The organism is Embleya sp. NPDC001921 (assembly GCF_053594475.1).
Genome location: NZ_JBSFEO010000024.1, coordinates 1 through 57671 on the forward strand (window position 1 = coordinate 1; position 57671 = coordinate 57671).

At 71.9% G+C, this 57671-nt stretch carries 44 protein-coding genes; 24 read left to right on the forward strand and 20 right to left on the reverse strand.

Annotated features, from left to right (window positions below; translation table 11 throughout):
- Positions 1 to 4109 (reverse strand): ATP-binding protein (locus tag ACWCPW_RS26410; protein WP_449764066.1); only part of this gene is annotated, 4109 nt, incomplete at its 3' end.
- A 924-nt stretch (positions 4110 to 5033) separates the two neighbouring features.
- On the opposite strand from ACWCPW_RS26410, the gene ACWCPW_RS26415 reads away from it, so the two are divergent.
- The 8 genes from ACWCPW_RS26415 (at position 5034) to ACWCPW_RS26450 (ending at position 18982) form a co-directional block, all read left to right on the forward strand.
- Complete coding sequence (locus ACWCPW_RS26415; RefSeq protein WP_449764067.1) at positions 5034 to 6083, forward strand: cytochrome P450; 1050 nt, start codon at positions 5034 to 5036, stop codon at positions 6081 to 6083.
- 766 nt (positions 6084 to 6849) lie between these two features.
- Entirely contained in the window at positions 6850 to 7608 is a 759-nt protein-coding gene (locus tag ACWCPW_RS26420) for an ABC transporter ATP-binding protein (RefSeq protein WP_449764194.1), read from the forward strand.
- On the forward strand, positions 7608 to 10151 hold the full coding sequence (locus tag ACWCPW_RS26425; protein ID WP_449764068.1) for an FtsX-like permease family protein: 2544 nt from the start codon (positions 7608 to 7610) through the stop codon (positions 10149 to 10151). Before ACWCPW_RS26420 ends, ACWCPW_RS26425 begins: the two co-directional genes overlap by 1 nt.
- A 219-nt stretch (positions 10152 to 10370) precedes the next feature.
- Entirely contained in the window at positions 10371 to 11693 is a 1323-nt protein-coding gene (locus ACWCPW_RS26430) for a sensor histidine kinase (protein WP_449764069.1), read from the forward strand.
- Between the two features lie 220 nt (positions 11694 to 11913).
- Entirely contained in the window at positions 11914 to 12528 is a 615-nt protein-coding gene (locus tag ACWCPW_RS26435) for a dihydrofolate reductase family protein (RefSeq protein WP_449764070.1), read from the forward strand.
- A gap of 289 nt (positions 12529 to 12817) precedes the next feature.
- A complete protein-coding gene (locus ACWCPW_RS26440; protein WP_449764195.1) occupies positions 12818 to 14056 on the forward strand; it encodes a serine hydrolase domain-containing protein in 1239 nt (412 codons plus the stop codon).
- A 195-nt stretch (positions 14057 to 14251) separates the two neighbouring features.
- Entirely contained in the window at positions 14252 to 18238 is a 3987-nt protein-coding gene (locus tag ACWCPW_RS26445) for an nSTAND1 domain-containing NTPase (protein ID WP_449764071.1), read from the forward strand.
- 9 nt (positions 18239 to 18247) lie between these two features.
- Positions 18248 to 18982 carry a VOC family protein gene (locus tag ACWCPW_RS26450; RefSeq protein WP_449764072.1) on the forward strand — a complete coding sequence of 245 codons (735 nt, stop codon included), beginning with the start codon at positions 18248 to 18250 and terminating at the stop codon, positions 18980 to 18982.
- 65 nt (positions 18983 to 19047) lie between these two features.
- On the opposite strand, the gene ACWCPW_RS26455 is transcribed toward ACWCPW_RS26450, so the two are convergent.
- Complete coding sequence (locus ACWCPW_RS26455) at positions 19048 to 19881, reverse strand: hypothetical protein (protein WP_449764073.1); 834 nt, start codon at positions 19879 to 19881, stop codon at positions 19048 to 19050.
- 506 nt (positions 19882 to 20387) lie between these two features.
- The gene (locus ACWCPW_RS26460; protein WP_449764074.1) at positions 20388 to 21032 is read right to left on the reverse strand and encodes a TetR/AcrR family transcriptional regulator; all 645 of its coding nucleotides are present in this window, start codon (positions 21030 to 21032) and stop codon (positions 20388 to 20390) included.
- 223 nt (positions 21033 to 21255) lie between these two features.
- Here ACWCPW_RS26460 and ACWCPW_RS26465 point away from each other — a divergent pair, with 223 nt between their 5' ends.
- Positions 21256 to 21774, forward strand: coding sequence for an anthrone oxygenase family protein (locus ACWCPW_RS26465; protein ID WP_449764075.1), 519 nt, complete (start codon positions 21256 to 21258; stop codon positions 21772 to 21774).
- A 34-nt stretch (positions 21775 to 21808) separates the two neighbouring features.
- Here the strand turns inward: ACWCPW_RS26465 and ACWCPW_RS26470 are convergent, their stop codons facing one another.
- Positions 21809 to 23368, reverse strand: a complete 1560-nt coding sequence (locus tag ACWCPW_RS26470) for a phytoene desaturase family protein (RefSeq protein WP_449764196.1) — start codon at positions 23366 to 23368, stop codon at positions 21809 to 21811.
- Between the two features lie 368 nt (positions 23369 to 23736).
- Here ACWCPW_RS26470 and ACWCPW_RS26475 point away from each other — a divergent pair, with 368 nt between their 5' ends.
- Positions 23737 to 25341 (forward strand): N-acyl-D-amino-acid deacylase family protein, encoded by a 1605-nt coding sequence (locus ACWCPW_RS26475; protein WP_449764076.1) that lies wholly within the window; start codon positions 23737 to 23739, stop codon positions 25339 to 25341.
- A gap of 185 nt (positions 25342 to 25526) precedes the next feature.
- Here ACWCPW_RS26475 and ACWCPW_RS26480 read toward each other — a convergent pair whose 3' ends face one another.
- Positions 25527 to 25631, reverse strand: coding sequence for a hypothetical protein (locus ACWCPW_RS26480; protein ID WP_449764077.1), 105 nt, complete (start codon positions 25629 to 25631; stop codon positions 25527 to 25529).
- A 284-nt stretch (positions 25632 to 25915) separates the two neighbouring features.
- Between ACWCPW_RS26480 and ACWCPW_RS26485 the strand changes: the two genes are divergently transcribed.
- Positions 25916 to 26320, forward strand: a complete 405-nt coding sequence (locus ACWCPW_RS26485) for a helix-turn-helix domain-containing protein (RefSeq protein WP_449764078.1) — start codon at positions 25916 to 25918, stop codon at positions 26318 to 26320.
- Positions 26321 to 26362: 42 nt separating this feature from the next.
- On the opposite strand, the gene ACWCPW_RS26490 is transcribed toward ACWCPW_RS26485, so the two are convergent.
- Positions 26363 to 26950 carry a ClpP family protease gene (locus ACWCPW_RS26490; protein WP_331770318.1) on the reverse strand — a complete coding sequence of 196 codons (588 nt, stop codon included), beginning with the start codon at positions 26948 to 26950 and terminating at the stop codon, positions 26363 to 26365.
- Entirely contained in the window at positions 26947 to 27570 is a 624-nt protein-coding gene (locus ACWCPW_RS26495) for a ClpP family protease (protein ID WP_449764079.1), read from the reverse strand. Before ACWCPW_RS26495 ends, ACWCPW_RS26490 begins: the two co-directional genes overlap by 4 nt.
- A 202-nt stretch (positions 27571 to 27772) precedes the next feature.
- On the opposite strand from ACWCPW_RS26495, the gene ACWCPW_RS26500 reads away from it, so the two are divergent.
- Complete coding sequence (locus ACWCPW_RS26500; RefSeq protein WP_449764080.1) at positions 27773 to 28231, forward strand: YcxB family protein; 459 nt, start codon at positions 27773 to 27775, stop codon at positions 28229 to 28231.
- 244 nt (positions 28232 to 28475) lie between these two features.
- On the opposite strand, the gene ACWCPW_RS26505 is transcribed toward ACWCPW_RS26500, so the two are convergent.
- The gene (locus ACWCPW_RS26505; protein ID WP_449764081.1) at positions 28476 to 29921 is read right to left on the reverse strand and encodes a S28 family serine protease; all 1446 of its coding nucleotides are present in this window, start codon (positions 29919 to 29921) and stop codon (positions 28476 to 28478) included.
- A gap of 265 nt (positions 29922 to 30186) precedes the next feature.
- The gene (locus tag ACWCPW_RS26510) at positions 30187 to 31251 is read right to left on the reverse strand and encodes a DNA alkylation repair protein (protein WP_449764082.1); all 1065 of its coding nucleotides are present in this window, start codon (positions 31249 to 31251) and stop codon (positions 30187 to 30189) included.
- Between the two features lie 298 nt (positions 31252 to 31549).
- Between ACWCPW_RS26510 and ACWCPW_RS26515 the strand changes: the two genes are divergently transcribed.
- A complete protein-coding gene (locus ACWCPW_RS26515; protein ID WP_449764083.1) occupies positions 31550 to 33904 on the forward strand; it encodes an FdhF/YdeP family oxidoreductase in 2355 nt (784 codons plus the stop codon).
- A 106-nt stretch (positions 33905 to 34010) separates the two neighbouring features.
- Here the strand turns inward: ACWCPW_RS26515 and ACWCPW_RS26520 are convergent, their stop codons facing one another.
- Together ACWCPW_RS26520 and ACWCPW_RS26525 are read right to left on the reverse strand one after the other, a co-directional pair.
- Positions 34011 to 35240, reverse strand: coding sequence for a Cmx/CmrA family chloramphenicol efflux MFS transporter (locus ACWCPW_RS26520; RefSeq protein WP_449764084.1), 1230 nt, complete (start codon positions 35238 to 35240; stop codon positions 34011 to 34013).
- Positions 35237 to 35569 carry an FAD-binding protein gene (locus tag ACWCPW_RS26525; protein ID WP_449764085.1) on the reverse strand — a complete coding sequence of 111 codons (333 nt, stop codon included), beginning with the start codon at positions 35567 to 35569 and terminating at the stop codon, positions 35237 to 35239. The genes ACWCPW_RS26520 and ACWCPW_RS26525 overlap by 4 nt, the downstream gene beginning before the upstream one ends.
- A gap of 90 nt (positions 35570 to 35659) precedes the next feature.
- Here ACWCPW_RS26525 and ACWCPW_RS26530 point away from each other — a divergent pair, with 90 nt between their 5' ends.
- Together ACWCPW_RS26530 and ACWCPW_RS26535 are read left to right on the forward strand one after the other, a co-directional pair.
- A complete protein-coding gene (locus tag ACWCPW_RS26530; RefSeq protein WP_449764086.1) occupies positions 35660 to 36253 on the forward strand; it encodes a helix-turn-helix domain-containing protein in 594 nt (197 codons plus the stop codon).
- A 518-nt stretch (positions 36254 to 36771) separates the two neighbouring features.
- Positions 36772 to 38331 (forward strand): ABC transporter substrate-binding protein, encoded by a 1560-nt coding sequence (locus ACWCPW_RS26535; protein WP_449764087.1) that lies wholly within the window; start codon positions 36772 to 36774, stop codon positions 38329 to 38331.
- Between the two features lie 247 nt (positions 38332 to 38578).
- Here the strand turns inward: ACWCPW_RS26535 and ACWCPW_RS26540 are convergent, their stop codons facing one another.
- Complete coding sequence (locus ACWCPW_RS26540; protein ID WP_449764088.1) at positions 38579 to 39574, reverse strand: NADP-dependent oxidoreductase; 996 nt, start codon at positions 39572 to 39574, stop codon at positions 38579 to 38581.
- 140 nt (positions 39575 to 39714) lie between these two features.
- On the opposite strand from ACWCPW_RS26540, the gene ACWCPW_RS26545 reads away from it, so the two are divergent.
- Positions 39715 to 40077: a winged helix-turn-helix transcriptional regulator gene (locus tag ACWCPW_RS26545; protein WP_449764089.1), complete on the forward strand. Its 363-nt coding sequence runs from the start codon at positions 39715 to 39717 to the stop codon at positions 40075 to 40077.
- A gap of 228 nt (positions 40078 to 40305) precedes the next feature.
- A complete protein-coding gene (locus ACWCPW_RS26550) occupies positions 40306 to 41379 on the forward strand; it encodes an aminotransferase-like domain-containing protein (protein ID WP_449764090.1) in 1074 nt (357 codons plus the stop codon).
- Between the two features lie 44 nt (positions 41380 to 41423).
- Here ACWCPW_RS26550 and ACWCPW_RS26555 read toward each other — a convergent pair whose 3' ends face one another.
- From ACWCPW_RS26555 to ACWCPW_RS26570, 4 genes are all read right to left on the reverse strand, one after another.
- Positions 41424 to 42278: an NAD-dependent epimerase/dehydratase family protein gene (locus tag ACWCPW_RS26555; protein WP_449764091.1), complete on the reverse strand. Its 855-nt coding sequence runs from the start codon at positions 42276 to 42278 to the stop codon at positions 41424 to 41426.
- 98 nt (positions 42279 to 42376) lie between these two features.
- The gene (locus ACWCPW_RS26560) at positions 42377 to 42781 is read right to left on the reverse strand and encodes a cupin domain-containing protein (RefSeq protein ID WP_449764092.1); all 405 of its coding nucleotides are present in this window, start codon (positions 42779 to 42781) and stop codon (positions 42377 to 42379) included.
- Positions 42782 to 42990: 209 nt separating this feature from the next.
- Complete coding sequence (locus ACWCPW_RS26565; RefSeq protein ID WP_449764093.1) at positions 42991 to 43386, reverse strand: GNAT family N-acetyltransferase; 396 nt, start codon at positions 43384 to 43386, stop codon at positions 42991 to 42993.
- Positions 43387 to 43577: 191 nt separating this feature from the next.
- Positions 43578 to 44243, reverse strand: a complete 666-nt coding sequence (locus ACWCPW_RS26570) for a TetR/AcrR family transcriptional regulator (protein ID WP_449764094.1) — start codon at positions 44241 to 44243, stop codon at positions 43578 to 43580.
- A gap of 68 nt (positions 44244 to 44311) precedes the next feature.
- Here ACWCPW_RS26570 and ACWCPW_RS26575 point away from each other — a divergent pair, with 68 nt between their 5' ends.
- The 5 genes from ACWCPW_RS26575 to ACWCPW_RS26595 all read left to right on the forward strand — a co-directional run bounded on the left by ACWCPW_RS26575 (position 44312) and on the right by ACWCPW_RS26595 (position 48873).
- On the forward strand, positions 44312 to 44974 hold the full coding sequence (locus ACWCPW_RS26575) for an O-methyltransferase (RefSeq protein ID WP_449764095.1): 663 nt from the start codon (positions 44312 to 44314) through the stop codon (positions 44972 to 44974).
- A 235-nt stretch (positions 44975 to 45209) separates the two neighbouring features.
- On the forward strand, positions 45210 to 45608 hold the full coding sequence (gcvH, locus tag ACWCPW_RS26580; RefSeq protein ID WP_449764096.1) for a glycine cleavage system protein GcvH: 399 nt from the start codon (positions 45210 to 45212) through the stop codon (positions 45606 to 45608).
- Positions 45609 to 45932: 324 nt separating this feature from the next.
- On the forward strand, positions 45933 to 47738 hold the full coding sequence (locus tag ACWCPW_RS26585) for a gamma-glutamyltransferase family protein (protein ID WP_449764097.1): 1806 nt from the start codon (positions 45933 to 45935) through the stop codon (positions 47736 to 47738).
- Positions 47739 to 47962: 224 nt separating this feature from the next.
- Positions 47963 to 48379 (forward strand): hypothetical protein, encoded by a 417-nt coding sequence (locus ACWCPW_RS26590; RefSeq protein WP_449764098.1) that lies wholly within the window; start codon positions 47963 to 47965, stop codon positions 48377 to 48379.
- A complete protein-coding gene (locus ACWCPW_RS26595; RefSeq protein WP_449764099.1) occupies positions 48334 to 48873 on the forward strand; it encodes a PP2C family protein-serine/threonine phosphatase in 540 nt (179 codons plus the stop codon). Before ACWCPW_RS26590 ends, ACWCPW_RS26595 begins: the two co-directional genes overlap by 46 nt.
- A 105-nt stretch (positions 48874 to 48978) precedes the next feature.
- On the opposite strand, the gene ACWCPW_RS26600 is transcribed toward ACWCPW_RS26595, so the two are convergent.
- The 3 genes from ACWCPW_RS26600 to ACWCPW_RS26610 all read right to left on the reverse strand — a co-directional run bounded on the left by ACWCPW_RS26600 (position 48979) and on the right by ACWCPW_RS26610 (position 53325).
- Positions 48979 to 50085, reverse strand: coding sequence for a C45 family autoproteolytic acyltransferase/hydolase (locus ACWCPW_RS26600; RefSeq protein WP_449764100.1), 1107 nt, complete (start codon positions 50083 to 50085; stop codon positions 48979 to 48981).
- Positions 50082 to 51719: an amidohydrolase gene (locus tag ACWCPW_RS26605; protein ID WP_449764101.1), complete on the reverse strand. Its 1638-nt coding sequence runs from the start codon at positions 51717 to 51719 to the stop codon at positions 50082 to 50084. The genes ACWCPW_RS26600 and ACWCPW_RS26605 overlap by 4 nt, the downstream gene beginning before the upstream one ends.
- A gap of 181 nt (positions 51720 to 51900) precedes the next feature.
- A complete protein-coding gene (locus ACWCPW_RS26610; RefSeq protein ID WP_449764102.1) occupies positions 51901 to 53325 on the reverse strand; it encodes a purine-cytosine permease family protein in 1425 nt (474 codons plus the stop codon).
- Positions 53326 to 53421: 96 nt separating this feature from the next.
- Between ACWCPW_RS26610 and ACWCPW_RS26615 the strand changes: the two genes are divergently transcribed.
- On the forward strand, positions 53422 to 54057 hold the full coding sequence (locus tag ACWCPW_RS26615; RefSeq protein ID WP_449764103.1) for a TetR/AcrR family transcriptional regulator: 636 nt from the start codon (positions 53422 to 53424) through the stop codon (positions 54055 to 54057).
- Positions 54058 to 54166: 109 nt separating this feature from the next.
- Positions 54167 to 55513 (forward strand): hypothetical protein, encoded by a 1347-nt coding sequence (locus ACWCPW_RS26620; protein WP_449764104.1) that lies wholly within the window; start codon positions 54167 to 54169, stop codon positions 55511 to 55513.
- Between the two features lie 98 nt (positions 55514 to 55611).
- Here the strand turns inward: ACWCPW_RS26620 and ACWCPW_RS26625 are convergent, their stop codons facing one another.
- Positions 55612 to 57378 (reverse strand): hypothetical protein, encoded by a 1767-nt coding sequence (locus ACWCPW_RS26625; protein ID WP_449764105.1) that lies wholly within the window; start codon positions 57376 to 57378, stop codon positions 55612 to 55614.
- Between the last annotated feature and the right edge of the window lie 293 nt (positions 57379 to 57671).

The following is a 57671-nucleotide window of genomic DNA, read 5'->3' on the forward strand; positions in this document are numbered from 1 at the left end:
CGCATGCGCTCGGCCAGGTCCAGCGCGGCGATCACCCGACGGCACTCCGGCTCCGACAACGCACCCAACGCCTTCGTCGGATCCCCGAGCAGCACGACGCGGGTGACGCCTTCGGGGTGGCGCTCGGTGGGGGTGGTGACCACGCCCGCGACGATCGCCGCGGTGTTGCCGCCCCTGAGCCGGTCCACCGGCACCAGCGCGCCGTGTTCGTCGAGGTCGTGCTCGACGAAGCCGCCCTCGGTCCCGGCGAGCAGGCCGGTCAGTTCGTACGGGTAGACGTTGCCGCGTCGGGCCGCGCGCAGCACCTTCTGGCGGTACTCGTCCAGCGGCAGCACCGGCTCCGTCGACGGCTCGCCGACGTGCACGCCCGCGCCGTGGCCGGGGTCGAGGGTGATCCGCACGGCGACCTCGGTCATCTCGCCCGCGCTCGTGCGCCGACGGGCCAGGAACTGGACCTCCTCCAGTCCGGCGCCCGCCGTGGTCGGCAGGATGCGCTGGACCAGGGTGTCGAGTTCCTCGGTGGTCACATCGGTCGACGGCCAGACGTACATCATGATCCGGTTGGTGTCGAACCGCTTGTTCTGCGGGCGTTGCGCCTGGATGTTGCGGATCGCGTCCATGCACGCGGTGACCGCGTCCTCCACCGCGGGCAGCGCGACCAGCCGGCCGTCCGCCTCGCGCAGCGGCGTGAGGTCGCGGATCTGGCACATCGCGAACAGCCGTTCGTCGGCCGGGTTGCTCTTCGCGACGGCCTTGAACAGGTGGATCTCCTCGTCCGCGGTGGGCAGCCGGGTGAGGTCGAACTCGCGCAGCCGCTCCAGTTGCAGGCGTCGCGCGATCTGCGGGTGCAGGCCGCGGATCAGTCGGTCCTCGGCGAAGCCCGCGCCGTCCGGACGGAAGGTGAAGTGGTGGTGCATCACCGCGCCGCCGGCGCCCACCACGGTGGTGGTGATCCGGGCGACGCCCGCCGGCAGCGGCTGCCCGGCCAGGATCTCGCCGAGCCGCGCCGCCATCGTGTCGGCGTCCGGCTGGTCCTCCCACGTGACGTACAGGTCGGCGACCAGGCCGCGTTCGGCGACGTCTGCGGCGAACGCGCCGACCGCGCCGATGGCGTCGGGCAGTGCGGCGATGTCGACGGCGGTGGTGACCAGGCGGGTCACCCGGCTGGTACCGGTGTGCTCGGCGGTGACGAACCTGCAGCCGGCCCGCTCGGACGCGGTCACCTCGGACAGTCCGCGGTTGCCGTAGTAGCGCCGGGTCAACACCTCCAGCAGCGGCCCGTGATCCCACCCGGGCCGCCCGCTCCGCCGGCCGATCAGCCGCACCAGCGGCTCGGCTACGGCCACCATGGCCTGGATGCGCTCGGCGCGGTCCGGCGCGTCCGGGTGCTCGTCCAGATGCCGCAGGTCGTTGCGCACCGCGGCGTACGCCTTCGCCCGGTTGCGGCGCAGCAGCGGCTGGGCGAACCAGCGCCACACCACGCCGCGGGCCAGGTCCGAGACCGCCGGGAAGCGCACCTGGGTGGCCTCGACCAGGCGCTCCAGGGTCAATCCGGCCCGCTCGCGCAGCGGTTCGGCCGGCGGCGCGCCGGCCAGCCACCGGCGCAGTACCTCGGAGACGATGGCGACGTCGGTCGACATCCGCTGTTGAGCCAGGAAGATCCGGAAGACCGCGGCCTCCAGCTCCGGTGTGCGGTCCAGGTCGGTGATGCCGTAGTGCCCGAGCATGCGCCGGAGCTTGGCCTGGAAGCCCTCGGTGACGCCCGCGCGTTCGACGTCGAGGCTCTGCAGGTAGCTGTGGAAGTACTCGCGCGGGCTGTGTACCGGGCTGCCGGGCTCGACGTCGAGTTCACCGCCCGAGGTGTTGCGGCTGAGTTCCGACAGGTCGGCGAACACGGTCAGCAGGTCCACTTCGCCCGGCAGCGGCCGGCCGCCGAGTTCGGCCCGGGCGGCGGGATACGCGGACAGGACGCGGGCCCGGTCCTGCGGGTCGACGTCGAAGCCCAGCAGCAGGCCGCGCAGGTCCGCGAGGCCGCGCTCGACCCGCTCGACGGCCGACGCGTCGATCGGCTCGGCCGGCAGGTCGATCTCGACGCTGCGCACGGCGCCCGCGGTCTCCTCGTCGGGGGCCTCGTCGGCGAGCGGCTCCAGGCGCATCAGCGGCGTGCCGGTCTCGACCTGGCTGCCCACCGACACCGGGCATTCGCGTACCCGGGCCCGGAACGGCGCGCGCAGCACCGTCTCCATCTTCATGCTCTCCAGCACCAGGATGGGCGCGCCGGACTCGACCTTGTCGCCGACCGACAGCGGTGTCGCGACCACCAGCGCGGGCGCGGGGGAGCGGACGACGCCGCCCTCGTCGCGGCTGATCCGGTGGGTGACGCCGTCGACCTCGACCAGGTGGATCGGGCCGTGCGTGGCGGAGACCAGGCGGAAGCGGTGCCCGTTGACCACGATCCGGCCGCTGTGCGCGTCGAAGCGCTCGAGCTCGACGTCCGCCGGGTGCACGTCGCCGCCGCCGGAGACGCCGACGCGGAAACGCTTGTGGCCCACGCGGGCGACGCTCACGCGGTAATCGACGCCGCGCAGTCGCAGCTCCAGCGGACGGCCGCTTTCGTGGCGCACCTGCGGACGCCCGCCGCGCGCGGTGGTCAGCAGTCGGCGGCGGCTGACCTCCTCCTCGTCCCGGTAGGCCTCGATCGCGGCCGCGGCCAGGGCGACCGCGGAGTGCCGGTGGGTGACCAGACGGCCTTGGGCGCGCACGCGGTCGATCCAGCCGGTGTCGGCGCTCGCGTCGATCACCTCGGGCTGGTCGAGCAAGTCGATCACGAAGCTCTTGTTGGTCGCGCCGCCCTCGATGATGACGGTGGTCTCGGCCATCGCCCGACGCAGCCGGCCGAGCGCCTGCTCGCGGTCGCGGCCGTAGGCGATGATCTTGGCGATCATCGAGTCGAAGTCGGCCGGGATGGTGTCGCCCTCGCCGACGCCGGTGTCCACCCGGATGCCGGGGCCGGCGGGCAGCACGAGCCGGGTGATGCGGCCGGGCGAGGGGGCGAAGTCGCGGTCCGGGTCCTCGGCGTTGAGTCGCGCCTCGACGGCGTGGCCCGCCTCGACCGGGCGGGGGCCGTCCAGCTTCCCGCCGTTCGCCACGTGCAGTTGCAGGCGGACCAGGTCGGTGCCGGTGGTGATCTCGGTGATCGGGTGCTCGACCTGGAGGCGGGTGTTGACCTCGAGGAACGCGAACAGCTTCTCGCCGGGGTGGTAGAGGAATTCGACGGTCGCCGCGCCGCGGTAGTCGACGGCCAGCGCGAGTCGCTCCGCCGACGCCTTCAGCTCGGCGATCTGTTCGGGGCTCAGGACCGGGGAGGCGGACTCCTCGATGATCTTCTGGTTGCGTCGCTGTACCGAGCAGTCGCGGACGCCGAGCGCCCACGCGGTGCCCTGTCCGTCGGCGATGACCTGGACCTCGACGTGCCGGGCCCCGGTGACCAGGCGCTCCAGGAACATCACGCCGGAGCCGAACGCGCGCAGCGCCTCCTGGCCGGTGCGCACGTAGGCGTCGGCCAGGTCGGCACCCGAGGCGACCATGCGGATGCCGCGCCCGCCGCCGCCGGCGGTGGCCTTGAGCATCAGGGGGTAGCCGATCTCGTCGCCGGCGCGCAGCGCGTCGTCGAGGGTCGCCACCTCGCCCCGGCTCCACGGTGCGACCGGGACGCCGACCTCCTCGGCGATCAGCTTCGCGCCGATCTTGTCACCGAGCCGGCGCATCGCCTCGGCGCTCGGGCCGACGAAGGCGACGCCGATCCGCTCGCACAACTCGGCGAACGCCGGGTCCTCGGCCACGAAGCCCCAGCCGACCCAGGCGGCGTCCGCCCCGGTCTCCACCAGGGCCCGCTCCAGGACGGCGTGGTCGAGATACGGCCGGGCCGAGGCGGGGCCCAGCGGGTAGGCGACGTCCGCCTCGCGCACGAAGGTCGCGTCGCGATCGGAGTCGGTGTACAGGGCGATCGTCTCGACCCGCGTCCCGGTTTCCGCCGAAAGATCCCGGACGGCGTGGATGAGCCGCATGGCGGCCTCTCCACGGTTGACGATGGCGACACGACTGAACACCGGTTGATCCTCCCGAATACCCACGCACAGAAGGCGACGTCCCGGTCCCGGAGCGCCGCCTCCACCTACTCCCACCCTGTCCGATGAAGGCCGGGTACATCAATGTGCCGCTCCACGCATCCCGGCGCCGCTATGTTGTGGGAATCCTACAAAAAGCGATCCCGGTCGGCGTATCCGGCGGCCGTCCCACGCAAGGCCTACCACAAACACGACCGCACGTCGGCACGTGTGCGGTCGGCGGCCCGGTCCCGAGCCCCGGGCCCGGTCGACGCGGCGGGACGTCGCCGACGCGGGTCGGTGAATTCTTTGCCCGGAGTAGGTGTTTGCCCGGAGTATATATATTCGCACCCGCCTTTCGAGTCGGTGGAAGATCCGCTTTCCGTGGGCGGCAAGATCGGCAAACGCTCGTTTTCCTGGTTCGTGTGAGGAATATGTGCGTGTTTTTGATCTGTGATCCACGTCACATTGACGTGCCTTTCGTGTCGGGGATTCACTTCCAAGGCGACGAGAATCAGAAAGTCGGATTCTCCAGCGATGGATTATCGCCCCGGCCCGCCCGAGTCACGTATGCGACTCGGCCGGTTCACAAGTCACCTGGAGGTTGTCGTGACGAAGATCGTCAACTCTTTCTCCAAGAGGTTCAGGACCGAGAAGAGCCTGAAGTCCGCCACTTGGTTCATCTGGTACAGCTGATCGGAACACGTTCGCGAATCGGATGATCATCGAACCGCCGCGGGTGGTGCCCGCTTCCGCCGCACGATCGACACCTTTGCGGTAGCGCCGCCTCGACCCGAAGCAGCGTCGGTTCGCAGTCCGGTCCCGCGCCCGGTGCGGCCGTACATCCGGCCGCACCGGGCGCGGGACGCCCGCCGTGCGGGGAGCGTCGAGCCTTGTGGACAGCGTCGAGCCTTGTGGAGAGCGTCGATGAGTCGTTCCGATACGGTCGGGCGTGCGCGGGTCACGGTTTTCTCGCCGAAGATCGAGGAACTCCTTCGCGATCGGCGCGGAGCGAAGGTTTTTCGCCTCGAGGCCGACACCGTCGGAGTCGCCGACCCGACCGTCATGGACAAACTGCTGGGGAGCAGGTCCGCCCACGAATTCGAGCGGCCCACTTTCAAGCCACTCCAGGGAAGATCAATTGCCCGGGCGGAAGCGAACGACATGCTGCACGCGATCTCGCGGGACGTTCGCGACGCATTGCGGAAGCCGAGTCCCGATTCGATCGATCTTTCCGGAATCTGGCCGCGCGCGGGCCACGCCTATCTTCGTGATCTGCTTTTCGGTCCGGAACCCTCGAGGTTCCGCCTGCTTACCGATCCTCGACTCGAAACGGCACCCGTGGTGGCCCGCGCGGCGGTCCGAGCCAGTGCGGCATGGCCCGGCAGGCCCGGCCCCGAAGCGTCCATGTCACACCTGGCGCTCCGAACCGCCGCGGCCGCCGCCGACGATCGGCACTACGCCATGGGCCTGTACCGACGAGTCGCCGCACCGGTGTGCCTGGGCGTGTCCGCGCTGGTCGCCAACGCGCTGTGGCTCGGCTCGCCCTTCGACCCGGACGCGTCGAACCGGCACATCGTGCTGGAGGCGCTCCGGTTGTTGCCCCCGTCGTGGAACATCCTGCGCGTGGCGTCCGGCGAGTTTCCCGCCCTGGACCCCCGGATCGGTCCGAACGACGACGTGCTGCTGCTCCCGCTGCTCAGCCACCGCGATCCCGATCTGTGGGACGACCCGGACGAGTTCCGACCGCGGCGCTGGCAGGACCTGGACGCGGAGAACCAGCCGGGTTACCTCCCCTTCGGCCACGTCAACGAGCGCTGCCGGGGCCGACACCTGATCGTGCCCCTGGCCGAACACCTGCTGGAACGGATCCGCTCCCAGGGTCTCGTGGTGAGCCCGGAGCAGACCACCGCCAAGGTGCCGCTGGCCGGCCTGCTCGGGGTCACCCGGGTGAGGGTCGTCCGCCCGCGCGCCTGACCCGGCGGCGCGATCGGCGCACGCGGCGCGACGCTCCGACCCCGGTCGGTGTGGCGGTGTCGGCGTCGAGCGGATGTGGCGCGTCAACTCCCCGAGCCTCTCGGGCACTTCGATCCACGTGCCCGAGAGGCTCGACGTGTTCTCCCCGGCGACGCGACGCCGAGGACGTGTTCCCCCGAGCGACGCGACGCCGAAGGGCCGCATACGCCCCGCACGCGCGCGCCGCGGCCCGAGCCGAGTACCAGTACCCCGGTACCGCCTGCGCTCGGAATTCTCGTCCCGCCGTACGACGGCGGGCCGGAAAAGCCCTGGCAGTGTGGAGAACACGGAACGCGGGGGCGGTTCGCTTCGTCGATCGGGCCCCCGGCCCACACGCGTTCGACCTCGCCGTGGCGGCGCTGTCGGACCCACGAACCGCAGGGGTCGACGCACGACCGGAGTGGGATCGACCCACACCCGGTTCGGCATGCGCACATCCCGTCGCCGCACGCCCCATGGCGTCCGCGGCGTTGATTTTCTCGCAGGTCGGAACCCATCGGGAGGCACCATGTTCGGGCGAGGCAAACGAGGCGACCGTCGGGCGAACACGGGGCCCGTCGCGTCCCCGCGCCCGGACCGGATACCACCCATCGGCCACCCGGGACAGCAGGGCCATCCGGGATACCCGGAGCACCCGGAGCACCCGGAGCACCCGGAGCACCCCGGATACTCCCCCTACCCGGGACAGCAGAGTCGGCTCGCACCGCCGAGCCCGCCCGCACACGGCATGGGCGGCCCACCGGCCGTCCGGCTCGAAGGGATCACCAAGACCTACGGGAGCGGCTCGCAGACCACGCACGCGCTGCGCGGCATCGACCTGAGCATCCCCAAGGGCAGCTTCACCGCGGTCATGGGCCCGTCCGGCTCGGGCAAGAGCACCTTCCTGCACTGCGCCGCCGGACTCGACAAGCCGGGCTCGGGCCGGGTGCTGCTGGGCGACGACGACCTGACCGCGATGAACGAGAACCAGCTCACCCGGCTGCGCCGTACCCGTCTGGGCTTCGTCTTCCAGGCGTTCAACCTGCTGCCCTCGTTGACCGTCGAGAAGAACGTACTGCTGCCGCTGCGACTCGCGGGCGAACGCGCCGACCGGCGGCGCGCGGCCGAGGTGTTGTCCCTGGTCGGACTGCACGAGCACGCCGGTCGCCGCCCCTCCCAGCTCTCCGGCGGCCAGCAGCAGCGGGTCGCCATCGCCCGCGCCCTGGTCACCCGCCCCGACGTGCTGTTCGCCGACGAGCCCACCGGCGCGCTCGACAGCAGCACGGCCGCCGACGTGTTGTCGCTGCTGCGCCGGGCCGTGGACGACACCGGTGCCACCATCGTGATGGTCACCCACGACCCGGTCGCCGCCTCCTACGCCGACCGCGTCGTCTTCCTCGCCGCCGGGCACCTCGCCGGCCACCTGCACGCGCCCACCCCCGAGGCGGTCGCCGCGCGCATGGTCGCCCTGGCACAGCCGGTGCGCACGCGGGAGCGGGCCGCCTGATGCCGCGCACCAACGGACTCGCCCGCACCTCCGTGCGGTTTCGCCCCGCGTCCTTCATCGGCTCGTTCGTCGCCCTGCTGTTCGCCGCCACGCTCGTGACGATGTGCGGGATCTTCCTGGAGAGCGGCCTGCGCGCCCACGTGCCGCCCGGCCGCTACGCCGACACCCCGATCGTGGTCGCCGGCCAGAACAGCGTGCACAAGACCTTCGGCAGCGGCGAGGACAAGGAGGAGGTCTCGGTCGCCCTGCCCGAGCGGGCCCGGATCGACGCGGGACTGGCCGCGCGCATCGCCGCGGTGCCCGGCGTCGCCGCCGTCCTGCCCGACCTCACCTTCCCCGCGCAGACCTCCTCCGCCGTGCTCGACGCGCACCCGTGGTCCACCGCGCGCCTGGCCGGCACCCCGCAGGGCGGCGCGGCGCCGCGTCCCGGCGAGGTGGTGCTGACCACCGAGGCCGCGGCCCGCGCCGGCAACGGCGCCGCCCCCGGCGGCACGCTGCGGGTGAGCACGCCCTCGGGCGAGGCCGACCTGCGGATCACCGCCGTCGCTCCCGGCCGGGGCGCCCGGCTCTACGTCGCCGACTCCGAGGCACCCCGGCTCGCCGGGAACCCGGGCAAGGTGACCGCGTTCGGCGTACTCCTCACCGACGGCGCCTCCACCGGCAAGGTCGCCGGCGACCTGCGCAAGGCGCTCGGGGACACCGGCGTCCAGGTCCGCACCGGCGACGGGCGCGGCGAGGTCGAACACCCCCGCCTGGGCGACACCAAGGAGATGCTCGTCGCGGTCGGCGGATCCTTCGGCGGCGTCGTCGCCATGGTCTCCGTGTTCGTCGTCGCCGGCGCCACCACGCTGTCCGTGGCCCAGCGGCGCCGCGACTTCGCGCTGCTGCGCGCCGTGGGGGCCACGCCCTGGCAGATCCGCCGGACGATCTCCACCGAGGCCGGATTCGTGGCCCTGGTCGCCGGCCTGGCCGGACTGCTGCCCGGGACACTGCTCGCCCGATGGTGGTTCGACCGGATGGTCGACCGCGGCATGGTCGAGGACGGGGTGACCCTGTCGATCGGCCCGATCCCGATGCTCGCCGCGGTCGGCGCGGGCATCCTGTCCGCGGTCCTGGCCGGGCTCATCGCAGCCCGGGCCAGTGCCCGCACCAAGCCCACCGAGGCACTCGGCGAGGCCGGCATCGAGCGCGCCCGGGTCGGCTGGTTCCGACTCGTGCTCGGCATCGTCTCGATCGCCGGCGCCGCGGCCCTGTCCGGACTCGCGATGAAGGTGAGCGGTGATCAGGCGGTCGCTGCGGCGAGCGGCGTGATCATGCTGTTCATGCTCGGCATCGGCCTGCTCGGCCCACTCGTCGCGCACCTGTTCGTCCGGCTGACGGGACTCCTGCTGCGCCTGTTCGGCGTCCCCGGACAACTCGCCTTCGACAACGCCCGCGCCAATTCGCGCCGGCTCGCCTCCGCGATCACCCCGATCACGCTGACCGTCGCCTTCGCGAGCACGCTGATGTTCATGTTCGCCGCGCAGGACCACTACAGCGAGAAGCAGGCCCAGGCCGCCCTGACCGCCGACCGCGTGGTCACCGGACCCGGGTTCCCGGCCCGTACCGCCGGCGACGTCGCCCGGGTGCCCGGAGTCGACGCGGTGACCTCGATCCTGACCACCAGCGTGGTCATGTCCACGTCGGACCGGCTGGAGAAGTTCCCGACACAGGCCGTCGGCGGCACCGACAGCGACCTCGCCCGGGTTCTGGACCTGGGCGTACGCAAGGGCGACATGCAAGCCCTGCGCCCCGGCGCCGCACAGCCGCCCGGCGGCGCGGTCGCCATGGACCGGCTCACCGCCGACACCGTCAAGGCACGCGTCGGCAAGCCCGTCGAGATGCGCCTCGGCGACGGCACCAGGATCAAGCCCGTGCTCGTGGCCACCTACGACCGGGGCCTGGGCACCGCCGTGGTCACCCTTTCGCGCGCCGCCGTGGAACACCACGTCGACGCCGCCCTGGACGGCCGCCTGCTCGTCCGCTTCGCCGACGGGGCCGACCCCGCCGCCGTGGACGCCGCGCTCACCAAGGTGACCGGGCGACACCCCGACACCTCGGTGTCGGACCGGGCCGGATACGCCGCGGAACGCGACCAGGCCCGCGAGACCAACAAGTGGACGAACCAGGTGATGCTGGTGATCCTGGCCGGCTTCGCCACGATCGCCGCGGTCAACACGATGGTCGTGTCCACCCTCGCCCGACGTCGGGAACTCGGCCTGATGCGGATGATCGGCAGCACCCACGCCCAGGTGCGCGGCGTGATGCGCGGCGAGGCGGTACTGGTCGGCGTGATCGGTCTCGCCCTCGGCCTGGCCATCGCGCTGGTCACCCTCGTCCCGTTCGGCAAGGCCGCCTTCGGCGAGAGCACCCCCTATGTACCGATCCCACTGCTGCTCGGGATCAGCGCCGCCGCCCTGCTGCTGGCCCCACTCGCGGTCGCGCCGGTCACCCGACGACTCCTGCGCGTGGAACCGATCGACGCGGTCGGCGCCAAGGAATAGCCGGAAGGAATGGCCGGGGGACCGGCCGGACCGGGCTCGCCCGCGGACCTCTCGTGTCCGCGGGCGAGGCCCGGTCTTGTGGGGGAGGGGCGTGGAGTGAACGGCGGCGGGCGGAGGGGCGGACGGTCCATGACGGCTCCTCCGATGTCTTCGAAACCGCTTCCGGGCGAGCCGGCGGGTATATTTCGCGGCACCGATCGGCAGCGAGGGAGACCGACGATGGGGTTCCACCACCCACAGGCGGTCTCGGCGGAAGCGCCCGGCACCGGCGCTGCGGCGAGCCCGCACCCGGAGCCGCTGCCCCGGCATTGGCGCGACCTGGTGACCGTTCGGGCCGTGCGCAACGATGTGCTGATCGCGCTGTTCGCCTGCGCCGGGGACGTACTCAACTACGTCGCGCCCGAAAGTGCCGGCAGTACCGGGGTGACGCCGCTCGGGATCCTGTTGGCGGTGCTGGGCTCCGTGTGCCTGCTGTTGCGCCGGCGGTACCCCGTGTGGGTCCTCGCGGCCACGGTCTTTTTCCAGGTGGCCTTCCTCTTGGCGGTCACGCCGAGTTCGCACTCCTACGGCGGCGCGATGGTGTTCGCGCTGTACACGGTGGCCCGCCATCGCGGGACCCGGGACACCGCGATCGCCGCCTGTGCCTGTGTGGCGGTGCAGGTGTTGCGGGCCGTGCGCATCGGGGACGGTGTACTGTCGCCCGTCCTCGCCGACACGGCGGCCACGGTGCTGGTGGTCGCGGTCGGCATCGGCGTGGCCAAGTGGCAGAACCAGCTCGCCCTCAATCGACAGCTGCTCGCGGAGCGGGCGGTGACCGAGGAACGGCGCCGGATCGCCCGGGAACTGCACGACACCGTCTCGCACCACATCACCACGATGAATCTGATGTCGGGTGGCGCGCGGTCCACGCTCACGCCCGAGCAGGAGATCGCGCGCGGCGCGCTGCTCACGCTGGAGGAGTCCGGCCGGGCGGCGCTCGACGAGATGCGACAACTGCTCGGCGTGCTGCGTGGCACCGACGCCGGCGCGAACGGGCCGTCCGGATCTCGGCTGGGGATGGACGACATCGACCACCTGATCGCCGAGTCGGACGCGGCCGGCCTGCCCGTCGACTTCGAGCAGACGGGCGAGCCGAGGCCGCTGCCGCCGGCGGCGGGGCTGACCCTGTACCGGATCGTGCAGGAGGCGTTGACCAACGCGCGCAAGCACGCGGGCGACGCGCGGGCGTGCGTGCGCGTGCGCTACCTCCCCGACCGGGTCGCGGTCGAGGTGCTCGACGACGGTGCGGGCGCCGCGGTGCCGGCCGGCCTGGCGGGCGGCGGGTACGGCCTGGTCGGCATGCGTGAGCGGGTGGTCCTGCACGGCGGCACGTTGGAGACCGGGCATCGCCCGGAAGGCGGGTTCCGCGTCGCGGCGGACATTCCGCTGCCGCCGGTTCTCGGCCGTGTCGAGGACCCGGCGCGGGGCTTCCTCGTGGCGTCCCCCGCCGGGAACCCGAGCGAGGCCGAACCCGGCGACGACACGCGGTCGAAGCCGCGCTGAGGGTGCGGACCGCGGTCGGCGGCGAGCGCTCGTCGAAGGCCGGTCCGGGTCCGCCGACCGAGGCCGCGCCCACGGGAGCGGCACGCCGCGCGTCGAGGCGCGGGTGCCGTCGGTTTCGCGATGTCTCGTGAAACGATCGCGGAACCGCGATGAGTTCTGCCGCCGGCGGTCGTCAACCCCATGACAGAGTTCACCGACCTTCGACACCCTGGGGACCACCATGAGGAAGATCACCGCCGGCCTGTTCGTGTCGCTCGACGGCGTCGTGGAGGCACCCGACCAGTGGCACTTCCCCTACTTCGACGACGAGATGGGCGCCGCGGTCGGCTCGATGCTGGGCACCGCCGACACCATTCTGCTCGGCCGCAAGACCTACGACAGCTTCGCCGGGGCGTGGCCGGAGCGGGAGGCGGCCGGCGGTGAGGACGCGGCCTTCGCCAAGGTGCTGGGCGACGCGCGCAAGATCGTCGTGTCGGGGCGGAAACTCGACTTCACGTGGCGCAATTCCGAGCAGCTCGAAGGCGAGTTCGTGGCAGCCGTCACCGCCCTGAAGAACGAGCCGGGCGGGGACATCTCGCTCAGCGGCTCGATCTCGATCGTGCGCCGGCTGTTGGAAGTCGGCCTGCTGGACGAGCTGCACCTGCTGGTGCACCCGATCGTGGTTCGCAAGGGCATGCGGTTGTTCGACGAAGGCGAGGACAGCATTCCGCTGCGGTTGATCTCGTCGAAGACGTTCGGGTCCGGCGTGCTGCACCTCGTCTACACCCGAGCCGACTCCGCCGGCGCCGGCACGTACCAGGACGCCAAGACCCACCTGTCGCGGACGACTCGGTAACCCGCCGGCGGCGATCGGGGCCGCCGTCGCGCACGGCGGCCCCGACGCCCGAGACCGATGCGGCGACCGAACCGCTCCCCCCCACGCGTCACCCCCACGTGCCGGTCACGCTTCGGGCGAGCCGCGTGCGTTGATCGACTACCGTCGGGCCGACGGGAATTCGAGGGCCGACGGGATCGGGTGTGCGCACTCCGCGTCGCCCCCGGCCCGGTGGGCCGGCATGTTCGGCGAGCCTTCGACGTCCCGGCCGAGAATGTTCGAAGAACATGGGAGCAACCTCTTGCGACGCATTTCACGAACACGCACCGCGGCGGCAACCGCACTGCTGGCCGCGGCCGTTACCGTCGGCCCCGCGGCGGCGGTCGAGGTATCGGGCCCGGAGGCGGCCGGCTCATCAACCTCGCAGGGCACGGCGACCCTCCCGGCACCGGACCTCGCGGGATTGCGCGATGTGCTGACCCGGACACTGGCGGCCGGTGCTCCCGGGGCGATGACCCGGATCGACGACGGTCGCACCGTGTACCGCGAGACGGCCGGCGTGAGCGACACCGCGACGGGCGCCGGCATGGACACGAACGCGCGGTTTCGCATCGGCAGCGTGACGAAGACCTTCTCCACCGTCGTGCTCATGCAGTTGGTCGGCGAGGGCGTCGTCGACCTGGACGCGCCCGTCGACCGCTACCTGCCCGGCGTCCTGCCGGACACCCGGATCACCGTGCGCCATCTGCTCACGCACAAGAGCGGGCTGTGGGACTACTCGAACGACATGTTCGCCCGAACCGTCCCGGGCTTCGAGGCGGTGCGCGACAAGGTCTTCACATACGACGAACTCATCGCGCTGTCCACCGCGCATCCCGCGACGGCCGTGCCGGGCACCACCTACCAGTACTCGAACAGCAACTTCGTGGTCGTCGGGGCCCTGATCGAAAAGTTGTCCGGCCGCACGGTGCAACAGGAGTACGAGCGACGGATCATCGGCCCGCTGCACCTGCGGGACACCCGGTACGTGCACCCCGCGACGGGCATCGCCGGCAAGAGCGTCCGCGGCTACCTCACCCCGGACGAGGCGGGCGCACCGCTCGTGGACTCGACCGAACAGACCGTCTCCTGGGCCCAGTCGGCCGGAGCGATGATCTCCAGCCCGGGCGACCTCGACCGATTCGTCTCGGCGCTGCTGGGCGGCCGACTGCTGCGCGCCGACCTGCTGGACCAGATGGTGCGGATGACGCCCAGCGACACCTCGGGGACCCGCTTCTACGGGCTGGGCCTGCGCCGACGGGATCTCTCCTGCGGCATCTCGGTCTACGGGCACACCGGGACCGTGCAGGGCTACTACACCTACGCGTTCACCACTCGTGACGGCCGGCGCAGCGTCACCTCGGTGGCCAACGTCACCAACAACGGCACCGTGAACACGATCCTGGGCGACACCCTGGAGTCGGCGTTCTGCGGCAAGGCGCCGGCGCCGCGCGCGCTCGTCGGCCGAGCGCCGCTGCCCGAGGACGAGGCGGCTGCTCCGGTGGAGTGACGGCGGAGTCGATCCCGCGCCGCGGTGGGGCCGGTCCGAGGCGGGACCGGCCCCACCGTCGTGTCGCGATCGGTGGTTGTGCACCCGAGGGTGCGCCCGGATCGGGGCGCCGGGCGGCCCCGCGCGGATCGCTTGCGGGTGCATGACCCGATCCGTAGCGTGAGGGCTCGGATTTCACACGTGATCGGGGGATACGTGGGACGTCGTGAGCGACCGCTCGATCCGACGGCCGGGCCGGTCGCGCATCTCGCCTACGAGCTACGGGAGTTGCGCCGAAAGAGCGGCGGCCTCACCTATCGGGAGATGGCCTCGCGGGCGGGCTACTCGACGGCCACGCTGGCACAGGCCGCCGCGGGCGAGCGGCTTCCCTCACTGGCCGTCACCCTCGCCTACGTTCGCGCGTGCGGCGGCGACACCGCCGCCTGGGAGCTGCGTTGGCACGAGACGGTACGGGTGGCCTCGGAGGAATCGGCCGCCGACCGCGACCCGGCCGCCTCCCCGTACCCGGGTCTGGCGCGGTTCGAAGTCGACGACCACGCACGCTTCTTCGGCCGCGACGAACTCGTCGAGCGACTGGCCGGGTTCGTTCGCAAGCGGCCGTTCGTCACGGTGCTCGGTCCGTCCGGCAGCGGCAAGACGTCGCTGCTGCGGGCCGGGCTCGTCTGGCACCTGCGGCACGGCCCCACCGACGGCGAACGTCCGCCCGCGATCCGCCTGCTGACGCCCGGCCCGCAGCCGGCTCGCACCCACGAAGGCGCGTTGTCGCCGGCGAACACCCGCCCGGGCACCGTGATCGTCGTGGACCAGTTCGAGGAGATCTTCACCCTGTGCACCGATCCGGGGGAACGCGCGTGCTTCGTCGACCTGCTGCTCACCGTGGGGCGGCCCGAACACGGCGCGCGGGTCGTCGTCGCGGTACGGGCGGACTTCTTCGGGCGCTGCGCCGAGTTTCCCGAACTCTTCGAGGCGATCCGCGAAGGCACGCTCGCGGTGCCGCCGATGGGTTCCGACGAGCTGCGCCAGGCCATCATCGGACCGGCCGCCGCGTGCGGGCTGATCGTGGAACGCGGCCTGACCGCCCGGATCGTCGCCGAGATCGCGAACGAGCCCGCGGCCCTGCCGCTGATGTCACACGCCCTGCGGGAAACCTGGCGCCGGCGTCGCGGCCGGGCGCTGACCGAGGAGACCTTCGAGGCGGCGGGCGGCCTGCGCGGCGCCATCGCCCGCACCACCGAAGACCTCTACGCCGCATCGACACCCGCGCAGATCGCGACCGCCCGCCGCATCCTGCTGCGCCTGGTCACCCCAGGACAGGGAACCCCGGACACCCGATGCCCCACCCACCGGGACCGGTTCACCGCCGACGACCCGAGCACGGTCGCGCACGTGCTCGAACGGCTCGTTCGGGCCCGCATCGTGGTGCTGGACGGGGAGATGGTGGACATCGCGCACGAGGCGGTGTTCACCGCCTGCCCCCGGCTGCGCGCCTGGATCGAGGAGGACCGTGAACGGCTGCGTGTGCGGGGGCACCTCACCGAGGCGGCCACGACCTGGGACGAACTCGGTCGCGACGCGGCCGCCGTGTACCGCGGACTGCGCCTGGCCATGGTCGAGGAACACTTCGGTCCGCACCCGGATCGCTCGCCGGATCTCACCCCGCTCGAACGCGCTTTCGTCACCGCGTCGATCGGCGCGCGGTCGGGCGAACGGCGCCGCCGGACCCTGCGCCTCGCCGTGTCGTCGATCCTGGTGGTGCTGACCCTCCTGGTGGCCTCGGTCGCGTGGCAACAGAACCGGTTGGGCGAGCGCCGGCGGATCGAGGCCGAGGCCCGCCGCGTCGCCGGTGTCGCCGCCACCCTGCGGCTGTCCGACCCCCTCCTGGCGATGCGTCTGAGTGTCGCGGCCTGGCGGCTGGCCGATCTCCCGGAAACCCGCTCCGGGCTGCTCGCGGCCATGTCCCAGAAGGAGCAGGACGCCTTCACCGATCCGAACACGGACGCCGACACCATGCGAGGTCTGAGCGCCGACGGGCGCACGCTGCTCAGCGTGGGCGCGGCCGGCGTCACCGAGTGGAGCGTCGACACCCACCGCGCGATCCGGTCGATGCCCGGGCTGGGGCAGGACACGCGGAGGGCGGGGGCGATCCGCTCCGACGCGCGGATGCTTCCCCTGTTCGTCGGCGAGTACGAGGAGACGCTGGTGCTGCACGAGGTGGCCACGGGGCGGCGCGACGGGACGCCGCTGACGTCGGTCTTCGGCGGAGCCGAGACGACGACGAGCGGCCGCGCGCTGATCACCTACGACACCGCCCCGCACGAGTACGTGGTCCGGCTGTGGGATACGCGGCGCCGCGACGTGCTTCTGGAACTGCGGGAGGGCCGCCAGGAGCCCACGGGCGAACCGGTGGGGGCCGATTGGTCGCAGGTGCAGTTCGGACTGACCCGACTCCTGCGTGAGCGGCGGGTCATGGCGACCGTCGACGGCGCCTTCCCCGACGCGGTCGTCGGTCCCGACGATCGGCTGCTGGCGCTGTGCGTGCCGGGGCAGTCGCTCCAGTTGTGGGACACAGCCGAACGCCGGCGTCTGGACACGCCCTGGGCCCCTCGGGTCACGACCGCGGAATGCCTCCAGGAACGCGTTCGGTTCACCCCCGACGGCGGGCAACTCGTCGTCGTCTCCGACAGTGAGGTGCGCAGCTGGGACATCGCCTCGGGCCGGGAACGGACCAAAATCACCCACGCCGACCTCAAGCAGGTCGAGTTCAGCGCCGACGGTCGGTTCCTGGTCGCCTCCGACGGCGCCGAGATCCTGCTGTGGAGGGTCGATCGCGAGGGGCCGCCGGTGTACCGGTACGTCCTGGCCGGCGAAACCGCGGCGGACCTGAGAATCGATCCGGCGGCCGGCTGGATCCGCTACCTCGGCGGGCCCACGGGGTCCTGGGGATCGACCGTGCGAACCCTGTCACTGGGTCTGGCCGCCGACGCCCGATGGGAGGAAAGACCGGTCGTGGCAAGCGTGTTCAGCCCCGACGGGTCGCTGCTCGCGGTCGCCTCGCCGACCGCGGCCGGCGAGCGACTCGGCTTTCGCATCCTCGATGTGCGTGCGCGGGAGACCGTGGGCGGGCCGAGGGAGGCATCGTGCCGCCCGGGGTGTGGCGTGTACCTCGCGTTCGGCGCCGACGGCAGACGACTGGTCCACGGCACCGGCGACTCCGCGCGCCTGTCCTTGTGGGACACCGTGGAGCGCCGGGAAACCTCGACCGTCGACCTGGCCGTGCTCGGCGGTGAACCCGTCTCGGCGGTCGCCTTCGGACCGGACGACCGCACCCTCTTGTTGTCCCACAACCCCGGGAACGATGAACCGACCGTCCTGGAATGGGACATCGCCACCCGGACCGCCACTCGGACGATCGCGGGAGCCGGCGGGAACCACCTCGCGCTGCGCCCCGACGGGCGCATGTTGATCACCGGCCGAGGCCAAGTGGTCGGCCTGCCCTCCGGCGAGCCGATCCGGACCGCGCGCAGCCCCGGCAAGACGTCCGCGTTGGCGTTCAGCGCGGACGGGCGCCTCCTCGCCGCCGGGGAGTTCTCCGGCAGTGCCATCGTGTGGGACGGCGGGCTCCAGCGCCGGCTCGGCGTGCTCACCGACCCGAACACCGTTACGTACCAGTACGTTTCGGCGCTGGCCTTCTCTCCCGATGGTCGAGTCCTGGCGGTCGCCGGCGACGAGGGCTCGCTCAGGCTGTGGGACACGGCGTCCGCCCAACCGATCGGAGCGCCGCTGGCGACCCCGGGGGACGTCATCCACGCGCTGTCGTTCAGCGCGGACGGCGACACGCTGTACGCCGCCGGACAACATGTGCCGATCCAGAGCTACGGGATCGGTGTCGACGCCGCCGCGGCGACCGTGTGTCGCCGGGCCGGTGCCGGACTGCCTCGGGACGACTGGAACGACTACATCCGCGGCACGTCCTACCGTCGCACGTGTGACCCCGCCGCACCCACCGCATCGGCGCGGCGGGATCCGGCATCGGGCGCGTTCATGCCCGCCGGTGGGTCGAGGCCGCCGGCGCCCGCCACGAGGGGCAGTCTTCGGCCGAACGCCCTTCGGCCGAACGCCCTTCGGGTGCCCGGCCGTAGCGTGGGCGGCCGTCGGGCGAGCGGCGGATATCGGGCCGGCTAGGCTGTGCGGATGGGCGAGAAGACTGTTCCGATTCTGCCGTGCCGGACGATCCAACCCGTCGTCGACTTCTATGTGGCGCTCGGTTTCGAGACGACCTACCTCCAGAAGAGCCCCAATCCCTACGCCGTCGTCGAACGCGGTGACATCGAACTCCAGTTCTTCGGCTTGAAGCGGTACGAGCCTGCCGAGTCGTACAGCACGTGCTACATCCACACCGCGGACGTGGACGGACTGTACGAGGCGTTCCGGGCCGGCCTGAAGGCGACGTATGGACGGATCCCGACCCGCGGACTGCCGCGCATCGGGCCGCTGAAGGAAATGTCCTACGGGGTGCGGCAGTTCCTCGTCACCGATCCGGGCGGCAACTGCCTGCGCATCGGGCAGCCGACCAGCGGTGAACAACACCATCGGCCCGCCCCCGAGGAGACGTTCGCCCGGGCGCTGCACCATGCCTCGTTGTTCGCGGACTCCAAGGACGACCCGGCGGGTGCCGCCAGGATCATCGACCGGGTGCTGGACCTCGCGGACGAGCGGCCAACGCCCGCGCAACTGCTGCGCCTGCTCGTGCTGCGCGCGGATGTCGCCGGGCGCCTGGGGGACGAGGAGACCGCCACGGCCACGATCACGCGCGCCGTCGCGGTGCAACTCAGCCCCGAGGAACGCGAGTCCGCGCGGGACGAGCTCCGACGGTTGGCGGATCTCGGCGACCGGACGGTGCCGGAACCGCCGGACCCGTCCGGCTGAGCGCGGGCGGCCGGACCGCTCCGGGCGAGGGCGAGCCCGTCCGGCGCCGTCCGGCCGCGACCGCCTCAGGTGAGGCTCGACGCCGTTTGCCACATGGTGTAGGAGTATTCGCCGGTGCTGCTGATGCCGAAGGTGCCGAACCGGCCCTCGCTGGTCTGTACGCAGTACGGCTTGCGCATGTTCAGCTTGCCGAAGTCGGTGGTCCACGCGTCGGGTCGAACGGTGACGCAGTCGGACAGGGCCGGCTTGCCCTCGCCGGAGTAGTTCGCGTACACCGCGCCGTGTGCGCCGGAGGGGCCACTGAGCGTCACGTGCAGGTCCGTCCCCTTGCGTGAGCCGGACCGTTTGTCCGTGTCGAAGTCGAAGTCGGTGTACTTGCCGGCCGCCAGGACCCGGAACTTGCCCGAACTGCGCGCGGGTTGCTCCAGGCTGTCGACGACGGCGACGGTGGTGGGCGTGTCGGAGGCCGCGTCGATGGTGATCAGCTTCTTGCTGGGCTCGAAGGTCTGGATGGTCCGGCCGTTGGTGATCACGTGCACCTTGCCCGCGTAGGCGACCTTGTACCCGGTGTTCTGCACGGTGGCGCCGACCTTCCGCCGCACCACGATCGTCCAGTCGTTCTCGACGGCCTTGGTCCCCACCTGGGTCACGCCGCCTCCCGACCCGGTGGTGCCGGTCAGTTGGTCGAGGACGATCGGCCCGAGAACCGACACCGTGAGTTTCAGCGCCTGCTTGATCGTGATCGCGCCGCCCTGCGCCATCATGATGCGGGCGACCTCGACGGTCAGCGCGGGCGCCGCCTGTTGCACGACCACCCCGCAGGCGACCAGTGATCCCGCGACGGACCCCGCGCACAGGGTCTTGCCGAGGACGTTCGCGCGTGCCGTATTGACTGACATCCCGGTACCCCCACTGCTTCACCGCGACCGAAAACCGGCACGGCCCCCCAACGGTCACCGCGTCGCGCGCGGAACCGATCCCATTTCAGGCTAGGGCGCGCCGCCCTCGTGTGTGAGGGTTTCGGGCGGACGCCACGTCGGGTTCGCCGGGCGGGCGCGAGCCGACGAGCCGCCCGCCCGCCGAACCCCGGGGCGGGGCCAAGGGCTTGGGGTCCGGACTCGGGGTCAGAGCGTTCGGTCCGGACTTGGGTCAGGCCCGCCGGGGACCGAGCAACCGGACCGCGCGGTCGAACGCGGAGTCGCGATCGGCGGCGAACTCGGCGTCCGTGACGCTTACACGGCGTGATCGGCGGTGAGTAGCAATGAAAGTTGCTGATCGGCGGTCGGATTCGGGACCGAAGTACGTTGTGGCGAACGGTTGTTCGGTCGGGGCGGCGGGTCGTGGCGGATCGGGGCGGACGCGGTCGGCCCGCGCGTCGGGAGTATGCGCGGCCGACGCGGAGCGGTCACCGGGCGGCGTCGAGGCGTGCGCCCGCGGTCAGGGTCAGGAAGCGGTCGACGGCCGTCCGGGCGCGCCGGTCGAGGTCGGTGGGCGGGAGTTCGCCGAGCAGGACCCGGATCTGGCTGTCGGCGACGACCAGGCCGTAGAGGAGCCGGAAGGCGTCCTCGGGGTCGTCGATGGCCAGGATGCCGTCGGCGGACAGGTCGGCGAGGTAGCGGGCGACCATGGGTCCGGTGGTGTGCCGGCCCTGTTCGAGGAGCGTCTCGGCCAGTTCGGGCGCGGTGATCGCGGCGCGGTTGATGGCGACCGAGCGCGGCCCGAGCAGGAGCCGCAGCAGACCCGCGGCGAAGCCGGTCAGGGCCTCGCGCGGCGGGAGGTCCCGGGCGAGCGCGGTGGCGGCGCGGGCGTTGGTCTGCTCGGCCTGGTGCCGGATCAGCTCCGCGAAGAGGCCGCGCTTGTCGCCGAATCGGCTGTACAAGGTCTCCTTGGAGGCGCCGGCGCGGCGCGCGATGCCGAGCATGGTGGCGGCCGTGTAGCCCCGTTCGGACAGTTCGTCGAAGGCGGCCTCCAATATCGCGGTCCGGCGCCCCTCCTCTTCGCCCAGGCGCGGGCGACCCCTTCGGTTGCGGGGTTCGGGTTCGGCGCTCACTTGTTCGGCCCTTCGTTCGTGGCCTGTCGGTTCGGTTCCAGGTTCCGGTTCCGGCTTCCGGCTCGGCTTCCGGCGCCGTCTCGGTCTCGGTCTCGGTCTCGGTCTCGGTCTCGGTCTCGGTCTCGGTCTCGGTCTCGGTCTCGGTCTCGGGCGTTGACAAGAGTACCCGGCGGTTCGATTATTAATCGAACCTGGGAGTACGATTAATTGTCGGGAGACCACCATGCCCCGTGCCCTGCGAACGGGTCTGGGGGTCGCGCTCCTCGCCATGGGCGCGATCACCGGCTTCTTCTACGCCTACGAGGTGTCCGTCACGGGCGGCCTCGCGAAAGTGGACGACGACACCTACGTATCCGCGATGAAGGCGATCAACAGCGTCGTGCGCAACGGCCCGTTCGCGTTGTCGTTCTTCGGCGCGATCGGGTTCACGGCGGTGGCCCTGGGCCTGGCATGGGGCGTGCTCGGGCCGCGGGCGACGGCCGTTTGGCTGATCGGGGCGGCGCTCGTGGTCTATCTGATCGGCGGCTTCGGCATCACCATGACCCGCAGCGTGCCGCTCAACGAGGACCTCGCGGACGTCGCCGCCAACGCGTCCCCGGCCGAACTGACCTCGGCCAGGGCCGACTACGAGGACGACTGGAACCGCTGGAACACCGTGCGCACGATCGCCTCCGCGGCGGCCTTCGGCCTCCTGGCGACCGCGGCCGTCATCCTTCCGGCCCGACCCCGTCGGCAGGAGTGACCCGAACGCGGCGCCCGCCCCGGCTTCGACCCGCTCAACGCGCGCGTCGGGCCGGACTCGTCCCCAGGACCGCCATGGCCGCGTTGTGGCCGGGGATACCGCTCACGCCGCCGCCGCGGCGCGCGCCGGCTCCGCAGAGCAGGATTCGCTCGTGGGCCGTCTCGACGCCCCACGTGCCGTGCGTCTCGGCGTCCTGCGCGTACGGCCAGGACAGGTCCCGATGGAAGATGTGCCCCGCCGGCAGGCCGAGTTCGTGCTCCAGGTCGAGCGGCGTGCGGACCTCCAGACACGGGTTGCCGTCGCTGTCGCGCAGCAGGCAGTCCTCGATCGGTTCGGCCAGGACGCTGTCGACCGAGTCGAGCGTCGCGCGCAGTGCCTTCGCCCTGGCGCCGTCGTTGTCGTGGGCGAACAGGCGTCCGGGCATGTGCAGGCCGAACAGTGTCAGCGTGTGCGCGCCCGCCGCCTGGAGGCCCGGACCCAGGATGGAGGGGTCGGTGAGGGTATGGCAGTACATCTCGCCCGGCGGCAGGGTCGGCATCCCCCCGGTCGCGGCGCGGTCGTACGCCGCCGCGAGCTGCGCGTACCCCTCGTTGACGTGGAAGGTGCCCGCGAAGGCCCGGCGCGGGTCCGCGAGCGGGTCGCGCAGTCGCGGCAGCCGGGCCAGGACCATGTTGACCTTGAGCTGTGATCCCTCCGGCGCGGGCCCGTCCGGAGTGTCGCCGAGCAGACGGGCCAGCGTGTCGGGAGCGACGGCGGCCAGTACGTGCCCGCCCGTGACGCGATGGTCCCGGTCGCCGATCGTGTACCGCACCTCGCCGTCCGGATCCACGGCGGTCACCGAGGCCCCGGTGAGCAGCCGCGCGCCCGCGGCGCGGGTCGTGTCGGCGAGGCCCGAGGTGACGGCTCCCATGCCGCCGACCGGTACGTCCCAATCCCCCGTGCCACCGCCGATCACGTGATAGAGGAAGCAGCGGTTCTGCCGCAGCGCGGGGTCGTCCATCGGGGCGAACGTGCCGATCAGCGCGTCCGTCGCCAGCACGCCGCGCACCGTGTCGTCGGCGAACTCCGCCTCGATCAGGCCGGACAGGGGTTGCGCGAACAGTGCTTCCCACAGGCGTTCGTCGTCCACGAGCCGGCGGAATTCGGCCGCGGAGCGCAGCGGTTCGGTCAGGGTGGGAAACACCCGACGGGCCAGTCGCGCCGTGGCCGCGCCGAAGCGCTCCCACGCGTCGGCCTCGCGCGGGCCCGCGAAGCGGGTGAGTTCGGCGCGGGTGCGTTCGTGGTCCGCGGCGTCGACGAGCAGGCCGCGAGCGCCGAGCGGGGTGTACGAGCCGACCCGGCGTCGGCGCAGCGTGAGGGGCAGCCGCAGGTCGTCGACGATCTTGCGAGGCAGCAGACTGACCAGGTAGGAGTATCGCGACAGGCGCACGTCGACCCCGGGAAACGGCCGACAGGACACCGCCGCGCCGCCGACCTCGTCGAGCCGCTCCAGCACCAGCACCGAGCGGCCCGCCTGCGCCAGGTACGCGGCCGCGACCAGGCCGTTGTGCCCGCCCCCGACCACGACGACGTCGAAGCTCCCACCGTCACGCACCACGTACGCCTCCGGAATCGGCGATCTCGGCCTGCACGACAACCACGCACAGCAGCGTAGGGTCCGACGTCGCGGCCGGGTAGCGGGCGCGCGGTCGGGTCGGCGTCGGGGCGGGCGCGCCCGGACGGGGTCGGGGCCCTTGGTCGAGGCTTCGTGGTCCGGTCGAGGCTTGCTCCTCGCGTTCGTCCCCGTCCCCCCTCCCCGCCCTCGTCTCCGTGGCCGTCTTCTTCCTCGTCTTCGTCTTCGTACGGATGGACACACCTTCGACGTATCGCTCGTGCGCGGGTCCGAACCCCGTGGGCCCGGCCGCGGCGATACTGAGGGGCGCCACCGGGGAACCGGCCCACCCGTACTCGAAGAGGTTCCGTATGCAGGTCGATCTCGTTGTCCGCGAAGGATCCGTCGTCGACGGGAGCGGATCGCCCGCGTTCGACGGCGATGTCGCGATCGACGCCGGGCGGGTGGTCGCGATCGGGGATGTCGGCGGGACCCGGGGGCGCGACGAGATCGACGCGCGGGGCTGTGTGGTCTGCCCCGGCTTCGTCAACGTGCTGAGCCACGCCTACTTCACGCTTCAGACGGACCCCCGGGGCCTGTCGGACCTCTACCAGGGTGTCACCACGCAGGTCTTCGGCGAGGGCGTCTCGCTCGGTCCGGTGGCCGGCGTGATGACCGAGGGGATGATCGAGTTCGGCGCGGTCCCCGAGGGAGCCCGCCGCTCGTGGCCTCGGTTGCGGGAGTTCCTGGAGGACCTCGAGTCGCGCGGCGTCGGTCACAACGTGGCGAGCTTCGTCGGGGCGGACAATCTGCGGATGTCCGTCGCCGGGCTCGAGAATCGCCCGCTGAGCGACGACGACATCGGCAGCGCGTGCGCGCTCCTGGAGCAGGAGTTGGCGGACGGTGCGCTGGGGGTCGGCTCCGCGCTGATCTACCCGCCGGGCACCTACGCCGCCACGTCCGAACTCATCGCCTACGCACGTGTGTTGGCACGGTATGACGCGCTGTACATCTCGCACCTGCGGAACGAGGGCGATCGCCTCCTGGAAGGCGTCGAGGAACTCCTCGACATCGCCCGGGCCTCCGGTGCGCGCGCCGAGATCTATCACCTGAAGACCGCGGGCCGTGACAACTGGACCAAGATGCGCGAGGTCCTGAACCGGATCGAGTCGGCCCGGGCGGCCGGTGTCGACGTCACCGCCGACATCTACCCGTACGCGGCCGGCAGTACGGCCTTGGCGTTCGCCATCCCGCCGCCCTTCCACCTCGGTGGACCGGAGCGGCTCCGGGAGCGTCTCGGCGCTCCGCGGGAGCGGTCGGCGATCGCCGACGCGGTGCGCGACGGCGGTGACTGGGAGAGCCTGTGGCGGATGAGCGGCGGCGCCGAGGGCATCGTGATCCTGTCGCACCATCCGGACATCGGTGTCACGCCCGGATCCACCGTCGCGGAGATCGCGAAGGCCCGAGGCGACGTCGACCCGGTCACCACGCTGCTGGACATCGTCCTCGCCGCGCCGCACGCCGACGCGGCCTACTTCATCGGCAACGAGGACAACATCCGACTCGCCTTCGAGCGGGACTGGGTGTCGGTGGGCTCGGACTCGGACGCCCCGGCGGTCGACGAACGCTTCACCGACCATCCCGTGCATCCTCGGGCCTTCGGGACCTTCGCCCGGGTGCTGGGGCGCTACGCGCGCGACGAGGGGATCGTGACGCTGGAGCAGGCCGTCCGGCGGATGACGAGCCTGCCCGCGACGACGCTGCGCCTGCGGGACCGAGGGGCGCTGCGGGTCGGGGCACACGCCGACGTGGCGATCTTCTCGGCCGAGGACGTGCTGGACACGGCGACGTACGCGAATCCGGCAAGCTACGCCCGCGGCATGCGGCACGTCCTGGTGAACGGGACCGCCGCACTGCGCGACGGACGACCCACGGGCGCGTTGGCCGGTCGGGCACTGCGACGCGACGTGTCGTGATCACGATCCCCGGGGTACCACGGGTGCGCGGGACGATCCGCCGTCACCGTGCGACGTCGGACCACCGGGGCGTCAAAGCGGCGACCTCGTCGTTCGACAGTTCGATCCGGGCGACGGCGACGTCGGGTCGACGCGGTGCAGGTGATGGAGGTCGATCCGGGGGTACGGGTACAGCGCCTCGGCGATCAACTCCTCGCTGCGCAAGGCCCGTACGCGTCGGCCGTGTCGATCAGGCCGACGCCCAGCGGTACCGCGCGGCGCAGCGTGCGTACCGCTTCGGCGTGGTCCATCGGCGCGCCCCACCCCCGGTCCCGGCAACCGCATCGTGCCGAAGCCGAGCCGGACGACCGGCGGTTCACCCCCCAACAGCACCTCGCCGGCGGCTGCGGCCGGACGCTCGGTCACCTCGGACAAGAGACACCCCTCACCTGGTCCACCGGGAGATCCCACTACCGACCCGACACCGCCGTCGAGGCAATTACCGGAAACCCGGGCGCACCCGGCGCGCGGCTCGCCGGATTCCGCTGCGGGCGGACAACTTCGAAACACGGCGGGGGGCGGCCTACCATGAGGCATGGCCGAGACCGCCCCACCGCTTTCGCCCCGTGCCGCCGACGACAAGCGTTCGCCCCGTGCCGCCGACAACGGGCACCGCGCACCCGAGCCGCGGCGCGCCGCCGCGCCGAGCCGCGAGCCGTTGTGGCGGCACGCGCTCGGTGAGCAGCTTCGTTCGCTGCGCCACGATCGCGGCGAGACACTCGTCGAGACGGCGGGCCGCGCGGGTGTGTCGCCGCAATACCTCTCCGAGGTGGAGCGCGGCATCAAGGAGCCGTCGAGCGAGATGATCGCGGCCGTCGGCGGCGCCCTGGGGGTGGGCCTCGTCGATCTGACCCTCGCGGTCAGCGAGAACCTGAGGAGCACCCGCCCCGTGGGTCGTTCGACCCCGGTCTGCCATGCCGCCTTCGCGCTGGCGGCGTGACCGTACGCCGTCGGGGAGCCGGGACGCGCCGGTCGGGGCGCCTCAGCGCTCCTCGAGCACGACGTCGACGAGCCCGTACTCCTTCGCTCCCGTCGCGGTGAAGACCCGGTCGTGGTCGGTGTCCGCGCGCAGGGTGGCCGTGCTCTGACCGCTGTGCCGGGACAGGATGCGCTCGATGTCCGCGCGGACACGCACCACTTCGTCGGCCTGCAGGATCAGGTCCGGGATCGTGCCGCGTCCCTGCGCGGCGGGTTGATGGAGCACCACCCGCGCGTGGGGCAGGGCGGCGCGCTTGCCGGGTTCGCCCGCGGCGAGCAGGACCGCGCCCACCGCGACGGCCTGCCCCACGCATGTGGTGGCGACCTCCGAACGGATGTACCGCATGGTGTCGTACACCGCCAGCATGGCGCTGGGGTCGCCGCCCTCGCAGTTGATGTAGAACTGGATGTCGCGTTCGTGGTTGTCCGCCTCCAGGAACAACAACTGCGCCACGAGCGCGTTGGCCACGCCCGCGTCGATGCCCGTCCCCAGATAGATGACGCGCTCGGCGAGGAGGTGTGAGTACACGTCCATGATGCGTTCGCCGCGGGAGTCGCGGGTGATGACGTTCGGAATCGTGTAGGTGCTCATCGCGACACTCCCCGGAATCCGGCGTTCTGCGGGCTGCGGCGGGCACCGCGCGGTGCGACCTCGTGGAAGTCCTGCACGATCGCGTCGATGAAGCCGTAGTCGAGCGCTTCCCGGGCGGTGTACCAGCGGTCGTGCAGCGAGTCCTCGAAGATGCGCTCGACGGGCTGCCCGGTGTCCTGCGCGATGAGGCCGAGCACCGTGTCCCGGGTGTGCCGGAGGTCGTTGGCCTGCAACTCGACGTCGACGGCGGTCCCGGCGATCCCGGCGGAGCCCTGATGCATCAACACCCGGGAGTGCGGCAGCGCCCGGCGCTTGCCCGGTGTTCCCGCGGAGAGCAGGAACTGGCCCGCGCTGTAGGCGATTCCGAGCACCAGCGTGGACACGTCGCACGGGATGAGCCGCATGACGTCGCGGATCGCGAGCATCGAGGGCACCGAGCCACCGGGCGAGTGAATCCACAGCGCGATGTCCTCGGACGGGTCCTCCGCCGCCAGGTTGAGCAACTGCGTCGTGAGCAGCGTGCCGTTGTCGTCGTCCAACGGGCCGTCGAGGAGCAGGACGCGCTTGGCGTACAGCTCGTTTCGGGTGCGTTCGGGGAAAAGCTTCGTGTCATCGCTCATGCCTCCACCCTGGGCCGCGACGCACGGTGGTTCCAAGCCGATCTGCCCTGAGCGGATCCGCTGAGGGCTTATCCGCTCACAGCGGATCCGGGGGTGGATTGCCCGATCGTGCGGTCGGGCCGGGGAGTTGTCGACCGGGCTCGGCCGGCGGCCGAGGAGGGCCGCCGGATCGGGTGTTTCGCGCTGCCTCTAGCATCCGCACATGCTGATCTCGACGACGTACACCTACACGTGGCGGACCGGTGCCGCGGCGATGTTCGCGGCATACCGGAAGTGGGGCCGCCTGGGGTTGGTCGCGTTGCCTGCGGTCGCGGTCCTGGCCGTCTTCACGCAGGAGGGACTCATGCGCGTCTGGCTGTTCTTCTTCGTGCTCGCCCTGCTGTTCCTCCATGCCAGGCAGGTACGCGCGCTGATCAGGCAGGGCGTGATCGACATCGTGCTCGACGACGAGGGATTCACCCGCGAACGGCCCGGCGTGGGTACCACGAGCATGCTCTGGTCGGCCTCCCTGGGTGTGCGGCGAGAGTTCGGGCTGCTTGTGATCCGTACGACGCCGCGGTGCGTGACCGCCGTGCCCGAGAGTGCGTTCACCGCCGAACAACTCGCCCGGCTGGACGAGTTCATCCGCGAACGAGATGCCGCGACGGCGTCCACCCGGTAGTTGGAGGGGCGCTCGGGTCGACCGGCGGACGCCCGAGGGCAGTTGCGTTCGCGGGCGGCTCATGGGGGATCGCTCGGCGCGATCCTGGTCGGCATGGTCGCCGGCGTCCACCCCTCGATCCGCGCCTCCCGGCTGACCCGACCGAGGCACTGGCCGGCACGTGACCTCCCCCGTGACCGGGTCACGGCATCCGACCGGACCCCGTGACCCGGCGCGGGCGTCGCATCGCCCGCCGGGGGCACGGTCACACCCGGGCCCACCGGCGCAGCGTGGCGGTCGCGGCGGCGGCATCCGCGGGGGAGAGGGCCCCGATGGTCAGGCTGTGGCCGGCGTGCGGCGCGATCCGCACCTGCGTGTCCCGGCTGCCGGGCCCGGGCCGGAACGGCTCCGCGCGCGTGGGGTCGTTCTCGCCGTAGAGGAAGAGCATTTCGCTGCTCCGAGACCACACCCACCGGTCGATGTCGCGCATCGCCCCGGGCTGGAAGCGCAGCGGGATGTCGCGTGGTACGTAGCTGCGCACCTCCTGGATCCCGGGATGGCGCAGCAGGCCGTCGAGATGGGGCGTGGCGACCTGCGGGTATCCGAGTTGCGTGCCGAGTTGGTAGAAGTAGGGCTGGAAGAACTCGACGCTGCGGTCGGTGTAGACACTGAAGCGGGTGATCCCGTCGAGCCACGCGTACAACTCGTCGGAAGCCGCGGCCGGAGTGGGCACACCGGCGCACTTCGGCTCGCCCGCGTACATCCAGAACATCATCGGCAGGCGCAGGACCGCGAGTTCGAAGGCCTTGTCGACACTCCCGAGCGTGTCGAACGTTTCCCCGTTCGCCTGGGCCCACCGGCCATAGCGGGCCACCAATTCGTCGCGCCGCACGAGCGCTTCGCGTTGCGCATTCTGCAGCGCCGCCCGGCATTCGGGGGTGCCCACGGTGGCGAGGAACGCGTCGTACGCGCTGTCGTCACGGTCGTCGGTGTTGTTGGGCGCGGAGTAGACGACGCTGCCGTCGACGTCGTTGGGATAGAAGCGACGGTGGTAGACCGTGGTCATGCCGCCCTTGCTGCCACCGGTGGATATCCACGCACCCCGGTAGATGCCCTTCAACGCCTGGATCAGCCGATGGTGATCGCCTGCCGCCTGCCGGATGGTCAGGTTCGCCAGGTCGGCGGGCTCGGGCCGGGAGGTGCCGAAGTAGCGCTGTTCGGTGTAGATCTGGTTGCCGTCGAGCACGGTGGCCGGATCGGAGCGGAAGCCAGGCCCGGCACCGAGGTTGTATCCGCTGGTGTACAGGACCATCGGCCGCTCCACCGATCGGTGTTGCAGGCTCAGCCGCTGCTCGAAGGAGCCCCGCTCGGGGTGCTCGTGGTCGATCGGCTGGCGGTAGGTCAACTCGAAGTAGCGGATGCCCGGCGCGGCCGGCTTCTCGCCGCTCACCCGCATCCCCGGGATCGCCTCGATCCGGGCCCTGATGTCGGTCTCGGCCTGCCGTGTGTCGGCTTGCGGGGCACCTGCCGGCAGCGCCCCCGCCGGCGCCGCCGCGCCGGACCCCACCAGGCCGAGCACCACGGAGAACAGCGCGAGCGCCGCAAGCCTGCCTCGTGCGCGGCGGATCGAGCCGCCGCGCCCGGGTGGTGGTGCCACTCGGAGCCCGTCGCGGGCCGGGGCGTTCGGTGTGTTCGTCGTCGTTCTCGTCATGGGGCAAGCAAAGCCGGAGCCACCGGGTCGGCGGATCCCCGAGCCGGGGGAACGGCCTCCCCCGCCCGGGGGAGGCCGCCTCGGCGAGCAACCTGCCAGGATGTCATCCGGTGTCGTCCTGCCAGGCGGCGCGTATTCGCCCGCGTAGGCCGCCGGCGATCGGCGGCACGGCGCCGGGCCGGTACCGACTCGGCGCCGGCGCGACGACGCACCCGTGGCCTCGGGCCGAGGATCGATCACGACCGCCGGACGCCGGGCGCGGACCTCACGGGAGCAGCGTGAAGGGCGCCGTCGCGCGGACCTCGCCGTTGACGATGATTTCGAGGTCGCGGGGACCGGGGGGTTCGGCGCGCGTGGTGACCGGGCGGAACGAGTGCGACCTGGTGAGCGTGAAGGTGTCGTCGGCCGCTCGGGCGACGCGTTCGGCCAGGTGGAACACCCGGCGGGAACCGTCGCGGCGGACCGCGTACTTCAGCAGCAGCGGCCCGGGGCCCTCGGCCCGGACGGTGACGGTGAAGGGGATGCGGTCCCCGGTCGCGACGGTGTCCGCGACGGTGAGGGATTCCACCGTGCCGCTGCCGTGCGCCGCGCCGACGAGGCCGAGCGCCTCGGGATGCCCCGCGCGCAGCAGGCCCCGGGCGGCGTGTCGCACGACGCGGTCGGTGTGCGTGCCGCCTTGCGCGTGCCAGCGGCGGAGCAGGTCCAGGGCCGTGTCGGGGTGGTCCTTGGCGATGTCGTTGACATGGTTGGCGACCGAGCGGCGGACGTATTCGCTCGGGTCGTCGCGCAGCCGCTCGAGGATGGGGAGGGTCGGACCGGGGGACATCAGTCCGCGGACGCGCGCGCCCCAGGGAAGGCGCGGACGGGTGCCTTCGGAGGCGAGACGGCGCAGGTGTTCGTCGTCGGAGTCGGCCCAACCCCGGATGATCGCGAGCGCCGCGTCCTGATCGCGGTCGAGGTAGGGGCGGACCGCGAACTCGGCGGTCGCGAAGGGGGTGATCACGGCGAGCGTGGACATGGCCTCGTCGAGGTGGTCGACGCCCTGGACGGCGACGTAGTCGGTGGCGGGCCAACCGCTCCACATGTCCAGGCGGGTGTGCGCGGTCGCCGCGCGCAGGATCGGGGCGGCCTGCGGGAACGGCAGGTCGAGGGCCGCGTGCAGGGCTTGCGCCACGTGACCGACCCGGGCCTTGAGCTCCCGGCCGTCGAGCCCCGCGAGCGCACCGGCGACGAAGCGATCGCGGGGGAACGCGCCGTGCGCGGCGGCGACACCGTCGGCGAGGGTGGCGACGGAGGTCGCGTTGATCATGTCCTTGAGCGGTTGGGCCATACGGCCAACCCTCCCAGACGGGACCGACACCGCCCCCGCCTCCGACACCGCGTCCGACACAGACACGCCCCCGCCCCCGACACCGACGTCGCCCCCGCCCCCGACACCGGAGGCGATCGTGGTGACCGAAGCCGCCCGAGTGCCGGCGGCCGGCGTACGCCCGGGCGGACGTCAGCAGTCGCCGATCCCGCACCGCCGATCGAGACTCGGGGGTGGAAAGCCCGTCGGCCGACCCGGCGCCCACGGCGATCCCGGTGGTACCGACCGGCCCGCACCCCGACGCCGGAAGGGGATCGTCGTGAACGCCTCCGAGGACCCGCAGGACCAGGTCGAGCCCGAAGTGGGCCCCGAGCCCGGGGAGCCCGCGCGATTTCGGCCCTACCGGCACCCCGCCGCGGGCTGGGGCGCCGCCAGGAGTGTGGCCGGCCTCCTGCTGGGTGAGCGTGCCGTGGTGGACGGATCCCGGGCCGTCATGCGGATGAATCACGAGAACGGCGGCTTCGACTGCCCCGGGTGCGCGTGGCCGGACGACACCAAGGGCCTGCACCTGGACATCTGCGAGAACGGCATCAAGCACGTCACCTGGGAGATGACCCGCAAACGGGTCGGCCGCGAGTTCTTCGCCGCCCACACGGTGACCGAGTTGGAGCAGTGGAGCGACTTCGCGCTGGAGAACCAGGGCCGGCTGACCGAGCCGATGGTGTACGACCCCGCGTCGGACCACTACGTCCCCATCGGTTGGCAGGACGCCTTCGAACTGATCGGCCGGACCCTGCGCGAGCTCGACGACCCGAACCAGGCCGCCTACTACACCTCCGGCCGGCTCGGCAACGAGGCGACCTTCCTCTACCAGTTGATGGCCCGCGAGCTGGGCACGAACAACCTGCCGGACTGCTCCAACATGTGCCACGAGGCCAGCGGTCGCGCCCTCACGGCATCGCTGGGCACCGGCAAGGGCACCGCGGACCTCAAGGACTGGGAGAGTACGGACGCGCTGTTCATCATGGGCGTCAACGCCGCCTCCAACGCGCCCCGGATGCTCACGGCCCTCGCCGACGCGTACCGCCGCGGCGCCCGCATCGTGCACGTCAACCCGCTGGTGGAGGCCGCCGCGACCCGCACCATCGTGCCGCACGAGTTCGTCGACATGGCCCTGTTCAAGTCGACCAGGACCAGCACCCTGAACCTGCAACCGCGCATCGGTGGCGACATGGCGCTGCTGCGCGGCATGGCCAAGGCCATCCTGGAGCGGGCTCCCGGTGATCCCGAGGCGCTGGACCGGGTGTTCATCGAGCGGCACACCGAGGGCTTCGACGAATACCGCGCGCTGTGCGCGAGCACGCCGTGGGCGGAGATCGAACGCCAGAGCGGGCTCGGTCGCGCCGACATCCTCGAGGCGGCACGCGTGTACCGCGAGGCCGACCGGAGCATCTTCAGTTGGTGCCTGGGCATCACGCAGCACGAACACGGCGTCGACACCGTCCGGGAGATCGTCAACGTGCTGCTGCTGCGCGGGAACCTGGGACGGGAGGGCGCGGGTCCCTCACCGGTGCGCGGACACAGCAACGTCCAGGGCAACCGCACCTGTGGCATCGACCACCGTCCCGCCGACGCCTTCCTGGACCGCCTCGCCGAGGCCTGCCGCATCCGGCCGCCGCGCGAGCCCGGCCTGGACACCGTCTCCACCATCGAGGCCATGCACGACGGTCGGGTGAAGGTGTTCGTCGGCATGGGCGGCAACTTCGCCCTCGCCGCCCCCGACACCCCGTACACCCAGGCCGGCCTGCGAGCCTGCGAACTCACCGCGCACGTCAGCACCAAGCTCAACCGCAGCCACGTCGTCCACGGCCGCCGGGCCCTGATCCTGCCGTGCCTGGGCCGCACCGAGAAGGACCACCGGCGCGGCGGCATCCAGAGCACCTCGGTCGAGGACTCGATGAGCATGGTCCATCTGTCCGTCGGCATGAAGAAGCCCGCGTCCGCGCACCTGCTCTCGGAGCCCGCGATCATCGCGGGCATGGCCCGGGCCGCCCTCCCGCACAGCGAGACGCCGTGGGAGTGGTACGTCGAGGACTACGACCGCATCCGCGACACCATGGCCCGAGCCCTGGACGGCTTCGAGGACTTCAACCGCCGGGTGCGGCTGCCGCTCGGGTTCCGGATCAAGCAGCCCGCCCGCGAACTGGTCTTCCTGACCCCCTCGGGACGCGCGGAGTTCTCCGCCGCCCCGCTGCCCGACGTCGTCCCCGCCCCCGGCACCCTGGCCCTGGGCACCATGCGCTCCCACGATCAGTGGAACACCACGATCTACTCCGACAACGACCGCTACCGCGGCATCGAGAACCTGCGCACCCTCGTCTTCATGAACGGGGACGACATGCGCGAGCGCGGCGTCCGGGAGTTCGACCCGGTCGACATCACCAGTACCGCCAAGGACGGCAACACCCGCGCCCTGCACGGCTATCTCGCCGTTCCCTACGACATCCCCCGCGGCTGCGCGGCCGGCTACATGCCCGAGATGAACGTGCTGTGCGCGATCGGCGACTACAGCACACAGAGCGACCAGCCGATCATGAAGCACCTCAAGGTCACCATCACCCGAGCAGCGGACGTCCCGGACGCCGCAGGCCACCCGCACGCCGCGGCCCGTTGACCGGCCGACCCCTCGGGACTTTCTCGGCCGATCATGGGAAGCACCGGCCGCGCCGCTGCCGCCGCGTGCCCGGGTGGGTTCCCGGGCCGCGGATCCTGCGTGGGGCTCACTCCCGCGGCATCGGCTCGACGATTGTCCCGACCGGCGATCGGTGGTCGGACGTCGCCCGATCGAGGAGGACGACCAGCACCGTGGCCGCCGCCAGTCCGGCGCCGATCCAGGCGACGGAGGTGACCCCGGCCCCGGCGTCGAGTGAGATTCCCGCGAGCACCGGAACGAGGCTGATCCCCAGTTGGAACGCGGAGACCGTGGTGGCGCCGGCGAGTGTGGGGGCGTCCGAGGCGATCGTGAACACGCGGCCGTAGATCGCGGGGTTCAGCACGAACCCCGCGATCCCGAGCAGCAGCACCAGCGGGACGACCACGACGGCGTGGCGCGCGAACAGGGCGAGGAGCACCGAGCAGACCAGGATCCCGACCGCTCCGGCCAGGAGCGCGTGGTACGGACGCCGGTCCGCGATCCGGCCTCCGATGGAGAGCCCGATGAAGGCGCCGACGCCGAACAGGACGAGGATCGCGGACACCCACACGTCGGGGATGCCGGTCACATCGGTCAACAACGCCGCGAGGTAGTTGAACGAGATCATGTACGCCGCGGTGCTCAGCAGCGTCGTGGCGTAGACGGACCACAGCCGCGGCCTTCGCATCGCCTCGAGTTCGTTGCGGATGCTCGGTCGTTCGTGTCCGGTCGTCACGGGCAGCGCGACGAAGACCGAGGCGGCACCGAGCAGGGTCAGCGCCACGACCATCCAGAATCCGCCGCGCCAGCCGGACAGGTAGCTGATCAGCGTGCCCGCGGGGCCACCGGCGATCATGGCGAGACCGAGCCCGCTGACCACGACACCCGAGGCGCGCGCGGTGCGATCGGGTGTCACCAGGCTGATCGCGGTGACGGCCGCGACCGCCCAGAAGCCGGCATAGGCGACGCCCGCCACGAACCGGGTGGCCAGCAGCGTCGGGTAACCGTCGACCACGAGTCCGGCCGCGACCGCCGCGGCGAAGACGACCTGGGTGATCACGAGCGCGGAACGCCGTGGCCAGCGCAGGCTGAAGACGGCCAACGGGGGACCACCGACGACCACGCCGATCGCGAACGCCGTGACGAGGCCGCCGGCGGAGGCGAGGCTGATGTCGAGATCGTCGGCGACCGCCGGCAGGACTCCGGCGAGCAGGAACTCGGCGCTGCCCATCGCGAAGAGACTGAACGAGAGCAGATACACGCCGAAGGGAAGTCGCCCGGACCCGGCCGGCTGTCGCGGTGTCTCCGTGGTGCTCATCGGGCCACACCCTCGGCACACTCGCGCCGGACCGCCGCGGCGGTCACGTCCGGTGCGCGGAGCCGGCCGCCGATCGCGCTGGTCGCGGCGACCTTTCCGTAGTCGTACTCGCCTCCATGGCCGCCGAATTCACTGCGTCCGACGGCCGGAAAATCGGACCCGGCCGTGCCGTCCCGGGACCCGAACCCGGGTACGTGCGCGGCCGGCGTGTTCCGTGGCTTCCCGTCGTCCACCACCGGCACGGTCGCCCGCGCCCCGGCCAGGACGATCCCGGCGCCCAGGCCCGCGGCCCCCGCGCCGATGATCACTACATCACGATGGTCGATCATGACTGTCACCTCCGAGACGACCGTGACGCTCGTGATGCCGGAAGGGCAACAATCGTTGCCGATACAGGGACGACGTGTTGTGATGGGTCGATGGATTCCATGCCTGCCATCACCGACACCCTCGACCGGATCGGACCCCGCCTGCGCCGGCTCCGGGAGAAGCGGAACCTGTCGCTGACCCGGCTCGGGGACATCACCGGCATCTCCAAAAGCACCCTGTCACGGCTCGAATCCGCGCAGCGCAAGCCCAGCCTGGAACTGCTCCTGCCGATCGCCGCCGCGCTCTCGGTGTCGTTGGACGACATCGTGGCCGCCCCACGAGTGGTCGCCCCTCGGGTCGTGCCGAACCCGAGGCGGTCGAACGGGCGAGTCTTCCTCTCGCTCTCGCGACAGCAGGAGGGTGAGCCCAGGGCGTTCCGGGTGACCATCCCCCGAGGCGAGACGGAAGCCGTCATGCGCACCCACACCGGCTACGCGTGGCTGTACGTGCTCACCGGCAGACTCCGGCTGATCCTGGGCGAGCAGGACGTGATCCTCGGCCCCGGAGAGGTCGCCGAGTTCGACACCCGGCACCCCCACTGGTTCGGATCGAGCGGGCACGGCGACGTCGAGGTGCTCAGCCTGTTCGGCAAGCAGGGCGAGCGCATCCGCGTCCGGGTCTCGGGCCGGCCCCCGACGGCCTGAGGCCGGGCGCACGAGCCACAGGCGCACGAGCCGCGGGCGCCGACGATCACGCGGGCCGAGCCGACTCCGGCGGCGCGCCGGGTTTCGGGAACCGGCTTCTCCGGACGGCGAGTTGGTTGGGCTGCGGCCGCGACGCGCGCTCCGGGTCGCGGATGGGCATCCCGCGTCGGATGGATAGCCGCATCGCGAACACGCCTATAGCTTCTGTTGCGCCGCGAGATCCCGAGCGTGATCCGTCCGTGTCCCCGCGGTGTTCTCGTCGCGTCCCGGCAGCGACGGACGGATCGACACGCGAGACGCGCGAAGCGCGAAATGCGCGAACGCGAAAGTGCGGCGCGAGTATTCGGGCGATTCGATGCCCGGGCGCGACGGACACCGGCTGACCGGCGACGCACGGTATCCATTTCCGTCGACACATGGCAGGTAGACACGTAGTGCTTTTCGCGAAACGAACGACACGAAGAACCACCGGGGTTGGCGGACCCATTCGAGATGTAAGCCCCTTCCTTCGGAACGTCTTGCGCCCCTCGGCCCTGGCGCTGGCGATGATCTGCCTGACCGCGACGGCGGGATGCGGGCTGGTCGGCGACGACGACTCCGACGCGGCCGGCAAACCGCAGGCGGGCGGCTCGGCCGTCTTCCTCCTCCCGGGCGAGCCACGCGGCCTCGACCCGTTCAGCGCGAGCTATCCGAACGTGGCCGACGGGAACCGGATGTCGGCGCTGTACGACGTCCTGGTCTGGACGGAGCCGGCGACCGGCACCGTGCACCCCAAGCTGGCCGAGTCGTTGACCAGCGACGCCCAGCTCACGAACTGGACGCTGACGCTTCGTCCGGGACTGCGCTTCTCGGACGGCTCCGTTCTGGACGCCGCCGCGGTGAAGGCGACCTGGGACGCCCACCGGGATCCGACGGTGAACTCGTTGGTCGGCGGCGTACTGCGCGACGTCAAGCTGATCCAAGTGGCGCCCCTCCAATTGCGGATCGAACTCCCTTCCGCCAACGCCAACTTCGACCATCTGGTCGCCCGCAACCTCGCGTTCGTCGCCCCGGCGCAGTTCGTGTCGACCCCCGAGGGTCGAGCCGTGCTCAAGCGCGCCCCGATCGGCGCGGGTCCGTTCAAGCTGATGACCTGGGAACCCGGGAAAGACCTGCGCATGGTGCGCAACGAGAACTACTGGCAGAAGGGACTGCCGCACCTGGACGAGCTCGTGTTCCGGGTGGACCGCAACATCGCGGCGGCGCCCGAGTCGATCGCGGAGGGCCGGGCGGACATCACCGTCACCACCGACCCGACCGTGCTGGGCGACGCCCGGGACAAGAACCTGACGGTCGACGAGACACTGCTCAGCGGCGGCCTGATGATCGCCTTCAACATGCGCAAGCCTCCGTTCGACAACCCGGACGCACGTCGCGCGATCGCGCTGGCGCTCAGCGGCGAGGATCTCAACCGCCGCTTCTACAAGGGCCTCGGCGTACCCGCCAGGGGCATCTTCAACGCGAGTTCCCCGCTGGCGAACGTCAACCTGGCCGCCGTGGAGAACAAGCCGCAGCAGGCCGGCGAACTCTTCGCCAAGCTCACCTCGAACGGGCAAAAGCCTTTCGTCTTCCACTACATGGTGCCCGACAGCCCCAAGTCCCGGGAGATCGCCGAGTACATCCGCCGGACGCTGGCCGGATACCCGGGGGTGACCATGATCGTCGACGTCGTCGACATCGCGTCACTGGTCACACGTGTCTCGTCCAAGCGCGATTTCGAGGCCACCGTCTTCCAACTGTGGGCGGACGACGTGGAACCGACCATGCACCAGTTCCTGGTCACCGGGGGCGTCAACAACATCACCGGCTACAGCAACGCCACCGTCGACAGGGCACTGGGGGAGGGCCGATTGTCTCCCGACCCCAAGGTCCGCCGCGACGCCTACACCCGCGTGCAGACCTCGCTGAACCGGGACATGCCCTTCTGGGTGTACCTGGAAGCGTCGGCGGGGGCCGTGCACAGCCGGCACATGACCGGCGTCGAGCCCTTCAACGACGGACTCGTGCACTTCGACCAGATCACCCGCACCGGCAACTGACCGACGCCGTCCCCCGGGACCAGGACCCGACGAGCACCCAGGCCCCTCGCCCATGACGAGCGCCGGTGGGAACCTCCCACCGGCGCCGTCGGGTTCTCGCTCGTCGACGGGGTCACCGATCGGCCGCCCGGGTGGACATCGAATCGGCGGTCCCGTCGGATGCCGAGTCCTCGACGAACGGCTCCTCGCGGAGCCCGGCACGCTCGTGTGTCCCGAAGACCGGTCCGGGCCGTGGGTGCGGATGGTGTCAGTCGGCGACACGCAGGACGAGTTTGCCCGTGGCGCCCGCGCGTTCGGCGTGGGCGTGGGCCTGTGCGGCCCGGTCCAAGGGAAAGGTCCGGTCCACGTGTACGCGCAGGGCACCGGCGTCGATGAGGTCGGCCAGGCGGGTCAGGCCGTGGCCGTCGGGTTCGACGAGCAGTTCGGGGGCGACGCGGACACCGGCCGCCTCGGCGAGGTCGGCGAATCCCTCGGGTCGGCCCGGGGCGATCCCGATGAACAGGCCTCCGGGGCGCAGGACCTGCAGGGAGCGGATCGCGGTGTCGGGTTGTGCGATGCCCACCAGGTCCAGGACGACGTCCATGTCGTGCGCGGCCGCTTCGAAGGGCGCGCGGCGGTGGTCGACGAGTTCGTCGGCGCCCAGGTCGCGTAGCCGAGCGTGATGGACGGTGCGGGCGGTGGCCGTCACGTGCGCGCCCAGGTGTTTGGCGATCTGTACGGCCAGGTGTCCCACGCCGCCGGCGGCGGCATGGACGAGGACGCGCTGTCCGGGCCGGAGTTCGGCGACCTCGGTCAGGGCATGCCACGCGGTGAGGCCGGCGAGCGGGACGGCGGCGGCGTGATCGTGGTCGACGGCCCGGGGTTTGGGGGCGAATTGCCGAGAGGGCGCGGTGACGAACTCGGCGTAGGCCCCGGCCGGGCGCGGCAACCACAGCAGACCGAAGACCTCGTCGCCGGGGGCGAAGCGGAACTGGCCGTGCCCGATGCCCTCGACGACGCCGGAGACGTCCCAGCCCAGGATGTGCGGAGTGGGGCCGAGCGCGGCGGTCACGGGCGTGGGCAGGCCGGCGCGGGTGCGCCGGTCCAGCGGATTGATGCCCGCCGCGTGTACCCGTACCAGGATCTCGGTGGGCAACGGAACGGGGCGGGGCACCGTCATGAGGGTGAGGACTTCGGGGCCGCCGAAGCCTTCGATGCCCATGGCGCGCATGGTCGTGGCCCGGTCCGGTGTCGCACTGTGCATGTGCCGCTCCCCTTGCGCTGGTCGCCGTGCCCCGGGACGGGTCACGGCTGCGGTTCCGCGAGGGTAGGTGTGCGGCGGTGGTTTCCCGCAAGGACCGTTACTACCCTGCGGAGAGTGGCGTTGATCAGGGGGTTTCCGCGGTGGTTGCGCGATGTGAGAGCGGGCGGCACGACGAGCACGACGTGTACGCGGCGTTGTGCCCGTGTCGGGACGTGCTGGACGTGCTGACCGGTAAGTGGTCCGCGTTGGCGATCGGGGTGTTGGAGGCGGGGCCGCAGCGGTTCGGCGTGCTGCAGCGCCGGCTCCAGGGCGTGAACGCGAAGGTGCTCACCCGGACGTTGCGGCGGCTGGAGGACTTCGGCTTCGTCGCCCGCACGGTCTACCCGGACGTGCCGGCCCGGGTGGAGTACGAACTCACCGAGCTGGGACACAGTGTCGCCCGGCCGCTGAGCGGGCTTCGGGACTGGGTCGAGACCCACGTGGACCTGGTCCGTCCCGGCTGAACCGAGCGAGGCGGCCCGCGACACCGTCTCGCACAGTCCCGAACGCCCCGCTCGGGAGCGGCCCCGCGCGCACGCCGTCGCCGAGCCCGCAGGTCCGAGGATTCCGCGCGCAATCCGGGCGGAGGACGGCGCGTGGGCGCGGATCACCGGGCTTGGGACACGGGACGATCGGCGCGTCTCGGGGCACCGGTGGACCGGGAAACGGCGTGCGACGGCAGGCTGTCGGCCATGCGTCACCCTTGGGTCGCCGGAGTCGAACCGCCCCCGTTCGTGGCCGGAGTCGATCTGCACATCGATGTCGAGCGGAGTTCCGCCGGGAGCGGTCGCTCCGTGGAGGAGGCGTTGCGAGAAGCCGTGCGCTCGGGGCGATCGGCTCCCGGTACGCGCCTGCCCGGCTCCCGCGCCCTGGCCGCGGATCTGGGCCTCGCGCGCGGCACGGTCGTCGGCGCGTACGGCCAACTCGTGGCCGAGGGTTGGCTGATCGCGGAGCCGGGGTCCGGCACGCGGGTCGCGGACGTCGGCGGTGTCGCGCCGACCCGTGCCGCCGACGGCGCGAGACGGATGCCGGCCGAAGGCCGGGTGTGGGCCGATCTTCGGCCCGGTCGGCCCGACCTCGCGTGCTTCCCGCGCACCGCGTGGGCGAGCACGGTGCGTCGGGTCCTGGCCGGGGTGGAGGCGGGAGCCCTCGACTACGGCGACGTCGAGGGGAGCGCGAGCCTGCGGGCGAACGTGGCCGCGTACGTGGCCAGGGCCCGGGGCGTACGCGCCACACCGGACGCGGTCGTCGTCACCGCGGGATTCACCCACGCGCTCGCGGTGCTCGCGCGTGCGCTGCGGGGCCTGGGCGTAGGCCGGGCCGCGACCGAGGATCCGGGGCCGGCCCGGCACCGCGAACTGTTCGCCGCCGCGGGCGTGGACTGTGTGCCGCTGCGCGTGGACGAGTTCGGCGCGGACCCGGCGGGCCTCACGCCCGATACGGGAGTCGTGCTGCTGACGCCGGCGCACCAGCATCCGGCCGGCGTCGTGCTGTCGCCCGCACGACGCGGTGAGTTCGCCGCCTGGGCCCGGCGTACCGGCGGTTTCGTGATCGAGGGCGACTACGACGGCGAGTTCCGCTACGACGGCCGACCGGTCGGGGCGTTGCAGGCGCGCGATCCCGAACGGGTCGTCTTCGCCGCCCTCGTCCTGGGCTACGCCACGCCGTCGCCGCACAGGTGGCGCCAGGCGCTGGACCTGCTCGGCGAGGTGCTCGACGCGGAGGATTTGCGGGCGGGGCCGACCCGGCGGCGGCCGGGGGGATAGGGCGACGATCGACGATCCCCCGGTGTGCCGGGACCTGTTCCCGGCTACAGGGTGGCGAAGCCCGATCGCCAGGACGGGTGGGTCGGTGTCCAGCCCAGGTGCTTGCGGGCGAAGTGGTTGTCGGCGCCTCTGGCCCAGCCGGCGCGGGGCGCCTCGGGCGCGTCGGCGGGCGGTGGTGCGCCCACCGCGGCGGCGAACACCGGCGCCCAGGCGTTGGCCGCCGCCGGTTCGTCGTCGACGATGTTGACCACGCCGCCCGGCCAATCCGGTGCGGCCACCGCCGCCGCGGCCGCGTCGTCGACGTGGACGAAACTGGACACGTCCGCTCCGCCGGCCAACCGCCCCGCGCGCGCGTCCGCCGCCCTGCTGCCGTCGGCCGCGAACCACGTGCCCGGGCCGTACAGCAGCCCGTAGCGCAGCACCACCCACTCGGGCAGTTCGCGTACTGCCGACTCCAGGGCGAGCACGCCGTCGATCGTGCCGCGTCGGGGCTCGTCCGTCGTGGCGTCGAGCGGCGTCGTCTCGTCGGCGGGCTCCTCGCCCGCCTCGTAGACCCACGCGATGCTCTGGGCCACGATGCGCCGTACGCCTGCCGCGTGTGCGGCGTCGACGAGATTGCGGGTGCCGATCCTGCGCACGCGTGCGTTGGCGGAAAGGTCGACCGCGGCCAGATCGGTGAGTTGGTGCATCACGAGGTCGGGCGCGGCGTCCACCACGACGCGGGTGAGCGACGCGCGGTCGTAGACGTCGGCCGACACGACGGTGACGTCGGGTGCGCGCAACCCGGCCGCGGCGTCCGGGCGTCGTGTGAGCGCGGTGACCCGGTGTCCCGCCGCGACGAGCGCGGGGACGATACGCCGTCCCAGGACACCGGTCGCGCCGGCAACGAGAACGTGCATGGTGTGGAACTCCTGTACTGCGATCGGGGGACGTGGGCGGGGACGGGGTCGGGGTCGGATGACGGTGCGCCCGTGCCGGGATGGCGGGGGCGCGGTACTCACGGGGTCGGTCGGGGTGCCCGCCGGTGCCGCCGCTCGGCCAGTTCACGCTCGTCGACGAGGGTCGGCATGGGTTCGCCGGGAACGCCGAGCATGACCACCACGAAGCGGCTCCACGCGTCGGTGAGGTTGTCGCCGGCCTGGTAGTGGACGACGTCGCCGCCCGGTTCCCAGAACGCCTCGCCGGCGCGGATGATCCGCTCGGGTTCGCCTTCGAGTTCGAAGACCATCTCGCCTTCCACCATGTAGCCGAATACCGGACCCGAGTGCCGGTGCGGCGGTGTGCCCGGGTTGCCCGGGGGCAGTTCGACCGTCATCGTCATGGCTTCGGTGGGGGTCGGCAGGAAGGGCGGTATCTCGTGCAGGAGGGATGTCAGCACGGTCCCACCACGTTTTTCGTTCATGGCGGCAAACGTAGAGGCGGACCGGACCGCATGACTGGTCCACTTCACGGTGGATCGGATGGACCGGTTCGGTCCGTCCGACCGGCCGGATCGACCGCATCAACCGGACCGCTCCGGCCGGGCCGTCGCCCGGACCGTTCCGGACCGCCCGGGCCGCCGGCCGCCCGGACCGCTCCGGACCACTCCGGACCGAGCAGTCCGCGGCGGGTTCACAAGGCGATCAGGCCGGCCGCGGACTCGCGGAAACCGCAGACATCGACGTAGAACGACCGCAAGTGCTCCTCGAAGTCGACGTGCAGCCACTCGCACCCCGCCGCGCGGGCCTCTTCGGCGGCCGTCCCGACCAGCACGGACCCGATGCCCCGGGAACGGGCGCGCCGAGCCACGACGGTGTCCAGGACGAACGCATGGACCCCGCCGTCCCAGGCAATGTTGACGAAACCGATCAAGCGGCCGTCCTCCCACGCACAGACCCAGCCGAGGCTGTGCCGCTCCAGCCGTGCGCGCCAGGGGATCCGCCCGACCGGGTGATCGAACCCTTCGGCGTGCAACTCCTCAACGGCCGAGTCGTCGAAGTCGCCCCGCCATTCGTACGTGATGGTCATGGGTCCGAACGTAGCGACGGCAGGGGCGGATGGCGGAACGGCCCGTCCGGCCGAGATCGCGCGCGATCGTGTGCGTCCGAGTCGGGAGGCCGCCCGGCTCGGGCTGCCGCCCGTGAACTCTCGGGGCGGTCGCCGCACGACGCCCGGACACGGTGGCCGGGTCGTCGGGTGGCCGCGTGGGTCGAGTCGGGTCAGGGCTTCGTTGGCGGCGCCGACCCGTGTCGGGCCAGGAACGCGTCGACGAGGGCGTCGGTGAACGTGTCGCCGATGGGTTCGTCGGTCACCAGTACGCGGTAGTAGAGCGGGCCCACGAGCTGGTCCGTCTCGGTCGCGATGTCGAGGTCGGCGGGCAACGAGCCGCCGTTCATGGCGCGTTCCAACGGCAGGCGATCGCGATCGCGTTGCGCGTCGAGCCATCGGGCCCGGAAGTCCCGGGCGAATGCCGGATCGTGCTGGGCCTGGGCGATCAGCGCCCGGAACACGGCCCCGGAGTCGGACTCGGCGAGGAAGTACGCCAGCCGCCGCAGGTAGTCACGCAGGTCGCCGGCGAGGTCGCCGGAGTCGGGCGGCGTCAGGTCCTCGGCGGCGTCCTCGAGGAAGGCGTCCATCAGGACGTCGGTCTTGGTGCTCCACCAACGGTAGATGGTCTGCTTGGCCACGCCGGCCCGCGCGGCGATGCCCTCCATCGTGACGCCCGCGAATCCCTTCTCGGCGAGCAGGTCGTCGGCCGCCTCCAGAACCGCCCTTCGGGCCTGTTCGCTGCGCCCGTGCCGGTTGCCGTGGTGTGCCCGCCCGGATCCACCGGTGCCGGCCGGCGTGGCGTGGTCCGCCGTGGCCCTGTGAGTCTCGGATGTCATTTCTCGCCTCCCCGCGCCGAGGATATTGCATCTAGAAAAGACGGGACGTTGCGTCTAGTCTAGCTTTCATGACACCTCCCCTCACGCTCGCCGATCCCCGAGTCCGGACGGCCCTCGGCAGAATGTTCGAGGAAGCCGAACGGGATGACACCGTCGCCGCCCGGCGCGACGCGGAACTTCCCGGCGGGTTCGCCCTGCTGTCACCCCAGGAACAGGCCGACGCCGCGGCGGAGATCTACATGCCGATCTCCGCCGGCGGCGGAGCGCTGCTGTACAACCTGGTCCGAGCCGTGCGCCCGGCCACGGTCGTCGAGTTCGGCATGTCCTTCGGGATCTCCACGCTGTACCTGGCCGCGGCCGTGCGCGACAACGGCGCCGGACGCGTCGTCACCACCGAGATGAGCAAGGACAAGATCGCCGCGGCGCGCCGCACCTTCGCCGAGACCGGCCTGGACGACCTGATCACCGTGCTGGAGGGAGACGCCCGGGACACCCTCCGCGAGCTGGACGCCCCCGCGGACTTCCTGCTGCTGGACGGGTGGAAGGAGTTGTGCCTGCCGGTATTGCGCCTGCTCGAGCCGCGCCTGCGGCCCGGCACGCTTGTTGTGGCCGACGACGTCGAGCTGAGCAATCTGCAGCCGTACCTCGACTACGTCCGCGACCCGGAGAACGGCTATCACAACGTGACGTTCCCGGTGGAGGACGGCATGGAGATCAGTTGCCGGCTCTGAACCGGCGGGGGGCCCGCGGGCGAACGTGCCGGGGACCGGGCCGGGGACCGGGCCGGTGAACGAGCCGACGGGGCGCGTCGGGACGGCCGCGGGCCGGCGATTCGGCGGCATGTCCGTAATGGGGCCTTTCGGGTGAGCGTACTGTTCCGGGGGGTCTTCTCTGGGCCAGGCTGGTCGCGGCCGTGCGCGGATCTCGCGTCGGCGTACGCATGACATCGGCAGGAGACCGCCCGATATGACGACCGTGCCCGAGGACCGCAAGTACACCCAGGACCACGAATGGATCCTGCCGACCACGGGCGGCAAGGCCCGGATCGGCATCACCGACTTCGCGCAAAAGCAGCTCGGCGACGTCGTGTTCGTGGAGGTGCCCACCGTCGGCTACATGCTTCAGGCCGGGGAGGCGCTCGGGAGCGTCGAATCGGTCAAGGCCGTCACCGAGATCTACGCCCCCGTCGACGGCAACGTCACCGCCGTGAACGAACTCCTCGAAGGCGAACCCGAACTCCTCAACACCGACCCCTACGACAAGGGATGGGTCGTGGAGATCACTCTCGGCGATCCCAAAAGCCTGAACGACCTCCTCACCGCCGAGCGGTACCAGGCCTACCTCGACCGGGAAGAGTCCGACTGACTCCCACCGCCCGCGGGTCGCCGACGCGACGCGCACGGGCACGGGCACGGCCGACTTCCACGCATCCCGAGCGGCACACACGACGGGTGAGCCCGAGCGGGCCGAAGACGAGTCCGTGCCCGTGCCCGTGGCCGTGCCGGTGGACGCGACGAGCGCCGAGGTCGCGGGACGGGACGCGCGAGGTTCGCGGCCCGGTTCGGGGATCCGTCCGTCGGGCAACGCCACGCCACACCGAGGCCAACGCCAAGGCCAACGCCGACAGGCACCGAACGCCGGCGAACCCGCGCCCTTGTTGCGGGGCCGGCGCCGGCGTACGGTCCGGCCATGGGCATTCGACCGGCGCTTCGGGGCGACTTCGGCATGGTGTCGTCCACCCACCGACTGGCCTCCGAAGCGGCCTTCGCGGTCCTGGAGGACGACGGGAACGCGTTCGACGCGGCGGTCGCGGCCGCGTTCGTGCTGCATGTCGTCGAACCGCATCTGAACGGTCCGGCCGGCGAGGTGCCGATTCTGCTCGCACCCGTCGGCGGGCCGGTGCGCGTGTTGTGCGGTCAGGGCAGCGCGCCGGCGGGCGCGAGCATCGCCCACTACACCGGGCTGGGCCTGGAACTGGTCCCCGGCACGGGCCCGTTGGCCGCCGCCGTGCCGGGAGCCTTCGACGCGTGGATGCTGCTGCTGCGCGACCACGGCACCAAGTCGCCGGCGTCGGTGCTCGATCACGCGATCGGCCTCGCCGAGCGCGGGCACCTGCCGCTCCCGGGCGTGGCGCAGACCGTGACGCGCATGCGCGAGCTCTTCGAGACGGAATGGACCACGTCCGCCGAGGTCTACCTCCCGCACGGGATGGCGCCGAGCCCGCGCCGACCCCTGCGCAACCGAGCGCTCGCGCTCACGTGGCGGCGCGTGCTGGCCGAGGCGGCCGCGGCCGGCGGCGATCGCGAGGCGCAGATCGACGCGGCCCGCCGCTGCTGGCGCGAGGGCTTCGTGGCCCTGGACATCGCGGAGTTCGCCGCCCGACCCACCCTGGACACGTCCGGCGAGCGGCACGCCGGCACGCTCACCGGCGCGGATTTGGCGAACTGGTCGGCGTCGTACGAGGAACCGATCCGCCGGCAATGGCGGGACTGGGAGGTGTGCAAGCCCGGCGGCTGGTCCCAAGGGCCGGTCATGTTGCAGCAGTTGGCTCTGCTCGTGAACGAACCGGCCTACGGATCCGCCGAGTACGTGCACACCCTGATCGAGGGCGGCAAACTCGCGATGGCCGATCGCGAGGCCTGGTACGGGGACGCCGCCGAGGTGCCGCTGGACGACCTGCTCCGCGCCGACTACAGCGCCGACCGGCGTGCCCTGATCGGCGCCGAGGCCTCCTACGCGCTGCGCCCGGGCCGACCCGGTGGACGTACCCCGATCCTCGGCCGGCACGCACGCGAGGCGGCCGACCGCGCGGCGGGACACCGCGGTGGCCACCCGAGTCGGCGGGAGAAGCCGGGTACGGGCGAGCCGACGGTCGCCCCGACCGGAGCCACCCGAGGCGACACCTGCCATCTCGACGTGGTCGACCGCTGGGGCAACCTGGTTTCGGCCACCCCCAGCGGCGGCTGGCTCCAGTCCAACCCGGTGATTCCCACCCTCGGCTTTCCGCTCGGCACCCGACTCCAGATGACCTGGCTCGAACCGGGCCTGCCCAACTCGTTGACCCCGGGCCGCCGGCCGCGCACCACCCTCAGCCCCTCGCTGGCCCTGCGCGGCGGCGTCCCGGTACTGGCCTTCGGCACGCCGGGCGGCGACCGGCAGGACCAATGGCAGACCCACTTCCTGCTCGCTCTCACGCTCAGCGGCCGAACCGCCGGCACGCTCGACGTCCAGGGCGCGATCGACGAGCCCAACTGGCACCAGGACAGCTTCCCTTCCTCGTTCTATCCGCGCGAGACGGCGCCCGGCAGCGTGACCGCCGAGGCCGGCCTGGGCCCGGCGGTGCTCGACGACCTGCGCCGCCGCGGGCACGACCTGACCGTCGTCGAGCCCGGTTCGGTGAGTCGGCTGTGTGCCGTCGCCCGCGACCCGGAGACCGGCGCGCTGACGGCGGGCGTACACCGCTCCGGCCGACAGGGCCACGCGACCGGGCGCTGATACCCGATCCGCCGTGCCCTCCGCGTCCGCCGTTCCCTCGGACCGCCGGTGTCGACGGTGCCGTGCGCGAGGGGGCGCGTACCGAATGTCACCGCGGTCCGCTTCGGGTGGGTGCCCGGTCCGGCACGCCGTGATCATGGGGAGTAGGCGATTCCGGCGTGGCGGCGAGGAGGACGCGCGGGTCTCGGGACGGGACACCGCCGACGGCCTGCTCGAGGGGCTCGATGGCCGCGCTGGGGATCGGCGCCGCGGACGCGGATCTGCCGCGCCGGGTGATCGGCGACGCCCCGGTGGGCATCGGGCTCCTCGACGCGGAACTGCGCCGAACCCCGGTTTCCGCCGCGGACCGCACCGACGACGCGCTCCCCCTCGTCGAAGACCTGGCCGCCCGGGCCGCGGTCGCCATCGACAAGGCGCGCCGCCACACGCACGCCCAGGGCATCGCCGCGGAACTGCAACGGGCACTCCTGACCGAACCCGGCACACCCCACCCCAACCTCGAACTCGCCTTCCGCTACCTGCCTTCCGGAACCACCTCGGTGGGGGCGACTGGTACGAGGTCGTGCGGTTGTCCTTCGGGCGCACCCTCCTGGTCATGGGCGACGTCATGGGACACGGCATCGAAGCCGCCGTCGACATGAGCAACCACCGCTCGACGCTGCGCCACGTCGCCGCGATGGACCTGCCTCCGCATGGCATCCTGCGTCGACTCGACGCGCTGATCGACGAGGAGGAGTCCGCCCGCCCCGCGACCTGCCTGCTCGCCCTCGCGGACCCCGGCCGCCGACGCTGGACGTTCTCCAGCGCGGGCCACCTGCCCCCGGTGCTGATCGCCGCCGGTCGACCCGTCGAGCTCGTGGAGGTCCCGACCGGCCCTCCCCTGGGCACCGGCGTCGGAGGCTACGAACAGGTCACCCGCGACCTGCTGCCCGAGGAGACCCCGCTCCTCTGCACGCACGGCCTGGTCGAGCGTCGGGACCAGGACATCGACGACTCGCTCGCCGGACTCGCGGCACTTCGACCGCCCACCGGCGGCGTGCTCGACGGCCTGCTCGACGCGATCCTGGACGGACCGGCTCCGCACACGGGAGCGGACGACATCGCGATGCTCGCCGCACGCATGCGTCCCCGGTGACGCCGTCCGACCGAGGGTCCGCACCTCGCCGCCTCGCCACCGCGACCCGCGACGCGAACACCGTGACGGATGGCTCGCATCGACGCACCCTCGGTCGCGCCGGGGTCACGCCGTGAGGGTGCGCCAGGTTCGGGTCTCGGCTTCGGCGGGTGTGCCGTCCAGGACGGTCGCGGTGCGTGCGGCCGGTTCCAGGACGACGGTCGCGAGCGTGGCCCAGCGCTGCCCCAGCGGCTTGTCCGGGTCGGGGCGGCAGGTCACGGGCGGTTCGCCGGCTCCCGTCACGAGGTAGCCCACCAGTTCGTCGGCCGCGTTCGGCGCGCCCCGGTGCGCGAGACGCGCGCGCACGAAGTCGTAGCGCTCACCGGAGTCGGGTTGGTAGAGCCAGGACTTCTCGTCGGCCGCAGGCGTCGGGGTGAGGAAGTGGTTCGTGCGGACCAGGACACCGTCGCGCGGTGCGATCTCGAAGACGCCGACGGGACTCACGTCGAGGAGGACCGCCGTCGACTCGTCGAAGAGCGAGAACGACCCCGACGACGCGATCGGCGCGCCGCGGACGATCTCCACCGCCTCGGCGACACTGCCGGCCTCTTCCAGCACGATCGCCGCGAGGACGTGCACGGGGATGCCGCCGACACCGTCGCGGACATTACCGAGGATGTTGAAGTGCAGGGCGAGGCCGGCGCTGTTGACGCCGATCTTGCCCAGGATGCCGTTCTCGGTGAGGCCGACCACGTCGTGCCTGCCGCCGCGCGATTCGAGCGTGTGCCAACAATCGCTCAGCTCGACGTGCCAGTCCCAGGTCTGGATGCCGAACGTGCGCGAAGCCGCGGAGTCGCCGTCCCCGAGCCGGCGCACGATCGTGGTGCACTCGCCCGGCGGTACGACCGCGCTGCGCGCGAGGATCTCCGTGCGCGCGTTCAGCGCCGCGACGCGCCACGGTTCCACTCGGGCTCCCTCGGCGATGCCCTCGATCTCGGCGCGGGCGCCGGGACGGAAGTCGTCGATGGTGTCGAGGGTTCGCGCGGCATCCGCCCGCGCCCGCGTCGAAGTGATGCCGCCGAGTGCGAAGAGCCGGTCGTAGACCTCGATCGTGTCGTGGATCCCCGCGCGCAGTCCCGCGCCGCGGGCCACGCCGCGGGCGTGTGGATCGATCGCGCGGGCCACGATGTGCGGGCGGCCGGATTCGGGGCGGGGGTTCGGGGTGACGATCACGAGCGTCCCTTCGGGAGGTCGGAGTGCAGGCGGACGTCGCCGTCGACGACCGTCGCCAGGACGGCGTTGTCGGCCTGGGCCTCGGGAGCCAGGTCGAGCGGGTTCGCCGCGAGGATCGTGAGATCGGCGAGGTAGCCCGGAGCGATGCGCCCGAGCTCGTGGGCGGCGCCGCCGGCGTGCGCGGCGGCGAGGGTCATGCCCGCGTAGGCCTCGCGCGCCGAGAGCGCCTGTTCCGGATGTACCGGCATGGTGCCCGGTTCGTCGACGGGGCGTCGCAGTTGGCAGTCGGCGAGACCCACGCGCGGGTCGCCCGGGCCGATCGGCCAGTCGGAGCCGAGCGCCACGACGGCGTGGTGGTCCACGAGGTCGCGCGTACGCCAGCCGTGCGCGGCCCGATCGGGGCCGATGCGCCGCGACCAGTTGTCGGTGCCGTCCCCGCGGGTGTGTCGGGTGGCGTGCGCGGGTTGCAGGCTCGCCACGACGCCGAGTTCGGCGAAACGCCCGAGGAGGTCGTCGGGGATCGATTCCACGTGCTCGATCCGGTGCGGGCCCCGGGCGACCGGCCCGACCTCCTCGATCACGTCGAGCGCGAAGCGCACGGCCCGGTCGCCGATCGCGTGCGTCGCGGTGGGGATGCCACGCTCGACGAAGAACCGCATCGCGGCGCGATAGGCGTCCACGTCCCGCCACAGCGGCTCGCAGTTCTCGCCGTGCGTGTCCGGGCGCTCGAACCAGGCGGTGCCGTTGTCCGCGGTTCCGTCGAGCATGAACTTCGCCCCCTCGACGTGCCAGCGCCGGCCGCGCAGACCCTGGAGTTCGGCGACACCGCGCCAGTCGTCCGGGCCGGAATCGGCCGCCACCAGAGGTGAACAGCGGATCCGCAACGGCAGGTCGGCGTCCTCCTCGATGCGTCGATACACGGCCTCCGACGGGTCGGTGAAGTCCAGCGCGTGCAGGCCGGTGAGGCCGGCGCGGGCGAGGATTTCGAGTTCGCGTCGGACGTACTCGGCGGCCGTGTCCACGGAAACCTCCGGATAGTGCGCGAACACCAGGTCCATCGCCTGGAGTTCGACGACGTATCCGGTCGGGCGGCCGTCCGGCCCGACCTCGATCGAGGAGGCGTCGGTGAATGTCTCACGACCGGTCAGGCCGACGAGTTCCACGGCGCGGGGACTGATTACGAGAGCGTGCGCGTCGCGCGTCATCAGCGAGATCGCGCGCCCGGGGAATCGCTCGCCGAACACGGAGCCGGTCGGCTCGCCGGGAAAGGCGTTGACGTCGAGGTCGTAGCCGGTGATCCAGCCGTCCTCGGGCCGCGCGTGGACGGCTTCGGCCAGGCGGTCGCACACCTGGTCGAGGCTGCGGGCCCCGGACAGGTCGACGCCGCCGCCGATCGAGATCGAGCCCCAGACGGGGTGGGCGTGCACGTCGGTGAGGCCCGGCAGGATCGTGGCGTCCGGGAACTCGTACACGGTCGTCTCGGGGCCGCGCAACGACGCGGTGCTCGACGCGTCGCCGACGGCGAGGATGCGACCGCCGCGGATCGCGACCGCGACCGCGTCGGCGGGTGGTGCCGCGGCTTCGGTCAGGAGATGTTCGACGTGTCGGGCGAGCACTATGACATCGGCGTGCACGGGATGGTTCTCTTTCGGAGTCGAGGCGTCGGAGTCGGGGTGCCGGAACCGGGTGTCGGCTTCGAGGCGTCCGGGTCGGGGCATGCGGGGGCATGTGGGGGCATGCGGGGGCATGCGGGGGCGTGCGGGCGGACGCAGGGAGCGCGGGTGCGCGAGTGGCCACAGGTGCGCGAGGCGCGCGTTACGCGTCGGGGATCGATCGCAGGACGCGGCAGAGGCTCCAGTAGATCGCCGCCGCGGTGAGCATCCCGCCCGGAACGGCCAGGTCGAGGTCACCCGTGCCGGCCGCGACGGGGCCGGTCCAAAAGCTCGTGGTCACGCACATCGCGGCGGCGATCCCGCCGACGGTGATGGCGAGGATTCCGGCCCAATGCACACCGCCGCGGTACCAGAACGGGCCGTCGCGCCGTTCGGCGAGCAGCTCGGAGCCGTCGTAGCGGTTGCGCCGCAGGATCAGGTCGGTGACCGCCACCGCCATGGCCGGCCCCGTCACCACGACCACGAGTTCGAGCATCGTGTTGACACTCGTGAGGAAGTCGAAGACGAGGATCGCGAAGAGTGTCATGGTCGCGCCCAGGACGCCGATGATGAGCACGGCCGGGATCCGGGCGAGGCGGATGCCGACGGACTGGACGGCGAGACCGGCGCTGTAGGCCGTCATCCCGTTGTTCGCCACGGTGTTGCAGACCACCGCGATGACGAACACGGGGATGAACCAGCCCGGGAGGATGCTCTCCAGCGCACGTTGCGGATCGCTCATGTCCAGGCTCGTGGCCGCCAGCGCGCCCACGCTGGTGAAGACGACGCTCGGCAGGTACGCGCCGAAGGCCGTCCACCCGGCGATGGCGACGGGACTGGTGCCGCGCGGGAGGTAGCGGGCGAGGTCGGGGCTGTTGCCGTACGACAGCGGCGTGGAGGCGATGATCGTGAAGCCCGCCGTGAGGGTGGCGAACAGGGCTGCTCCGTGCAGCGGTTCGGCGGGCGCGTAGGACCAGTCGGTTTCGGCCAGTACGTAGCCCGTCACCACCACGAACACGATCGTCAGGAAGGTGCTCAGGCCCGCGTACAGCCGCACGATCGTCGCGTGCCCGTAGATCGCGACGAGCAGCGTCGCGCCGGCTATCGCGCAGACGATCACGGCCTCGACGGCCGAGTTGTCCGGGAGGCCGAGGCGCCGCGCGAGGCCGATGCCCGCGACCGACGCGGCCGACCAGTTCAGGGCCAGATAGGCGGATGCGATCAGCCATCCGGTGAGCACCAGGACGACCCTGTTGCCCAGCACGCCGTACATGGCGCGGGAGACCACCGACCCGCTCGTGCCGGCGGCCGGACCGCTGATCGCGACCACGCCCGTGAGGATCCACAGCAGGTTGCCGACGAGTGCGACACCGATGGCCTGCGCCGGCGAGAGCCCCATCAGGACCAGCGTCGCGCCGACGACGAAGCTCAGATAGCTGACGTTCGGGGCCGCCCAGATGGCGAAGAGTTCGCGGGCCCGCCCGTGCCGTTCGGCGGCGGGGACCTGGTCGATGCCCCGGGTCTCCGGGCGACCCGCGCGGTCGCCGGCACGGTCGTCGGGGGCCGCCGTGGGGAGTGCGTGGTTCATACGTCGAGACCTCTCGGGGGGCACACCGCTAGCAACCAGTGCTATTGGTCTCTTGGCCAATGGGGTATTGGCCACACATCCAATAGGGTGGTCGGTATGACGTCAAGCCCCCCGTCGACGCGGGTTCGCAAGATGCCCGAGGAGCGTCGCGCCGAGATCCTCCGGACCGCCGCGCGGATCGCGCTCGAAGAGGGTCTCGAGCGCATCACGCTCCGTCGCGTCGCCGACGAACTCGGCGTGCGCCCCGGACTGATCGGCCACTACTTCCCGGCCGCCGACGACCTGGTGAGCGAGGCGTTCACGCACGCCGCCGGCCGGGAACGCGCGGCGCTGCTGCCGGAGGAGGAGGCCGGGCTCGCCCCCGTCGATCGACTCGCCCGCTTTCTGGCGCGCCTGACCGACGGCGAGTTCCTCGACCTCGGCCGACTCTGGCTCAACGCACGCCACGTCAGCCGGTTCAAACCCGGTCTTCGCGCGGCGGTGCGGGCACAGGAGTCGCTCACCCGCGACGCCCTCACCGCGCTCGTCGACGAGGGTGTGCGCTCGGGCGAGTTCACGACGGACGACCCGCTCGGGGCCGCCCTGCACATCCTCGTCAACGTGGACGGCCTCGGCGCCTACACCAACGACGACGCGCCGTTCGACCACCCCGCCCTGCACGACATGTCGATCGGGACGGCCGAGCGCATGCTCGGACTGCCGCCGGGCACGCTGCGCGCTCGCACACGCTGAGACGGTTGCCCGAGGCGGCCTTCCTCCCGAGGCGGCCTTCCTCCCGAGGCGGGCTTCCTCCCGGGGCCGGCTGCCGCGCGGGCCGGGACGGCGGCAGTAGCCTGAATACATGACGAACGTCACATTTCGGCACCGGTGCCTACCGCCGAAGACGGCCGTCCTCGGGCTCGCGCTCGTTTTGGCGGTCCTGCTCTTCGGGGCGGCGCCCGCCCACGCGGCGGCCGGCGGCGGCATCGGGACGATCGCCGCGTCGCTGCGCGACGACCCCGTGTACACCGTCCCGGCCGCCGAGAACGTGCTGCCGTCGGCCACCGCCGACGCGCTGCGGACCAAGATCCGCTCCGCCGACAAGCCGATCTTCGTGGTCGCGGTACCGGCCGACTCACCGCTCGCGTCGGCCGGTTCGCCCGCGGCCGTACTGTCCGGCCTGCGCGCGCAGGTGGGCCGACCGGGCGTGTACGCGGTCACCGTGGGTCGCACCTTCGACGCCGCGGCCGACGCGTCGGTGATGTCCCGCGCGCGCCTCGCCACCCTCGAGAGCGACGTCCTGGCGGCACACCAAGGAGACGGACCGGGTCTGCTGACCGCCTTCGTCGACGGGGCCGCGGCCGACGCGCAGCAGCCGGCGGCGCCGGCGCGCGACGGCGGCTCGTCGTGGGTCGGCCTCGCCGTGGTCGGGACCGTGCTCGCGGCCGGAGCCGGCACGATCCTCATGCTGCGCAGGCGGACCCGCACCCGCCGGGCGGCGCGGGCGCGGCAGGAACTGGAGCAGGTGCGGCCCGTCGTCGACGAGGACATCACCGCGTACGGCGAGACGCTCGATCGGGCCGCCTTCGATCCGGGCGCGGCCGACTCCGACGACGCCATGCGCGAGGAATGGACCAGGGCCCTCGACGCCTACGAACGGGCGAAGTCGGCCATGGCGGCGGCCCGGGCACCCGCGGACGTGCGCGCGGTCAGCGAGGCCCTGGACGACGGACGATTCGCCCTCGCGACCCTGGCGGCGCGACGTGCCGGCGCGCCCCTGCCGCAGCGCCGACCGCCGTGCTTCTTCGACCCGCGCCACGGCCCGTCCGTGCGCGACATGCGCTGGGCACCGGCGGACGGAGCCGAGCGGGACGTACCGGTGTGTGCGGCCGACGCGGCCCGCCTGGACGACGGTCTGGACCCGGAGATCCGCGAGGTGGACAGTGCCGGCGGTCGTCGCCCGTACTGGGAGGCCGGTCCCGCCTACGGTCCGTGGGCGGCCGGCTGGTACGGCGGGATGTTGCTCCCGGGCCTGCTCATCGGGACCACACTCGGCGCGTCGATGAACCTGGGCTACGCGGCGGAGGCGGGCGCGGCCGGGGCGGGAGACGGCGGCTTCGGCGGCTTCGGTGACGGAGACGGCGGCTTCGGAGGCTGGGGCGGAGACGGCGGTGGCGGCTGGGGCGGTGACGGCGGCGGCTCGTTCTGACCCCGAGAAAGCGACACCGGCGCCGGTCGTCGGGACCGGGCGCCGGCGCGCGGTTCCCCGCCCGCCCGAAGCCGGGCGGGCGGGGAACCGCGTCCTGCTCAATAGTCGATCGTGCTCTGGTACAGGCTCTTCAGCGGACCGTTCGCGGAGGTGTCGTATCCGTCGGCCTTGCGCTGTTGCCAGAACTCGGCGAACGTCGTGGACCGGTGTCGCAGGAACGTGTTCCAGACATTGCCCGGCGCCGCCTCGCCGTAGACGTCGGAGCCCTCGTTCGTGGTGTCGGTGAGGTCGATCAACGCACCGGCCACACGACCCTCGACCGTGTCACCGTCGTCCCAGCCCGACGTGCTCCAGGTGGGAGTCTCCAGGTTCATGGACGAACCGCTCGGCCACCGGTAGTACGGATCCTTGTACACGCTCGCCGGCACCCACTCGGCGAAGCCCTCCACCCACGCGCACCCCGTCGAGGACTTCGCCGAGACGCCGTGCGGGCTGCAGTTGGGGATGGGCGGTGAGTTGTCCTCGTAGACGTCGCCCATGATGGCGTGCGTGAGTTCGTGGACCACGGTCATGTGCGAGTCGGGGGCGTCCGCCTTGAGGTGGATCTGCTTGTTCCCGTAGTAGTTGCCGACCGTCGAGTCCGGTGCCCAGTTGACCACGACCTGCCGGCACGTGGTGTCCAGGCCGTCCCAGCAGGTGTTGCCCGGTACCCACTTCCACGCGTCGTTGAGCGCGTCGAACGCGTGCAGCGCGCGCATCTTGTCGGCCGCGCCGGGCTTGCGGTTGCCGAACGAGGTGGTGCTCGCGTTGGCGACGTTGGAGACCGTGGGCGTGGTGAACGTGAAGGCGTTCGTGGTGCCGGTGGCCTGGACGCGCCAGTTCTTGTTGGTGGTGGTCAGTTTGACGTAGACGTCCTGGCCCGAGTTGTTGCTCTCGGCGTTGTCGAAGCACAGCTTGTACTCGCCCTTGGTCCCGGTGAGGCCGGAGGCGAGCCGGTCGTGCGCGTTGCTCGTGTCGGCGTCCCACGCCTCGACGGTCATGTTGACCACCGGTCGGGTGACGCCCTTCTCGTCGACGTACAGCCACTTGCCGGTCGCGCAGGCGGTCGGTGCCGCGGCGGCGGCCAGGGCGCGCGGTGCCGGCGGGTCGTCGCCGCCGGGTGCGGCCAGACCGGCCGGGGACACCGACTCGGCCGTCAGGTGCGGTGTCGACTCCTGCGGCGTGAGGTCGGGCGCGACCTCGACGGAGTCCGCGTCGCTCGAACGCTGCGCGCCGAAGCTCGACATGCCCGGGGCCGCGCCCACGGTCAGCGGGATCAGGTCCTCGGCGGCGTCCACCCCCGCGCGCAGGTCGGCGGCGGCGCGCACCTTGATCTCCGCGGGACCGGCCGCCTTCGCGACGATCCGTCCGGTGTACGTGAGCGACTGCCCCGCCTTGAACGAACGCACGGTGCCCGCACGGTTGATGCCGCCCAGGTGCACGGGATTGGGCGAGGGCTGCGAGGACAGGGTCAGTCCCGCGGGCGGTTCGACCCAGGCGAGGTTCGCGGGCAGATCCGCCTCGACGCGCACACCCTTGGCCGCGAGCTGGGCGCTCACCACGAATCGCACGGCGGCGGTCTCGCCGACCGCGAGGGGGTGATCGACGCCGGCGTCCACCGAGAAGCAACCGCGTTCCTCTCCGGCCTCCGGCGCGTCCGGGTTCGGGCGGGCGGTGCACGCGTGCGGTCCGGCGGGGCCCTTGGCCGAGCCCCCGGAATCCAGAGCCGCGTACGCCCCGGCCCCCAATCCGACCTGAATCGCTACGGCGCCGGCGACGATGATCAGCACACGTCGTCTGGACCGTACGGATTTTCGGTTGATCATGGTGGTCGAACCTAGCCACTCAGGCCAGGCACCACTATCCGATGTACGCGAGGGGCCCAAGGAAGTGCCGGCCTCGGCCGGATCGTGGCTCACGGGCGGCGCCGGGTCGGGAGGCTCGCGGGTGGCGTCGGGAGGGGGTGCGACGACCACGCACGGGGAGGACGGTCGATGTCCCGCCCCGCGCGGAATCGGTGATCGGGATCCCGGGTGGGGGTTCGCGGCGTGCTGTCCAGGCCGCCGATCGCCACTCCCCGGGATGCCCGATGTGGCCACCGCGTGGATTACGGACGGGG

Coding starts and splice junctions, on each gene's coding strand:
- ACWCPW_RS26415 (WP_449764067.1), top strand. CDS start 5,034: ATGAGTCGTTCCGATACGGTCGGGCGTGCGCGGGTCACGGTTTTCTCG.
- ACWCPW_RS26420 (WP_449764194.1), top strand. CDS start 6,850: ATGGGCGGCCCACCGGCCGTCCGGCTCGAAGGGATCACCAAGACCTAC.
- ACWCPW_RS26425 (WP_449764068.1), top strand. CDS start 7,608: ATGCCGCGCACCAACGGACTCGCCCGCACCTCCGTGCGGTTTCGCCCC.
- ACWCPW_RS26430 (WP_449764069.1), top strand. CDS start 10,371: ATGGGGTTCCACCACCCACAGGCGGTCTCGGCGGAAGCGCCCGGCACC.
- ACWCPW_RS26435 (WP_449764070.1), top strand. CDS start 11,914: ATGAGGAAGATCACCGCCGGCCTGTTCGTGTCGCTCGACGGCGTCGTG.
- ACWCPW_RS26450 (WP_449764072.1), top strand. CDS start 18,248: ATGGGCGAGAAGACTGTTCCGATTCTGCCGTGCCGGACGATCCAACCC.
- ACWCPW_RS26455 (WP_449764073.1), bottom strand. CDS start 19,881: ATGTCAGTCAATACGGCACGCGCGAACGTCCTCGGCAAGACCCTGTGC.
- ACWCPW_RS26465 (WP_449764075.1), top strand. CDS start 21,256: ATGCCCCGTGCCCTGCGAACGGGTCTGGGGGTCGCGCTCCTCGCCATG.
- ACWCPW_RS26475 (WP_449764076.1), top strand. CDS start 23,737: ATGCAGGTCGATCTCGTTGTCCGCGAAGGATCCGTCGTCGACGGGAGC.
- ACWCPW_RS26480 (WP_449764077.1), bottom strand. CDS start 25,631: ATGGACCACGCCGAAGCGGTACGCACGCTGCGCCGCGCGGTACCGCTG.
- ACWCPW_RS26485 (WP_449764078.1), top strand. CDS start 25,916: ATGGCCGAGACCGCCCCACCGCTTTCGCCCCGTGCCGCCGACGACAAG.
- ACWCPW_RS26490 (WP_331770318.1), bottom strand. CDS start 26,950: ATGAGCACCTACACGATTCCGAACGTCATCACCCGCGACTCCCGCGGC.
- ACWCPW_RS26495 (WP_449764079.1), bottom strand. CDS start 27,570: ATGAGCGATGACACGAAGCTTTTCCCCGAACGCACCCGAAACGAGCTG.
- ACWCPW_RS26500 (WP_449764080.1), top strand. CDS start 27,773: ATGCTGATCTCGACGACGTACACCTACACGTGGCGGACCGGTGCCGCG.
- ACWCPW_RS26505 (WP_449764081.1), bottom strand. CDS start 29,921: ATGACGAGAACGACGACGAACACACCGAACGCCCCGGCCCGCGACGGG.
- ACWCPW_RS26510 (WP_449764082.1), bottom strand. CDS start 31,251: ATGGCCCAACCGCTCAAGGACATGATCAACGCGACCTCCGTCGCCACC.
- ACWCPW_RS26520 (WP_449764084.1), bottom strand. CDS start 35,240: ATGAGCACCACGGAGACACCGCGACAGCCGGCCGGGTCCGGGCGACTT.
- ACWCPW_RS26525 (WP_449764085.1), bottom strand. CDS start 35,569: ATGATCGACCATCGTGATGTAGTGATCATCGGCGCGGGGGCCGCGGGC.
- ACWCPW_RS26530 (WP_449764086.1), top strand. CDS start 35,660: ATGGATTCCATGCCTGCCATCACCGACACCCTCGACCGGATCGGACCC.
- ACWCPW_RS26540 (WP_449764088.1), bottom strand. CDS start 39,574: ATGCACAGTGCGACACCGGACCGGGCCACGACCATGCGCGCCATGGGC.
- ACWCPW_RS26550 (WP_449764090.1), top strand. CDS start 40,306: ATGCGTCACCCTTGGGTCGCCGGAGTCGAACCGCCCCCGTTCGTGGCC.
- ACWCPW_RS26555 (WP_449764091.1), bottom strand. CDS start 42,278: ATGCACGTTCTCGTTGCCGGCGCGACCGGTGTCCTGGGACGGCGTATC.
- ACWCPW_RS26560 (WP_449764092.1), bottom strand. CDS start 42,781: ATGAACGAAAAACGTGGTGGGACCGTGCTGACATCCCTCCTGCACGAG.
- ACWCPW_RS26565 (WP_449764093.1), bottom strand. CDS start 43,386: ATGACCATCACGTACGAATGGCGGGGCGACTTCGACGACTCGGCCGTT.
- ACWCPW_RS26570 (WP_449764094.1), bottom strand. CDS start 44,243: ATGACATCCGAGACTCACAGGGCCACGGCGGACCACGCCACGCCGGCC.
- ACWCPW_RS26575 (WP_449764095.1), top strand. CDS start 44,312: ATGACACCTCCCCTCACGCTCGCCGATCCCCGAGTCCGGACGGCCCTC.
- gcvH (WP_449764096.1), top strand. CDS start 45,210: ATGACGACCGTGCCCGAGGACCGCAAGTACACCCAGGACCACGAATGG.
- ACWCPW_RS26585 (WP_449764097.1), top strand. CDS start 45,933: ATGGGCATTCGACCGGCGCTTCGGGGCGACTTCGGCATGGTGTCGTCC.
- ACWCPW_RS26590 (WP_449764098.1), top strand. CDS start 47,963: ATGGCCGCGCTGGGGATCGGCGCCGCGGACGCGGATCTGCCGCGCCGG.
- ACWCPW_RS26595 (WP_449764099.1), top strand. CDS start 48,334: ATGGGCGACGTCATGGGACACGGCATCGAAGCCGCCGTCGACATGAGC.
- ACWCPW_RS26610 (WP_449764102.1), bottom strand. CDS start 53,325: ATGAACCACGCACTCCCCACGGCGGCCCCCGACGACCGTGCCGGCGAC.
- ACWCPW_RS26615 (WP_449764103.1), top strand. CDS start 53,422: ATGACGTCAAGCCCCCCGTCGACGCGGGTTCGCAAGATGCCCGAGGAG.
- ACWCPW_RS26620 (WP_449764104.1), top strand. CDS start 54,167: ATGACGAACGTCACATTTCGGCACCGGTGCCTACCGCCGAAGACGGCC.
- ACWCPW_RS26625 (WP_449764105.1), bottom strand. CDS start 57,378: ATGATCAACCGAAAATCCGTACGGTCCAGACGACGTGTGCTGATCATC.